The sequence below is a fragment of the Nocardia exalbida NBRC 100660 genome (assembly GCF_000308575.1).
Classification (GTDB): Bacteria; Actinomycetota; Actinomycetes; order Mycobacteriales; family Mycobacteriaceae; genus Nocardia; species Nocardia exalbida.
On the sequence record NZ_BAFZ01000163.1, the window covers coordinates 1 to 56,364 of the forward strand.

Sequence of the window (56,364 nt, forward strand, 5' to 3'; positions counted from 1 at the left end):
GAAGTCGATCGCGGTGCCCGCCGCGTCGACCGTGGCCGCTTCGGGCAGCACGTAGGACACCAGCATGGTCGTCCCGTTCGGTTGCCGTTTGCCCAAGGTCACCGCGAACTCGACATCCGGATGGCGGCTCAGCGCGTCATCGATCTCGCCCAGTTCGACGCGGAAGCCACGAACCTTCACCTGGAAGTCGGAACGTCCGAGTACCTCGATGCCACCCGAACTCAGACGGCGGGCCAGATCGCCGGTTCGGTACATGCGCGACCCAGGACTACCGGCGTCACCGCCGAACGGGTTGGTCACGAAGCGTGCCGCGGTGAGACCTCGCCGGTCCAGATAACCCTGCGCCAGCGCGGGACCCGACAGATACAGCTCGCCGATCACGCCGGCCGGAGCCGGGCGCAAGCGGGAATCCAGCACGAACAAGCCGAATCCGGGTATCGCGCTGCCGATGGTGACCGTCTCACCCGGCACGAGCGGCGCGCTGCTGGTCGCGATGACGGTGGCCTCGGTGGGGCCGTAACCGTTGATCATCGCGCGGCCGTCACCGGCCCACCGGTGCACCAGGTGGGGGCCGAACCTGTCGCCGATGACCATGACGACGCGCAGGTCCGTCAGGCCCGCGGGGTCCACCGATTCCAGCGCACCGGGAGTGATGAGCATGTGCGTAACGCGTTCGCGCCGAAGCAGATCGGCGAGTTCGAACCCGCCGAACACCGTCGGCGGCGCGATGACCAGGGTGGATCCGGTGCCGAAGGCGAGCAGCAGTTCCAGCACCGACACGTCGAAGTTCGGCGAGCAGATGTGCATCACCCGCGAGCCTTCCGTGACGTCGTAGCGCTCGCGTTCGGACGCCACCATCGCGCCCAATCCGGAGTGGGTGACCACGACACCCTTGGGCCGGCCGGTCGAACCGGAGGTGAAGATGACATAGGCGGGGTGCTGCTCGGTGAGCAGCCGCACCCGATCGGTGTACGAGACGGGGTGCGCGGGCCACCGCTCGATTCGCTCCTGGTCTCGCGGATCGTCGAGTTCGATCCAGGGGAGGGAGGTGCCGAGCGCCTCGCGGTAGGCGGAAGTGGTCAGACCGAGCGCTGCTCCGGAATCGGACACCATGTAGGCGATCCGGTCGGGCGGATAGGTGGGATCGATCGGCACATAGGCGGCGCCCGTCTTGGCGATCGCCCACACCGACAGCACCGACTCGAGCGAGCGCCGTATGCCGATGGCCACCACGTCACCGGGGCCAAGTCCTCGGTCGATCAACTCCCGCGCCAGCCGAGACGACGATTCGTCGAGTTGCCGGTAGGTCAGCTGCACGGTGTCGGCGGGGTCACCGGTCGGAGAGAACCGGATCGCCACCGTGTCGGCGGCGGATTCGACCGCGGCGGTGAGCAGTTGCCCGAAGAGGGGAGCGCCGGAGCGGCGACGGCGATTTCCACGCGCAGAACGGCGATCCATCTTCATTCCCGTACTCTCTCCTTCAGGCGGCGCCGGTTCTCACACCGAACACCCTCGATCCGACCCACGACCTCGCTACTTGCTCGCAATGGTGTCGCAGACACGCCGGTAGTCCTCTCGCGAGAAGTCCAGAGTGCCTGCCCCCGCCCGGACAGTACACAGCCGGTGACCTGCCTACGGCACGGCATACGGCAGCGCCGGGCGAATTATGCTGCGTCTCACATCTTTCGCCGACCAGGCGCTCCAGTCCAGTGCCGCCGCACCCCCGCGGCCCTCGGCCCGCTCGCTCTCCGGCGCACGAGTCCCGGTCTCGGCGGCGCGGGTCCGCTCCGCTTGCTATTCCGAGAATGCAAGCGCGGCAAGCGATCTCGGTGACAATGATGGCGCATAGGCGGGTCGGCGGTCGTGTCCGGGACGGATGATTCCTCGGCTGTGCCGCGAGCGGTTGCCGTCCGCGGCATCAGGGGAATGTGCAAGCGGGACCGCCGCCGGAACTGTCGACGTACCCGGCGCGCAGCATGCGCAGCAATCGGCACAGCGCCTGGGTGGCGGATCCGGTCGACGCCGACCCGGTCTCCGCGATGGGCGCCTGCTGTTCGAGCGGCGCGGCGGACGCGGTCGGCAGCGGAGCGAGGAGTGTGGCCGTCACGAGGAGGCTCGTGGTGATCGCCTTCATGGGCACGAGTATTCGGCGAACTCCTGCGCGTCGCACGACCCCATTCATCGGGGCGCACCACATGCCGTCCGCGCGATCCCGCTGCGTGGGTGGCGCCGCTACCGCTGTCCCAGCGGATACAACGACCAGGCCGTCGCCTCGATCGGCACCGCCGCGGCGGGCCGGTCCATCCGGCTCGTCTTGGATCCTGTGGTGAATTCGGGATCGGTCCCCATGATGACGCGCCCTTCGTTGTTCACCAGCACCACTCGCCGCTCATATGCCCGGAAGCGTGGCAGCAGAATCTCCTCGATCGAGGCGACCGGGACGTCCGCACCGGCGATTCCGAGGAAAGTTCCCGAGGTGGTCGTGACCGGTACCGCGAAGGTGCAGACGTACTGATCGGTGCACGCGTAATCGAGACACGGCCCATGCGCCCAGCGGCGGCCCTGCGCTCGCGGTATCGCGAACCATTCCATTCCGGTGTAGTCGTAGAAGTATTCGCTGTCGGGATTCAATTCCAGCACCAGGCGCTGCGGCCTGCGCTGTGCGTCCAGCAACCACCACTCCAAGTACCGGGGGCGATCGGCGAGAATGCCGTCGGCCATCACTACGCCCGCGCTCTCGAGCAGCTTCCCGCGCCGTTCGAGTTCGCCGACGATGGTCTCGCGCAGAGGTGCCAAGTCGGCCGATCGGGGGGCGAGCTGTCGCTCTCCGGCCAAGTCTTCCCACAGTGTGGCCAGCTCGGACCCGATGATTCCCAGCGACTGGTAGATCTCCTCGGCCAGTTCTGTGACGGCCGAAGCGAGCGACTCGACGGTCACCGGGGCGGCATCTTCATCGGTGTCCCTCATCGATCAAGTGAGCTCCAAGCGAAGGGCTACGAGGCGGCGGATACGTGATTCGGTTTGTGATTCTGCCAGTTCTCTCGCCCGGGTATCGTCTTCTCTTTCGATCGCGTCCACCAAGTCACGGTGAGCGGTCGCTTCGGCTGCCGGATCAAGTTCCAGCCCGGGCAACCAGAGCAGTGCGGAGAGTTCGGCTTGCAGAGCGACCTGGGCACGGGTCAGCCGGGTGGATTGTGCGCACACCGCCATTTCGATATGAAAGCGGCTGTCGGCCCGGCGCGCCGAAATGGGTTCGCTGCTGCTCTCCAGCCGGTCGGCCAAGGACCGGAGCCGGGCGATATCGGCCCGCAGTCCGCGGCGTGCGGCGAATACGGCGGTCGCGCCGGTGACGGCGAAGTGTTCGTCTCCCAGATCGCGCAATTCCTGGATGCTCATCTGCTGCAACTTCACCAAGGACGTGCTCTCCAAGGCCTCCGCGGCGCCCTGGATGAAACTGCCACCGCCGCGTCCGCGCTTGGTGTGCACGATGCCGCGTTGCCGGAGGACGGCCAGCGCTTCCCGCAGGGTCATCGTCGACACGCCCAATTGGTTGGCCAGTTCGGTCTCACTCGGCAACTGCTGGCCGTCGACCATCAGGCCGAGGCCGATGGCGGCACACAGTCGCTGCACCACGGCCTCGGTTTTCGGACCGCCACCCTCGAGCGGTGACAGCACGGCGCCGAGAGCGGACAATCCGGCGCTCTCCCGCTTGGACAACGCGACTCCTCGATGGGATGTAGATCGATCCTAGTCAACGAACACTTGAAATATGAAGTCTGAGATTAGAGGTACCGGCCGGCGAATGCCCGGCGCGACACGGGGGCGAACGCACTCGAGCAGCGATAGTTGCGCCCCGGCATTGAACTATGACCTCTAATGTCTTATGTTAATTGTCGTGGAACTGGCCTCAGAGGCACCCGGACCCACGGGTGTCGCGATCGGAGCGGGATTTCTTCATGTCGGAGAGCCGGAGCAGTCATAGCGAGCGACCACGGTGGCGGGCCCGCCGTGGTGGGTCGGCGGCCGCCGAGACGACGGTGTTACGGCTGGTAGACCAAGAGGGCGAGCGCGCACGCGGCGCGCGGCGCCAAGGTGTCGGCGATGGATGACGTGCGCCATACGGAAGTCGACGGTGTACGGGTGACCTGGCGTTTCGTGCGGCACCATCTGATCGCGATCGTCGCCGTGGACAACACCTGCGATGCGTCGCCCGTCGTGTCCTTCAGTCCCGAGAACTACCCCGACCTAGCGGGGGCCCGAGAACTTTTCCCGGAGTTGGCGAGGCTGTGGGACGCGGTGCGCCGGGAGTTCTGGGCGAAACTCATCCCGCCGCTGCCCATGGCGACCGGGCAGCAGGCGTGGGCATGACGCCCGCCGAGCGGCAATGACTCGAGGCGGCGGCACGCCCGGCGATATCGCCGGGCGTGCCGCTCGGTACTACCCACACGGACCGGATCTCAGTCCCGCGTGATGGCCCCGTCCACGCGCCGCCAGATGCCGAGCGGGTTGTCCGCGCGGATCTCGTCGGCGAGAAGGTCATCGGGGACGTTCTGGTAGGCGACCGGGCGCAGGAAGCGCTCGATGGCGCGGCTGCCGACGGAGGTGGTCGCGGGCGCGCTGGTCGCGGGGAACGGGCCGCCGTGGACCACCGCGTGGCCGACCTCCACTCCGGTGGGCCAGCCGTCGAAGAGCACCCGGCCCGCGATCAGTTCGAGCTTGCCGAGCAGGGCTCCGGCGAGTTCGTGATCGGACGGCGCGGCCTGCACCGTCGCGGTGAGCTGGCCCTCGAGCTCGTCGACCAGGGCGGCGAACTGCTCCTCGCCGGTCACCCGGACGACGATCGAGGCGGGCCCGAACACTTCCTCTTGAAGGTCCCGGTCGGCCAGAAACCGCTCACCGGTGGTGACGAACAGCTGGGGCACGCCGGTGCACACGGCCCCGGTGTCGGTGCCCGTCGCGACCGTGCGCACCGCTTCGGTGGCGGCCAGGCGGCGTACACCGGTGGCGAACGCGGACGCGATGCCCGGGTTCAGCATCGGTGCACCGGAGGCGGCGGTGACCGCCGCGCTCGCCGCATCCACGAAGTCGTCGGCGCCCGGGCCGTCGGCCAGGAAGACCAGGCCGGGGCTGGTGCACAGTTGCCCGACGCCGGTGGTGAGCGAGGCGACGAATTCGGCGCCGAGCCGCGCGCCGCGCTCGGCCAGGGCCCCCGGCAGCACAAACACCGGATTGACGCTCGACATCTCGGCGAAGACCGGGATGGGCACAGGCCGCGCCGCGGCGGCCGCGACGAGCGCGAGCCCGGCCCGCCGCGAGCCGGTGAAGCCGACCGCCCGGATCCTTGGGTCGCGCACCAGCGCCGAGCCGGTGTCCACGCCGCCGTGGATCAGCGAGAAGGTGCCCTCGGGCAAGTCGTGTCCGCGTACAGCCGCGCGCACCGCCCGGCCCACCAGTTCGGAGGTGCCCGGATGCGCGGGGTGCGCCTTGACCACCACGGGCGCGCCCGCCGCCAGGGCGGAGGCGGTGTCGCCACCGGCCACCGAGAAGGCGAGGGGAAAGTTGCTCGCCGCGAACACCGCGACCGGCCCGAGCGGGATCCGGCGTTGCCGCAGATCGGGTTTCGGCAGCGGACTGCGCTGCGGGTCGGGCCGGTCCCAGCGGGCGCCGGTCCAGCTGCCCTCGCGCACCACTTCGGCGAAGAGCCGCAACTGGCCGGTGGTGCGGCCGATCTCTGAGCGCACCCGGGCCTCGGGCAGCCCGGTCTCGGCGATCACCCGGTCGACGAGGACATCGCCCAGCGCCTCGATCTCCCGCGCGATGCTCTCCAGGAACGCCGCGCGGAGGCCGAAGCCGGTGTGCCGGTAGGACTCGAAGGCAGCCGCGGCCAGTTCGGCGGCACGGGCGACCGTCGCGTCGTCGGCTTCGTGGTACACCGGGCCGAGGTCGGCGCCGGTCGCCGGGTCGGTCGCCTGGAACGGCCCGGCGGCGCCCGGGACGTCCGTGGCGCCCACCAGGTTGGCGCCGGTCGGAGTCGCGGCATCGGTGCGTGCGGCGGTCATCAGCTCACCTTCTTCACGAGGTCGGCCAGCTCGGCGAGTTCGACGTCGTCGAGGTCGGTCAACGGGCTGCGCACCGGGCCTGCCGGACGCCCGATCACCGTCATGCCCGCTTTGATGATGCTGACCGCATAGCCCGGCTTACGGTTGCGCAGGTCGCAATAGGGGATCACGAAGTCGTTCAGCGCGGTGCGCACGAACTCGGTGTCGCCGCCGCGCAGCGCCCGGTAGAAGGCGAGCGCGAATTCCGGAACGAAGTTGTAGATCGCCGAGGAGTAGGTCGTCACGCCGAGGGCCAGGTACGGCAGGGCGAACATCTCCGCGGTCGGCAGGCCGCCCACGTAGGTGAGTCGGTCGCCCAGGGCGGCGTAGATGCGGGTCATCTGCTCGATGTTGCCGATGCCGTCCTTGAATCCGATCAGATTCGGGCAACGGTCGGCGAGTTCGGCGACGGCGGTCTCGGTGTAGGCGGCATTGGCCCGCGAGTAGATGATCACGCCGAGGTCGGTGGCCGCGCACACCTGCCGGACATGGGCGACCAGTCCTTCCTGGCTCGCCTCGGTGAGATACGGCGGCAGCAGCAGGATTCCGTGCGCACCCGCCCGTTGCGCCGCCCGCGCCATCTCCACCGCGGTGGCCGTGCCGTACCCGGCGGGTGCGATGACCGGCAGTCCCTCCGGCGCTTCGGCTACCGCGGCGGAGACCACCTGCTCCACCTCGGCGAGGGTGAGGGAGAAGAACTCGCCGGTGCCGCCCGCGGCGAAGAGTCCGGACGCGTCGTAGCCGCCGAGCCAGGCGATGTTCTCCCGATAGGCGGCCTCGTCGAACGAGCCGTCGGCGCGCAGATGGGTGACCGGAAAGGACAACAGTCCGGAGCCGAGCTTCCGGGCGATGTCCTGCGGTGCGGCAGTGGTCATGGTGGCTCTCCTGTTCGATGGGCCGGCTGAGCCCACCCTAGGAACGATTTATGATTCACGTCCAACACTGTTTGCATATCTTTCAATACAAGGTCGGTATCGAATGTTCACCTTCGTGCAGCTCACCCACTTCGTTGCCGTCGCCGAGGAACTGCACTTCGGGCGCGCGGCAGAGCGGCTCCGGATGACGCAGCCGCCGCTGAGCAGGCAGATCCAGCTGCTGGAGAAGGAGGTGGGTGCGGAACTCTTCGATCGTGCCAATCGCACGGTCCGCCTCACCCGCGCCGGTCAGGCCTTCCTGGTGGACGCGCGCCGGCTGTTGCAGCAGGCCGAGCGCGCGGCGCTGGCGGTGCGCCGGGTGTCCGCGGGCACCGGCGGTGTGCTGCGGGTGGGTTTCACCGGCGCCAGCGTGCATTCCGGCCTGCCCCTGGTGCTGTCGACCGCGCGTTCGCTGCTGCCGGATGTCGATGTGGAACTGCGCGAGCTGGTGACGATGGACCAGGTGGAGGCGCTCTCGGAGGGATCGCTGGATCTGGGCATGGTGCGCCCGCCGATCACCCGGCCCGATCTGGCCACCCGCACCTTCGTGCGCGAGGGCCTGATCGCCGCGTTGCCCGGTGGTCATCCGCTCGCCGGCTCGGCCGACCCCTTGCCGGTCACGGCATTGCACGGCGCGGACATGGTCATGCACGCCCCGGTCGAAGCACGCTACTTCCACCAACTGGTGACCAGCGTGCTGCACGCCGCGGCGGTGGTGCCGGTGGTGACCCAGTACATGACCCAGGTGCACAGCATCCTCGCCCTGGTCGACCTGGATTGGGGCGTGGCGCTGGTGCCCGAGTCGGCGGCGGGCATGCGGTTCGACAACGTCCGGTATCGACCACTGGCCGGCGTCGCCAGGGTGGTTGAACTCGATCTCGTCTGGCCGCAGGACCACGAGAACCCGGCGCTGGCCCGCCTGCTCTCGGGGCTGGCGCAACAGGCCGGAACGCCATCCGATACCTTTCCTGTATCGATTCATCCGTAAATGGTGTTGGACGGGAATCGTGCCTGCTCTCTAAGTTCGGTGCTGTGAGGCGAGTCACTCGCCCCGAAGATCTCTTTCCCACAGCACCGTGGAGCGCGGTGGTGGTTCGACCGAAAGGAGTGGACGATGTCGTTCACTCGGCAGCCGACTGCGGAACTGGATGCGGCCGTATCGAAATTCTTTCGACGCGTCGTCCCGCTGTTCATCGTCATGTTGATCTGCAACCAGATAAACCGATCCAATATCGGCTACGCCCGCGAGTATCTCGAAGCGGACGTCGGCATCGGCGCCGCCGCGTACGGGTTCGGCGCGGGCGTGTTCTTCATCGCCTACGCGCTGTTCGAATTGCCGAGCAACGTGATGATGGAAAAGTTCGGGGCGCGGCTCTGGCTCACTCGGATCATGGTCAGCTGGGGGCTGATCTCGGCGGCGATGATGGTCGTACAGAACGCAACGATGTTCTACGTCCTGCGCTTCCTGCTCGGTGCCGCGGAGGCGGGATTCTTCCCCGCGGTGATCTTCTACCTGGCCAAATGGCTGCCCAATAGCCACCGCGGCCGCGCCACCGCACTGTTCGTCGCCGGGTCGTCGATCGCGGCCGCGATCTCCGGGCCACTGTCCGGTCCGTTGCTCTCGCTAGACGGCGGCGCGGGTCTGCACGGCTGGCAATGGATGTTCGGCCTCGAGGGAATGGTCTCGGTGATCGTCGGCTGTATCGCCTTCTTCTTTCTGGATTCCCGGATCGAAGACGCGAAATGGCTGACCGCGGGGGAGCGGAAAGCGCTGAGCGAAACCATCGCCGACGAGGAGATCGACAAGGCCGTCAATTCGGGTGTCGCGCACAAAGCGTCGCGCTGGCGCATGCTCGCCGATCCGAAGCTGCTGCTCTTCTGCTGGATCTACTTCGCCATCCAGCTCTCCATCTACGCCAACACGTTCTGGCTGCCCTCGATCGTCCGCCGCATCGACGGCGTGAACGACATCACCGTCGGCCTGCTCGCCTCCCTGCCGTGGATCTGCGCCGTGGTCGCCATGTACGTCTCGGCCCGGATCGGTGACCGCACCGGCAACCGGCGGCCGCTGCTGATCATCGCGCTGCTCACCGCGGCTGTCGGCACCTATCTGGCCGCGATCACCTCGCCGTGGCTCGCCCTGGTGTTCCTGTGCGTGGCGGCGATGGGCTTCAAGAGCGCGAGCCCGCTGTTCTGGTCCATCCCGCAGTCGGGACTGCACCCGCTGGTCCTGGCGCCGGCCATCGCCATCATCAACTCCCTCGGAAACCTCGGCGGCTTCGTCGCGCCCTACGGCTTCGGTCTGGTGAAGTCGGCCACCGGCGAGGTCACCTGGGGTCTGTACGCGCTGGCCGCCGCCTCGGTGCTCGCCGCGGCCTCGGTGCTGCTGCTGCGTGGTGCGCGCCCCACCGCCGCCGACTCCGGTTCCCCCGCCGATCCCACCGGCGCCGCCGCCGATCGTGAACCGGTCGCCTTCCCGAACGCCCTTGCCGCTACCACCTCGGAGAATCGGTCATGACATCCTCGCCGCGCACTCCGCGCGTCACCGGCATGCGCGTCGTGCCGATCGCGGGCCACGACAGCATGCTGCTCAATCTCAGCGGCGCGCACGCGCCCTACTTCACCCGCAACCTGGTGATCCTCACCGATTCCGAGGGACGCACCGGAGTGGGCGAGGTGCCCGGCGGTGAACGCATCCGCGCCACACTCACCGACGCCGGGGAAATGGTGCTCGGCCGCTCCATCGGCGACTACCACGCCGTGCTCGGCGACATCCGCCGCACCTTCGCCGGTCGCGACGCCGGCGGGCGCGGCAGTCAGACGTTCGACCTGCGGGTCACCGTGCACGCGGTCACCGCAGTGGAATCCGCGCTGCTGGACCTGCTCGGACAGCACTTGGAGGTGCCGGTGGCCGCACTACTCGGCGACGGCGTGCAGCGCACCGCGGTGCCGGTGCTCGGTTACCTATTCTTCGTTGGCGACCGCACCCGCACCGACCTGCCCTATCGATCCGCCGCCGACGAGCCCGCCGCCGCCGACACCTGGCAGCGGCTGCGGCACGAGGCGGCACTCACTCCGGACGCCGTGGTCGCGCTCGCCCGCGCCGCCCGCGAGCGCTACGGCTTCCGGGACTTCAAACTCAAGGGCGGGGTACTGGCCGGGCGGGAGGAAGCCGCCGCCGTCCGCGCGCTCGCCGAGGAGTTCCCGGACGCGCGGATCACCCTGGACCCCAACGGCGGGTGGCTGCTGAGCGAGGCCGTGGAACTGTGCCGCGGACTCACCGATGTTCTCGCCTACGCCGAAGACCCGGTGGGTCCGGAGGGTTCCTACTCCGGTCGCGAGGTCATGGCGGAATTCAAGCGGGCGACCGGTCTGCCCACCGCCACCAACATGATCGCCACCGACTGGCGCGAACTCGGCCACACCGTGCGCGCGGGCGCGGTCGACATCCCGCTCGCCGACCCGCATTTCTGGACCATGGCGGGCTCGGTCCGCGTCGCCCAGTTGTGCGACGCGTGGGGGCTGACCTGGGGCTCGCACTCCAACAACCACTTCGATGTCTCCCTGGCGATGTTCACTCACGTCGCCGCGGCCGCCCCCGGCACCATCACCGCCATCGACACTCATTGGATCTGGCAGGACGGCCAGCGCATCACCCGCGACCCCTACCGCATCGCCGACGGCATGCTCACCTTGCCCGCGCGCCCGGGACTCGGCGTCGAGCTCGATGACGAGCGGATCGCGGCCGCCAACGAGCTCTACCACCGGGCCGGCCTCGGCGATCGCGACGACGCCGCGACCATGCAGTACCTCGTGCCGGGCTGGCGCTTCGACAGCAAGCGACCGGCGCTGGTGCGCTGAACTCGGCGCAGGGCCGCTCGGACACCGGATGTGAGGGGGTGTCCGAGCGGCCCTGCCGCGTCCGTCGAATCCCCTTGACGAACATGTGTTTGGAACCACGGCGAGGAGGCATTACCCCAGCGGACAAGCTCGACAAGGAGGTTCGGATGTCGGCTGGAGTATGGGCAATCATTGTCGTCATCGCCATTGTCGTCGTCGTGGCCATCATCGCCTTGCTGGTGTGGCCCGCGCTGCGCAGGCAGCGACTACGGCGCCGGTTCGGCCCGGAATACGACCGGACGGTCCAGGAACTCGAGGACCGCAAGACCGCCGAGCGGGAACTCGCCGAGCGCGAACGCAGGCACTCGCAGTTGCGGTTGCGCGATCTCTCGGACGACGAGAAACGGGTCTATTCCACCCGCTGGGTAGAGGTGCAGGAACGATTCATCGACGACCCCGCCGGGGCGCTGACCGAAGCCGACCGCCTCGTCACCACGATCATGTCGGAGCGCGGCTACCCCACGGAGAACTACGAGCAGCAGCTGGCGGATCTCTCCGTGGAGCACGCCGAGCCGCTGGGCCATTATCGCGCCGCGCACGATATCGCGACTCGGCCCGCGGGCGCCGCGGTGTCCACCGAGGATCGTCGCACGGCCATCGTGCACTACCGGGAACTGTTCGAAGACCTGGTCGGAGTGACCGATCAGGGGAAGAGGGACGTGAAATAATGAGTACCGAGTCCGAACGGCGGCCGTACAGCGTCGAGGCGGAAGGGGAGTCGGCGGCAGCGGGGGAAACCCGCGCCGAGTCGCAGTACGACATGTCCGGTGAGGCCGAGCGTCGTCACGAAGCAGGCACCGTGGGCGAATCCGCCGCAACGCGCCAGGATGCGGAGCGGACGGCGAACCCTGATCTGATCGACGAGGACGGACGCGCACGGACCACCGATGTCGCGTCCGAGCCGAATCGGCCCGGTCCCGTGGGCCAGGAAGCGGAGTCGGTCCGCGGGAACGCTCCGGCAGGACAGCACGCCACCCACGCCGAACTCGGCGACGATGCCGAGCGCGGCAGCATCGGGACGGCCGAGCAAGCCGCTTCACGCGACTCGGGTACCGGCTCGGGCGTCACGCCGACCGCTGCCCCCTCGGCCCAAGACCAGCCCGCGCCGCTGTTCGCCGACACCGACCTGGATCGCCTGCGCACCCAGTGGCGGGAGGCCCAGGTGACCTTCGTCGACGATCCGAGCGACGCCGTCGCCCGTGCGGACACACTGCTCAGCGACATCATCGACCAGATCACCGCCACCTACCAGCAGCGCAAACGCGAACTGGACGAGCGGCGCGGCGACACGTCCGACACCGAGGGGCTGCGGCAGGCGCTGCGCGGGTACCGGGCGTTCTTCGACCAGCTGCTCTCGATCGGCGGCTAGTCACGGAAGTCGTTGCCCATGAGTGTCTTGCGACTGGCCGGCGGAACGGTCGATCACGCGACGAACTGGGTCGCCCGGCAAGTGAAAGCGCGGGTTCCCACCGCGGACCCCTCCGACCGTGACCCGAAGTTCATCGCGGACACCATGGGCCTCGGCTGGCTGCTGGTGCGCCTCTACTTCCGGGCGGAGGTGCGCGGCCTGGAGCGGATTCCCGAGCAGGGGCCGGTGTTGCTGGTGAGCAACCACTCGGGCGGGAACGTTTCGCCGGAGGTGCTGGTGACGACCCTGGCCTTCGTCCGCCGTTTCGGCCCGCACCGGCCCTTCTTCCAGCTCGCCCACGACATGGTGATGGCCTACCCGGTGATCGGCTCGTTGCTGCGCCGCTTCGGCACGGTGAACGCGGACCCGGGCAACGCCGAGCAGGCGCTGCGCGACGGCGCCGCGGTGCTGGTCTACCCCGGCGGCGACTGGGAGGTGCACCGCCCGACCTGGGAGGAGGACCGCGTCGACTTCGCCGGTCGCACCGGTTTTCTCCGTCTGGCTTGGAACGAGCGGGTGCCGATCGTGCCGGTGGTGAACATCGGTGCGCAGCAGACCCAGCTGGTGCTCACCCGCGGGGACCGGATCGCGCGCCTGTTGCGGCTGGACCGCATGCTGCGGCTGAAGGTGTTCCCCATTTCGATCGCTCTTCCGTGGGGGCTCGACGTCGGTGACCTCGCCGGGCATCTGCCGTTGCCCAGCAAGATCACCGTCGAGTTCCTGGACCCGATCGATCTGCGGGCGGTGTCGGGTCCCGAGCTCGATCCGAAGGCGGCCTACCAGCACGTCACCGGGATCATGCAAGAGGCGCTGACCAGGCTGGACGAGGAACGCAACCTGCCGATCGTCGGCTGAACGGAACCGTTCGCGCCATTCGCGGCCCCTGGCGACGCCTTTCGTGGTACCGTTCGTAACATATATTCCTGCGTGTGATGGAGGTCTCCGTGCGCGACATCGCGCATGATCAGGTCGGATGGTTCGCCGCACCCGGCGCCGAGGGCGGCGGAGCGGCGCTGGACCAGGTAGCGATCATGACCGGCGCCGCCGGAGTGGTGGCCCTCGTTTTGTTGTGGGTCGGGTATCTGCACCGCACCCGCCGGATCAGCTGGCTGCAGCGAGTCGCCGATCGTCTCGGCCGCCTGTTCAATCGCCCCGGCTGGGTCGCCCTTCCGCTGGCGATGTTCCTCGCGACGATTCTGACGGCTTTGCTGGGCTTCATCTGGGATGTCAGCCTGCACGTGGGCAACGGCCGCGACAACGGCCCGCTGGCGAATCCGGCGCACTACTTCATCCTGGCGGGATTGTTCTTCCTGTTCACCGCGGGAATGTCGGCGATCGTGCTGCCCCTGGACGAGAAGCCGGGCGCCGCGGCGGTCCGCATCACCCGTACCTGGTACGCGCCTGTCGGCGGCATCCTGATCGCGGGCGCCGGTCTCTACGCCTTGATCGGGTTCCCCCTCGACGACATCTGGCATCGGATCTTCGGGCAGGACGTCACGCTGTGGGGGCCGACGCATCTGATGCTCATCGGCGGCGCGGGTTTGTCGCTGGTCGGTGTGTTGCTGCTCGAATTCGAGGGCAGGCACAGCAGGCCCGAACCCGACCGAGCCGACGGCCGGTTGATGTGGCTGCTGCGGACGTTCGCCTTCGGTGGCCTGCTCATCGGGCTCTCGGTGTTCCAGGTGGAATTCGACTTCGGCGTGCAGCAATTCCGGCTCGTGCTGCAACCGATGCTCATCGCCGCCGCGGCGGCCATCTCCCTGGTCGCCGCGCGCGCGAGCCTGGGGCCGTTCAGCACGCTGGTGGTGGTCGGCTTCGCCGCTCTGGTGCGGACCGTGGTGGCCGTGCTGGTCGGCGGTCCGATCATCGACGCGCCACGCAATGTCTTCCCGCTCTATCTGGGCTGCGCGGTCGTGGTGGAACTGCTCGCGCTGCTGCCGCTCACCCGGCGGCCGATCTGGTGGGGCGCGATCTGCGGTCTGGGGATCGCGACCGTTGGGCTGTGGCTCGAATCGCTCTGGGTCGGTGCGATGTTCGTCAACCCCTGGCCGACCGCCATGTGGCCGGAACTGCTGGCGATGGCAGTGCCCACCGGCATCGCGGGCGGTGTCGTCGGCGCGCTGCTGGCGATGACGTTGCGGGGCGAGCCGCTGCCACGCCCGCCGGTGCGCCGCGGGTTGATGGTCGCCGCGGTGCTGATCGTGGCGGCCGCGACCGCCAACGGGCTGCTGATCGACGTACCGGAACAGGCCACCGCCACGGTCACACTGCGCGACGCCGGATCGGACACGGACGGAAGGATGGTGCTCGCGGACGTCCGCGTCACGCCCGGTGATCTCGTCGGCTCCGATCCCGAATGGATGCAGATCCTCGCCTGGCAGGGCGGGATCGGCTCGGACAGTCCCGGCCGTGGGCTGGTCGTCGACCACCTCCAGCGAGTGGAAGCCGGGCACTACGTCTCCACCGAACCCGTTCCGGCGCACGGATCGTGGAAGACCGTCCTGCGGATGCAGGACGGGCGCGTGTTGACCGCGGCGCCGATCTTCATGGCCGCCGACCCCGGCATCGGCGTCGAGGAGGTGCCCGCGCTCGCCTCGTTCACCCGGCCGTTCATCGGCGAGATCTCCGTGCTTCAGCGGGAGCGGTCGTTCGACTACCCCTCCTGGCTGTTCGCCGCGGCGTCGCTCGTTGTGCTGGCGTGCAGCCTCATCCTCGTCGGGGCGCTGTCCTGGGGCGCCGCGCGCATCAACGACCGGTATCCGCGCACGAGCCGAACGGCCGTGCCGGAACCGGCGGTCTCGCGATGACTCGTGGCTCCGGCAGCGTGGACGTGCTGGCCGATCATTCGATCCTGCTCGCGATACCCGCCTTCCTGCCCGCCCTGCTCGTCGTCGCCGTCGTAGTTCTCGTCGCTGTGCGGGATCGTCGCGCCGAAGAGCGCGATCGAGCGTCCGGTTCGCCGTCCGAGCACGGTGGGGAGAAGGAGGAGTGATGGCATTCGCGCGGCATCGGGGCGCACTCGTCCTCGTGGGTGGTCTGCTCGTGGCAGGCTGCGCCGCATCGGATCCCGCCGCCACCGCGCCGACGGCCACCGTAGCCGGGGAGTCGGACAGTCTCGTCGTCGCCGTGCGGATCGCCGCCGGCTCGGTGAGCCCGGCCGACGTGCGCCTGGAAACCAGGGTCGGACGGCCGATCGAGATCGTGGTCGACAGCGACACCGACGACGAACTGCACGTCCACGCCACGCCCCAGCACACCTTCGCGATCGCCCCTGGTGCCGGTCAGCGGTTCCGCTTCACGGTGGACGTGCCAGGGCGGGTGGAGATCGAACTGCACCACGCCCGGCGCACGGTGGCGACGCTGCTCGTGCGCGGATGACAGTTCTCGCCCACGGCATCGGCGGCGCAACCGACCTGCCGATCCCGTTGTCGTACGCGCTCATCGGAGCCGCCTGGGCCTTGACCTTCTCGTTCGCGGTGCTGGTGCTCGCCTGGCGCGAACCCCGGCTCGATTCCCGGTCGCCGGGGGTCGCGCTGCCGCCGGTAGTGCGAGCTGTCGTGGACTCGCGGGCGGTCCGGGTCGCGATCTCGACGCTGAGCGTGGCTCTCACCTTCGTCGTCGTCGCGATCGGCCTGTTCGGGCCTTCCGACCCGGCGCGCAGCCCCGTCCCCGGTGTCGTCTACGTCTTCCTGTGGGTCGGTGTCATGGTCGCCTCGCTGATCGCCGGACCCGTGTGGAAGGTCTTGTCACCGGTGCGTGCGGTGCATCGCGCCATCTGCCTGATGTGGGGGCGTCGGCCCGCCGACGGTTTGGTGCGTTATCCCGATTGTTGGGGACAGTGGCCCGCGGTGCTGGGTTTGTTCTCTTTCGTGTGGCTCGAACTGGCCTACCCGGAACCCGGCTCGGTGAGCGCCGTGACCACGTGGTTCGTGGCCTACCTCGTCGTGAGCACGACGGGACTGATCGTGTGCGGCACCGCATGGGCCGAGCACGCCGATCCGCTGGAGGTGTACAGCAGTCTGCTGGGCAGGCTGAGCCCGGTCGGCCGGCGCGAGACCGGTGCCCTCGTCCTGCGATCGCCGTTGGACAACCTGACGGGCACCCCGGTGCGGATCGGCGGGGTGGCCGTGGCCGCCACTTTGCTCGGCTCGACGGCGTTCGACAGCTTCACCACATTCCCTTCCTGGCGCGGGCTGCTGGCCCACGCCGGTGGCAGCGGATCCGATGTCCTGCCGACCCTCCTGAAGACAGCGGGGCTGCTGGGCTTCATCCTCGTCGTCGCCGTCGCGTTCCGGACCGCCTCCCGCGCCACCGGCGGCCTCTCCGCGGCCGACCGGACATTGCTTCCGGTTCGCCTCGCCGCCAGCCTGACCCCGATCGTCGCGGGCTATCTGGTGGCCCACTACCTCACGTTCCTGGTCGAGAAGGGCCAGGCGACGGTGCTTTTGTTCGCGGATCCGTTCGGACGAGGATGGAACCTCGCCGGCCTCGCCGACCGCGACGTCGCCTACCTCCTGTCCGCCCACCCCGCGGTGCTCGGGACGATCAAGGTGCTGGCCGTGGTGATCGGCCACATCCTCGGCGTAGCCGCCGCGCACGACCGCTGCCTGCGGCTGCTGCCGCGGGCCCACCGGGTCACCGGTCAACTGGCGCTGATGCTGGTCATGGTGGGTTTCACCTTCACCGGTCTGTACCTTCTCTTCGAGTCGTGACCGAGGCGTTCGAACCCGCCTCCCTGAATCCGGTCAGCGGGCCCCCACCTCGACGAGCGGCGCAATCCACCTCGGAAGGGATCCGTGCTGAGCCGCCTGGATCCCATCCGGTGCGAACACGAATTGAAGTGGCGAGCTGAGGCCCGGTGCGCCCGCTCGGTGGTGGCTCAGCTAGTAGGACGCAACGCGATGATCGACCGCGAACCCGCCGGGACGACCGAGCCGACCTGGAGGCGGGCCGACTCGGCCAGCGCGCTCACTTGGTCGAGGGTGCGTTCCCGGCCGCGGACGTAGCAGAGCATCCGGAGATCTCCCTCGGTGTCCGGCGGCCCGCCGGCGGTATCGCCGATGTGGTCGACGACGAGCACCCTTCCCGTCTCCGAGGCCGCCTCGGCGCAGCGCTGCAAGATGCGGACCGCGGCCTCGTCGTCCCAGTCGTGCAGGACACCGGAGAGCAGATAGCCGCCCGCTCCGGCGGGAAGGGGATCGAAGAAGCTGCCGACCTGTGCGTCGGCTCGATGGGCCAGTCCGGCGGAGGCGATGGCCCGGTCCGCGCGGGCCACCGGGCCGGGCAGGTCGATGACTGTCCCGCGCAGTGCGCCGTGGGTGCGAAGGAGGGCGATGAGCAGGCTGGCGTCGCCGCCGCCCACGTCGATGACGTGCCCCAGTGCGCCCCATGGGTAGGCGTCGGCCACCGCGGGCGCGTCATGCACCAGCCGGGCTCCCATCAGCGCGTCGAAAGACGCTCCCAGCCCCGGGTCTGCGGACAGATCGTCCCAGAACGGGCGGCCGAACTGACGTGGGAACGCGGGTTCACCGGTGCGAACGGTGTGCAACAGCTGCACGAAGCACAGATCGGCGCGTCCGACGGCGCCTTCCAGATCGATCCAGCGTCGCACTCCTTCCGGATGATCGTCGCGCAGGCGCTCACCCAACGCCGTCAGGCCGTAAATACCGGGATCCACACGAGACAACACCCCGGCGGTCACGAGGTGGTCCAAGAGGCGTCCCAGCGCGTCCCGGTCCGCGTCCACCACCGTGGTCAGCGCCTGGGCCGTCCGTGTGCCCGCGGCGATGTGGTCGGCCAGCCGCAGCGTCGCCGCCACCCGGATGGCCATGGGGGTCACCAAATCGGCAGCAGCCCACAGCGCTCCACCCCACTCCGTCGGCTCCTCGGCCATGACCCTCCTCGTTCGGCAATGCGCCCTTACCGGACTCTCGATGATCAGCGCAGCGGCACTGTCCAGCACAATCGGGTGCCCGCTGGGTTGCCGTCCGGGCTGGTACCCGCCGTGACGGTGAAAGTTCCGGCGGCCTGCTCGGCGCGCCGGGCCAGATTGGTCAGTCCGCTCGGCGTCACATCGGCGGGCATACCGCGTCCGTCGTCCTCGATGACGACGGTCAGGTCGTCGGCCACGGTGATCTCGATCGCGATGGTGTCGGCGCCGGAGTGCCGCACGGCGTTGCTGACTGCTTCGCGGACAACGGCTTCGGCGTGGTCGGCCAGTTCCGGGTCGATCACCGAGAGGGGACCGGTGATGCGCACGGAGGTGCGCAGTCCACCGGCGTCGGTCTGCTGCCGGATGGCTTCCTCGATGCGTTGGCGGACTTGCGCGCCGTGGCTGTCGCCGCCGTGCAGGTCGAAGATGGAGGTGCGGATCTCCTGGACCACGTCTTGCAGGTCGTTGATGGCGTCGGTGAGGCGTTCGCGCACCTCGGGGACGCGGGTGCGGGGCACGGTGCCTTGCAGGCTCAATCCGACGGCGAACAGGCGCTGGATGACGTGGTCGTGCAGGTCGCGGGCGATGCGGTCGCGGTCGGAGAGGATGTCCAGCTCCCGCATGCGCTGTTGGGCGTCGGCCAGCCGCATCGCCAGAGCGGCTTGGTCGGTGAAGGCGGCGGTCAATGCGAGGATCTCGTCGTCATAGGGCGCCGACTCCACCGCGCGCAGCGCCACCAACACGCCGACGGTGGAGTCGGAGGTTTGCATGGGCAACACCAGGGCGGGTCCGGCGGCGGGGAAGATCTTGCCGAGATCGGCGCGGCGCGCGTCGTCGACTCGTTGCGGAGAACGCAAGCCGAACGCCTGGCCGATCGTGGTGTCGCCGAGGGGGAGTTTGATCAGCCGCTGATCGTCCGCGCTGCCCGCGGTGTGGGTGATCAGGAGTTCGGTGATCTCCCCGGGCGGGCTCTCGGGGTCCGGGACGACCGCCAGGAAGGTCTGTTGCGAGCCGGTGAGTCGGCAGGTGGCCTGCACGAGGTCGGTGAGGACTCGGTCGGGTGCGGTGCCTGCGAGGAATTCGGTGGTGATGTCGCGGGTGGCTTCGATCCAGGCTTGCCGGGTGCGGGCGGATTCGTAGAGGTGTGCGTTGTCGATCGCGATGCCGGCGGCGGCGGCGAGGGCTCGCACGATGACTTCGTCGTCTTCGGTGAAGGGCTGGCCGCCGGTTTTCTCGGTGAGGTAGAGGTTGCCGAACACTTCGTCGCGGATGCGGACGGGTACGCCGAGAAAGGTGCGCATCGGTGGGTGGTGGGCGGGGAAGCCGACCGAGGAGGGGTGGTCGGCGAGGTTGTCCAGCCGGATGGGTTTGGGTTGGCTGAACAGTAGTCCGAGTACGCCGTGGCCTTGGGGGAGGTCACCGATTCGTTCGCGGGTGGGTTCGTCGATGCCTTCGTAGATGAACTGGGTGAGTTGCTGGTCGTGGCCGCGGACACCGAGTGCGCCGTAGCGCGCGTCGACCAGGGAGATCGCGGTGTGCACGATGGTGCGCAACGTGCGGTCCAGATCCAGGCCGGAGGTGACGGTGAGCATGGCCTCGACCAGGCCGTCCATCCGGTCGCGGGCGTCGATGATCTGCTCGATGCGGTCTTTGACCTCGCCGAGCAGTTCGCGCAACCGCAGTTGCGAGAGCGTGTCACGCACCGAATAGGCGTCGGCCGACGCGTAATCGGTCGGCTGCGCTGCCCCTGGAACGCCGTCAGCGCGGCTGCTCGCCATTGCTCCAGGATATTTCACCCCGTGGCGGAAATGAACGATCAGAAGTCGATGGTGGAGCCGGGTGAACGGGAGCGGAGTTTGGAGGCGTAGACCGCGGCCTGAGTGCGCCGTTCCAGCCCGAGTTTGGCGAGCAGCCGGGAGACGTAGTTCTTCACGGTTTTCTCGGCGAGGAACATGCGCTGCGCGATTTGCCGGTTGGTCAGTCCTTCGCCGAGGAGATCGAGGAGTTTGCGTTCCTGCTCGGTGAGGCCGGCCAGGGGACCGTCCTGGTCGGTGTTGGCGCGCAGTCGTTGCATGAGGGCGGCGGCGGCGCGGTTGTCCAGCAGGGAGCGGCCTGCGCCGACTTCCTTGATGGCCTTGGCCAGCTCCATGCCCTTGATGTCCTTGACCACATAACCGCTGGCCCCGGCCAGGATCGCGTCGAGCATGGCTTGTTCGTCGGTGAACGAGGTGAGGATCAGGCAGCGCAGGTCGTCGAGTTTGGACAGCAGGTCGCGGCACAGCTCGATGCCGTTGCCGTCGGGCAGGCGCACGTCGAGCACGGCGACGTCGGGGCGGAGTGCGGGGATGCGGGCGAGTGCCTGGGCGACGTCGCCCGCTTCGCCGATCACCGACAGTTCCGGGTCGTCGGAGAGCAGGTCGGCGAGGCCGCGACGGACGATCTCGTGATCGTCGACCAGAAACACCGTGATCATGATGGTGTCCAATCCGGGAGCGGGTGTGTGGTCGACACTACGCAGGGGGCGGAAGGCTCGGTACGGACCAAAGTCCTTTTCCCGGCCGAATAGGCATCGCAGAAGGGGCGGGCCCATCGTGAATTCGCGCAGCCGCGTCGTGCTGCGCGCGGCGCGCTGCGAAATGCGCGGCGCGGCTGGGGACGACGCGCCGGAAGCCGGCATGCGCGGCGCGGCTGGGGACGACGCGCCGGAAGCCGGCCCGCCGCAGGGGATCGGGTCAGCGCGTGGGTGCCTCGGAGCGGGCGAGTCCTTCGGCGATCAGGATCCGGTGGGCTTGCCGGGCGGCGGAAAGCTGCTCGGTATCGCCCGCGTCGCCACCAGAAGTCGCTTCGAGGCTGCGGGCGAGCACCGTCACCGCGTCGGTGAGTGCCCGCAGGCGGCTGTCCAGTTCGTCGAGACGGGGCGATTCCGATGGCCGGATCGCGGTCTTCTCCGGCAAGGTGCCCGCCAGGTCGGTTCCGCGCAGTACCGCCCGCAGATCTTCCGGCAGCCAGGCGAACACGTGATCGAGCTGTCCGGGAGAGAACAAGTCGGCCAGCGCGTCGGTCACCGCGCCCGCGAGCGCGTAGGCCTCGTCCCTGGAGACGCCCGCTTCCCGCGCGAACTGATCGACGAACGAGGGTACGTCGTGCGAAACGGGGACGTGCGCGGGAACCCAGCCCTCGTAGTAGATCCCGCGCAGGAGTTCGGGCAGCTGGGCGCTCAGGTGCGCGGAGGCGTTGACGCCGATGCGGTCACGAACGGTGTGCAGCCAGGCGCGCAAGGCGCGGTGCGCGAAGGGCCGGTCTTCGGTGGCGAGCCCGTCGGCGAGAGTGCGCAGCCATTCGTGCGCGGTGTGTATCGCGGGTGCGAGGGGGTCGCGGTGGTAGCTCATGGGGGTGCCTTTCACGGGTGAATCGTGGTTATCGGATGTCGCCACCTAGGTCTCAGGGGTCCAGCGCGAACCGGTGACGGTGAAGATGTCGGTCACCGGTCGTCGCGGGGTCGGCGGGATCATGTCCGTGTCGTCGGGCGCGGTTCCGATGCGGATCAGCACCTGCGGGGTGGCCGGGCGCGGGACCAGACCGCCGAGCAGTCCGCGCGTTGTCGGCAGTTCGGTGATGTGGGTCAGCGCGCAGGTCCCCAGCCCCGCGGCGGTGCATTCCAGCAGCACGGCCGACAACGCTTCACCGGTGCGCAGCCACTGCGTCACCGAATCGCCTTCGGTGCCGAGCACCACCAGCCGCGCGCGATCCTCCTGCCGGGCGCGTCGCATCGATTGCGTAGCCGGAGGGAACGCGCGGCCGACTCCGACCCGAGCGAATTCCGCGTCCGACACCAGGGCGGCGGCGGGCACGCCCTCGGGGTTCTCGGAATGCCCTGTCCACCATTCCAATTCGGTCTGGTACAGCAAGTCGTGCCTGCGTAGCGCACCGACCTGCTCGGAGGCGGCGGCCAGCCGGGGCCGGACGCTGTCGTCCAAGACGCTGAGTTCCACCTCGTGCGGGGAGGTGAGCATCCGCAGCCGGGGGAGCACGTCGGCGAAGCCGTCGGGTTCGGTCATCGGCAGCCGGTCGGTGCGTCGCCGGTCGATGGCGAGTGCTCGGCCGTGGATTCCCTCGGGCGGGTCGGCCCACGGCTGGAATTCGATCACCGCCAGGTGGTCGGGTCGCTGCCGGTCGGGTACACGCGTCGTGTCGGTGTGCCAGCCCCGGTCGGCGAAGGTGGTTCGCGCGTGATGCAGCACGGCTCCGCAGCTGATCACCAGCTGGCGTCCGTGCGGATCGGTCGAGGGCAGTAGCCGGTCGGCGTCGGTGTAGAGGTGCAGGCGCGTGCCGTCGAAGATCCAGCGCCATGGTTGGGTGTTGTGCACCGACGGCGCGCGCGTCGCGAGCCGCAGCGCGGCCAGCATCACCCGATGATCGGGTACCGGGAGGCCGGGTGCTTCGTCGTTCGCGGTCATGCTTCGAGTCTTCGCGCGATCGCCGCGGCGGACTACGGGCGTTCCGCCCGGGACGCAGGGTCCTTGGTCCCCGCGCGTCCGGCACCGGAGCGGACCGGGGCCCCACCGCCGTGACCTTCACGTCCTACTCCTCGGTCTCCGCCACACGGGTACGCAGGATCGCCACGCCCCACCACAACAGGCGGACCGCGAGACCGGCGTAGATCAGGACAGCGAGGTACACCAAGCCCGCGCCGTAGTCGCGGGCCCATGCGGGCAGCAACACCACGACCGCGGCCGGCATCGCGAGCAGCATGATCGTTGCGACCACCACCGCGGGAACCGCCAGCGGAGCGGCGTCCGGGTCCGGGGTTCCGCCGGACGAGGGTCGGGGGATGAACCGGGGTGACATAGCACACAGTCTGTTCCCGCGGTGGTTCCGGCGGGAGGGTACTGCTGCCCGTAAGCGTGGGGCGAACGTCCCGATGTGGGTGTGACCTCGGCCGACCTCAGCGAGCGGTGGCGGGGCGATTCGGCAGCGCCACCGGCCGCCGCTACCTTCTCGCCGGTCGTTCGAGGGCCCTCCGCGCAGCAGTGCGCTGCCTACCACGAGACCGACGGCCCCCCACGCCACGTTCTCGGTCGGCGCGGCGAGACCGACGCCGGGCGGGTTCGCGAAGGGAGTGGGGAACCGTTCTCCACTCAGGCCGTTGACCGTATGCGGGACGGCGTTGACGAGCAGTGGTCACCACGACCCTCGCCGCATGGGACGACGCCCCCGACGCCTACCGCGCCCGAACCACCGAACTCGTCCTTCACCGCCCGCCCCTCGGGTCGGCGTAAGGGCCGCCTGCCGGCCCGCATGCTCAGCGTGCGAGGTCGGTGATGGCAGCGGCCTTGCGGGCCACGTGGCGCCCGATCGCCTCGATCCGGTCGCTGGTGAGCGGGACGAGGGGGTGGACGGCGATCAGCAGTGCCGCGTGACGGTGTGGTCCCAGGACGGGGGCGGCGATCGCGGCGACCTGTTGTACGACAGCGGTTGCGGCCGGCTCGGGGAACCCGATTGTGGTGAACTCCGCACGCAACTGATCGAGGGTCTCGCGGATGTTGAGGGGTAGAGCTATCGCGCCGCCGTCGAGGGTATGCAGGAGCCAGGCGGCCTGGCCTAGCTGCGGAGAGGTGCAGTCGACGTCAAAACCGCGCTCGCGGGTGCGGGTCAGCATGTCGCTGATGCGCGCGATGGTGGCGTTGTCGGCGGTGCTGCGGGCCAGCCAGGCGCGGCGGCCGTCGTCGCTGTCCCAGGCGGCGAATGAGGCGCCGAACGGCGGCGCGTACGGGATGCGGCCGCCCGGCCACAGCCGATCACCGCCTTCGAAGGCGGTGATCACCAGCGCATCGTCGGTGAGTTTTTCCACGACCGAGGCGGCGTAGCCGAACTCCGCCGCCAGCTCGGTCACCGCGATGCGAGCCGCTTCGAAGAAGGGGCGATCCTTCACCGCCGTGGCCACCGGAGCCAGGCCCGGGCCGAGTGCGAATGTTTTGCTCGCCGGATCCCTGATCACCCATCCGCGCTCGCACAGTGTCGTCAGGATGGCGTGGGTGGTGGCTTGAGTGAGCTCCAGTTCCCGGGCGATCTCGCTGTAGCGCCACCGCTGCCCGCCCGGGCGTGAGAGCAGTTCCACGACATCGATCACCCGGTCTGTGGGCGCCGAACCCGTCCGTGCCATCTCGACTCCTTCCCTCGGCCGGTGCCGACCTGTACTTATACCGTGCCCAGTCACCGGGGCCGTAGGTGGTGGAGATGCACATCGCCACCGCAGCCAGGCGCTGATGGCGGGCATAGGTAGAAGCGGGTTCTCAGATCCCGAGAGCTTCGCGGACCTTCTCCACGACTTTCTCGATCGGGGCATCGACCTCAATCACCGTGCCGTCGGGGTTGATCAGGTCCAGCCGCGTGCGCGTGAGCTTGGAGTAGGAGATCACCCACTTGCCCCCGACCTTGGTGTAGCGGTCGGTGTAATGGCCGTAGCCATGGACTCCGACGGCGTCGCCGAAGATCAGCACATCCTCCATGCGCCACCCGACCTCGGCCGTGGTCGCTGAGGTCAGCGTGATCTGCGGATCGAATACCTGGTGGTGAGTCTGGGCGGACCCGAGGGTCAGTTTCAGGAATCCGACGAAGTTGTCCCTGCCGACGATGATCGGGCCAGCACTACCGGTGGTGTCGACCACGACGTCCTCGGCCAGCAACGCACGCAGCCCGTCCCAGTTCTTGGCGTCGATGTTCTGGCAGTAGTCCGCCTTGAGCTGTTCGACCGCCTGGGTGTCGGCGGCCGCATTGGTCACAGAGAAGGCCCCCGGTACTCTCGTCGGCGGCGCGGGCTCGGCGGCGGCCGCCCCGATGCCGCCCACGGCGAGCAGCGCCGCGGCGCCCACCGCCACCGTGGCGCATACCACCCGCGGTGGGCCTGACACGGCCGGGAACCGGCGATGTTCTTCTGACGACATATCTGTTCTCCTCCACGATTGGATATCTCGAACCACGTATGAGCGATGGCCGGCCCGAATCGGCGGTAGTCCGCACGACTTCATTCGCCCAAGCGCCTTGGGCGACCCCGATCCGTCGATCGGTGTCGGGAGTTGGTCGTGCTCTTGTTAACCGCGCCGGGGTACCCGCGCGGCCCACGATTGCCGGTGCGCGCTCGCGCCGTGTCCGCAATCGGGGGCGGCGGACTGTACACCGCCGCAGAACGCGTCCATCACCCTCCTCACCACACCGCAGCGAATCACGTACACAAGCATTTATCGCATAGTCGATATTCTTTGCCGAATATGTGATATAAAAATAGCGAGGTGGACCGTCACGGTCAAGGGAAGCGAAACCTCTTGCGGCGCTCGTGCTTATCGTTTCGTCGATGCGGCTCGCTGCGCTGCCTCGGGCTACACCTCGCCGGCGATCGTCTCGAAACCACCGAGTCCGCCGCGCGGGCGTGGCCGTCGACGCCGCGGTGGCACACGGGGCGTGGGGCGTCGTAGGCGCCGCAAAGGTGTGCCGATCTCGGCTGCCGACACCCGGACATTCCTATTGGACAACGCCGCGGCCGGGCAGCCCGGCGAGCCGGTCCACAGCCGCTAGCTGCAGCCAGAAATCGTCTCGGTCGCGCTACCGGGTGGGTACGTCGTCGAATGGGTCGCGTGTCCGCGAACTGGGGGCGTTCCAGGAGCTTCCGGAAGTCCAGCCCTGTCGGTCGAGCCGAGCGTTCGCACCCCCACCTGCGATAACAGGGGGTCGCCGTAGTATTGCCTGATTTCGGGCGAATATGGCGTAGTGGCTGGTGAGTGGGTGGCAGTTCCGTGCCCTGCTGGCCGCGTCCAAACTTCCCGCCCTCGCCATCCGCTTCAGAAGATGACCGAGGTCCCTGGGCGGCCGGCGCTGTCCGGCATCGGGCGTGCTGAACCTGGTCTATCCGGTCTCGGCCGCGTATGCGGCCTGGGGTCGGCTCGGCTCCGAGTCGTTCACCAGCCGACCGGGCGTGGGGAATGTGGCCCCGTGCCAGGGTCTCTCACGGCGCCCATCTTTTCGCCGCCGCGTGGTCGTGGGCGGGAATGACCTCGATGCCGGCGGGCATCCGGTGCAGGCGGTGGATGGCGGCGAAGGCGGCGGATCGATCATGGTCGACGAGAAGGCCCGGCAGCGGGGGCCTTTCGCGGAGCAGGGCGATCTGCTCGCGGCGCCAGACGGCGTCACCGGCCAGCAGCACGGTGCCGCCGTCCGGTACGGCGAGAACGAGCCCGATGCTGCCCGGGGTGTGGCCGGAGAGATCCACCGCCAGGACCGAGCCGTCGCCGAAGAAATCGTGGCTGCGAGAAAAGGTCAGAATCGGGGGTCCGTCGAGGTCGAAGGGCGGGGTGGGTCGTGAGCCGAGCGGCTCGGTGACTCCCATCGGGGCCGTCGTAGGGTTCGTCGCCCACGACAGTTCAGCCGAGGATGCCCACAGGGCGAGTGACGCCGGTAGATCGAGCAGCCCGGCCACGTGGTCCCAGTGAATATGCGTCGCGATCGCGAAGTCGACCGCGTCGACGGGGACCGCCGACATCGCCAGCGAATCGCCCAATCCGACAAGCGGTTTCCTCGGCGCGACGAGCCCGCGATAGGGGCGGCGCAGCAGCGGCAGGACCCGGGTGTGCACGTCGGCGCACATCGCCGGATCGACCACGAAACGAGCTTCCGGGTGTTCGACGAGGAAACTGGTCATCGCGATCGCTACCGTGGGCGGCCGCAGCGCTCCTTCGATCACCCCGTAGGCCGGGGCGGGGCGCACACCATGGACGAGCGCGGTCAAACGAACTGTGGCCCGTGCCGGGGGCAGTCCCGCGTTCGTGATCGAGCCCAGCAACTCCGCGTCGGGGCGGCGGGGGAACACCGTGCGCCACGGCATCGACATCCCGGCGGCACAACACGACCACCACGTTCGAGCAGCGCCGGTGCGCGCCGTCAACGGTCCGGCTGATGGCAATCCCACACCCGCCCCTTCCCGCCCGACCGGCAGCGACATGTCCGACGACAGCCTACTCGCGCACCGCACTATGTGAACTGTTGTTCTCGTCTGCTCGAGCGGATCGCGATCGTCCGCATGGCGGGATAGAGTGGCAGATTAGTTTTGAAATCCGAGGTTTTGTCGAACACTTACACCTGGGCCGCTAGAGTCGGCAGGTAATTAAGTTACTAGAGTTTCCATCTGTCTAGGTGGGCATGCCGTTTGGTTGCCGGAAGGCGAGAGGTGATGGCATCAGTGGAACATGCCGACGCGAGCGAACGCGCGGCGGCATCGACGGCGCGGCGACTGGCCGCGCTCCTGTTCGGCGTGGGGATACTGCACTTCCTCGCGCCACAGCCGTTCGATTCGGTGATCCCCGCACAGCTGCCCGGCCGGGCCCGCCTGTACACCCACGGCTCCGGCGTCGTCGAACTCGTCGTGGCCGCCGCGCTCGTCACGCCGCGGACGCGGCGGTGGGGTGGGCGATGGGCCGCCTGGTTGTTCCTGGCGGTGTACCCGGCCAACATTCAGATGGCGATCGACTGGCTGCGCAACGATCGGATCCCGGCGCCCGTGAAAGCGGTTGCCCTGGTGCGGCTTCCGCTGCAAATCCCGCTGGTGCTCGCCGCCAGGAAGGTGCGACGAGCAGGCCACGCGCAGCGCTGACCGGGTCTCGCGGCAGACCCTGTCCGCCGTGGCGGGAGCGGCCGACTCACGGCGGTGTGCCGACCGCGCGGCACCGCGCGGGCTTGTCCGTGGAGCATTTGCCCGGACGATCTGGTGACCCGTGCGCCAGAGCAGGGAAGCGACCTGTACCGGGCTGACGCCGCGAGCCTGCAGCGCACGAGTGGGATACGCGCGATGATGGAGTAGTGCGCACCCGCTATCACGATCACCTCGAGCAACTCGCCGGTCAATTACGAGTGATGTGCGCGCGCAATCGGGAAGCGATCGCGATGGCGACCGACGCGCTGCTCGGCGCGGATCTGGAGCTGGCCGAGCGCACCATCGACTACTGCGCCGAAACCGTGGCGATGCGCGAGGACACCGAACACGCCGCGGTTACGCTTCTGGCGCTCGAGGCGCCGGTGGCGGGAGAACTGCGGCGAGTGGTGACCGCGCTGCAGTTGGTCGACGACCTCACCCGGATGAGCGCCCTGACCGAGCACATCGCCCGGACCGCGAGGCGCAGGCATCCCGCCGACGCCGTCCCCGCACCGGTGCGCAACCTGGTGAGTCACATGGGTGAGACGGCGGTCGACCTCGCTGACGCCGCGGTCGCCGTACTGACCACCGCCGACCCCGGCGACGCCGCTGATCTCGACGCCCGCGACGACACCATGGACGACCTGCACCGCGATCTGCTCGCCGCGATCCTCGCCGAGGGCTGGGACAACGGCACCGCCGCCGCGGTCGATGTCACCCTGCTGGGCCGCTACTACGAACGCTTCGCCGACCATGCCGTCGAGGTCGGTCGCCGCACCCTGTACATGACCACCGGGCGCCGGCCCGACGACACGGCTCTGCAGCCCGGCTAGATCCGGGCGGCACGCGACATCATGACTTGAGAATCCAGGCCGGCCCCGAAGGGCCGGCCTGGAATCCGCCCGGACGGATCAGGCGAGGTCGAACCGATCGTTCTCGACCACCTTGACCCACGCGGCGACGAAGTCGTTCACGAACTTCGGCCCGGCGTCGTCCTGCGCGTACACCTCGGCCAGTGCGCGCAGCACCGAGTGCGACCCGAAGACGAGGTCGTTGGCGGTGGCCGTCCACTTGGCCGCACCGGAGGACCGGTCGAAGCCTTCGTAGACGTTCTCCGCCGACTCGGACGCCTTCCACTCGGTGTCCTGGTCGAGCAGGTTGACGAAGAAGTCGTTCGTCAGCACGCCCGGCCGGTCGGTGAACACACCGTGGTCGGTGCCGCCGTAGTTGGCGCCCAAGGCCCGCAGGCCGCCGATGAGCACCGTGAGCTCAGGAGCGGTGACGTCCAGCATGTAGGCCCGGTCGAGCAGCAGGCGCTCCAGCGGAGCCTTCTCGCCGCTGCGCACGTAATTGCGGAATCCGTCGGCCCGCGGTTCCAGCACCGCGAACGACTCGACATCGGTGTTCTCCTGGGTCGCGTCCGTCCGCCCGGGGGTGAACGGCACGGTGACGTCGTGCCCGGCGTCCTTCGCGGCCTTCTCGATCGCCGCGGACCCGGCCAGGATGATCAGGTCGGCCAGCGAGACCTTCTTGCCGCCGGAGGCGGAACCGTTGAAGTCCTGCTGGATCTGCTCGAGCACCGGGAGAACCTTGGCCAGCTCGTCCGGCTCGTTGACCGCCCAGTTCTTCTGCGGCTCGAGACGAATCCGGGCACCGTTGGCGCCGCCGCGCTTGTCGGTGCTGCGGTAGCTGGCCGCCGACGCCCAGGCCGTCTTGACCAGTTGCGCTACCGACAGGCCGGACTCGAGGACCTTGCTCTTGAGGGCCGCGATGTCCTGCTCGTCGATCAGTTCGTGATCGACGGCGGGAACCGGGTCCTGCCACAGCTGCGGCTCCGGAACCCACGGCCCGAGGTAGCGGCTGATCGGTCCCATATCGCGGTGCAGCAGCTTGTACCACGCCTTGGCGAACGCCTCGGCCAGCTCTTCGGGGTGCTCCAGCCAGCGACGGGTGATCTCGCCGTAGATCGGGTCTTCCCGCAGCGCGAGGTCGGTGGTCAGCATCGTCGGGGTACGCGCGGGGCCGTCGAACGGATCCGGAATGGCGCCCTCGCCCGCGCCGTCCTTCGGCTTCCACTGCCAGGCTCCGGCGGGGCTCTTGGTCAGCTCCCACTCGTAGCCGTACAGGTTCTGCAGGAAGCCGTTGCCCCACCGGGTCGGGGTGGACGTCCAGACGACCTCCAGGCCGCTGGTGATGGCGTCCTTGCCCTTGCCCGTGCCGTAGGCGCTCTTCCAGCCCAGGCCCTGCTGCTCGATCGGGGCGCCTTCGGGCTCGGCGCCGACCAGGCCGGCGTCCCCGGCGCCGTGGGTCTTGCCGAAGCTGTGGCCGCCGACGATCAGTGCGGCGGTCTCCTCGTCGTTCATCGCCATGCGGCCGAACGTCTCCCGGATGTCCCGCGCGGCGGCCACCGGATCCGGCTGACCGTTGGGGCCTTCCGGGTTCACGTAGATCAGGCCCATCTGGACGGCGCCGAGCGGGCCGGCCAGTTCACGGTCGCCGCTGTAGCGCTCGTCGCCGAGCCAGGTGTCCTCCGGGCCCCAGAAGACCTCTTCCGGTTCCCAGATGTCCGGGCGGCCGAAGCCGAAACCGAAGGTCTGGAAGCCCATCGACTCCAAGGCCACGTTTCCTGCGAAGACGAGCAGGTCGGCCCAGGAGATCTTGTTGCCGTACTTCTGCTTGACCGGCCACAGCAGCCGGCGGGCCTTGTCCAGATTGGCGTTGTCCGGCCAGCTGTTGAGCGGGGCGAAGCGCTGCGCGCCCTGACCGCCGCCGCCGCGACCGTCGGCGATGCGGTAGGTACCCGCGGCGTGCCAGCTCATCCGGATGAACAGGCCGCCGTAGTTGCCGTAATCGGCAGGCCACCAGTCCTTCGAATCGGTCAGGACCGCGGCGACGTCGGCCTTGAGGGCATCGACGTCGAGTTTCGCGAACTCCGCGGCGTAGTCGAAGTTCTCACCGAGGGGGTTGGATTTGGACGAATGGGCGTGCAGCACCGAGACATCGATCTGCTCCGGCCACCAGTCCTTGTTGCTGCGGGGGCGATGATCCGTCTTCGCGGTGGGCGACGGGATCGCCGGGTTCTCACTTTCGCTCGCGCTGTGAGTTTCGGTGTCAGGATTGGGCGGGCGGCTATCGGATGACACAGCATTCCTTCCTGAATGAGTGATGTGGGCTGCGATCACGGATGTGATCGGGAAGCCTGTGTTTCCACACAATCGGGACACAGGCCCCAGTAGATGACTTCGGCCTCATCGATCGAGAACCCGCTGTCATCGGACGCGGTCAGACACGGCGCATCACCGATGGCGCAGTCGACATCGGCGATCACCCCGCACGCCCGGCATACGACGTGGTGGTGATTGTCGCCGACCCGCGACTCGTAGCGCGCGACGGACCCGGAGGGCTGAATACGCCGCACCAAGCCGGTGGCGGTGAGCGCGTTCAACGAGTCGTACACCGTTTGATGGGATACCTCGGGCAGCGCGGATCGAACGGCACGGATGATCGACTCCGTGTCGGCGTGCGGATGGTCGTGCACCGCGCTGAGCACCGCGACCCGGGGGCGGGTCACACGCAGCGAAACTCCTCGCAGCAGCTGCTGGAATTCCGAGGCCGTTGGCATGCACGGAAGTCTCGTCCGCTTTCTGGAACGAGTCAAGAGTTTGTCCGAAAGTCGCGCTCTCCCAATCGAGATCGGCGCTTCCGGCCTGGTAGCCGACTCAGTGGCGCGGGTGGGGCGGTGCAACCCTCGACGTTCCCGGCCGCCCCGCAGGGTCACCCAGTCCTTCGGAAATCCGGCATCAAGGCCGGAAGACGGATCGGATGCACCCTTCCTTCTTGTGCTTGAAGATGTCGTAGCCGTACACCGCGTCGTCGAGTGGCATGTCGTGGGTGATCAAATAGGACGGGTCCATGTCACCCTGCTGGATGTAATCGAACATCCGGGGCACATACCGCTGCCCGAACTGCTGTGCGGTGCGAATGGTGAGGCCTTTGTTCGTCACCACGCCCATGGGGAACTTGTCGGTGAGGCCGTAGACGCCGAGCACCGCGACCACGCCGCCTTTCCGGCACGCGAGAATCGCTTCTCGCAGCGGTGTCGCGCGATCGGATTCCAGCCGCAGGAGTTGTTTGGCCTTGTCGTAGATCTGCTGGAATCCGGTGCCGTGTCCTTCCATTCCGACGGCGTCGATGCAGGCATCCGGGCCGCGGCCACCGGTGCTCTCGCGCAGCGTCTCCTGGACGCTGTCGACGGCGGTGTAGTCGATGGTCTCCGCGCCGAACTGCTCCCTCGCCACGCGCAGCCGCTCGGGAAAGCGGTCGATGACGAAAATCCGGTCGGCGTCGAGCAGGCGGGCGGTGTGCCCGGCCATCAATCCGACCCCGCCGCTGCCCCACACCGCCACGGTGTCACCAGGGTGGATATTGCAGAATTCGGCGCCCATCAGGCCCGTCGGTACGGCATCGGAGAGGAACAATGCCTGTTCGTCGGTGATGCCCTCCGGTATCCGGAAGCAGTTGACGTCGCCGAAGGGGACGCGGACATATTCCGCGTGGGACCCCTGATAGCCGCCGAAGGGGTGGGTGTAGCCGTAGATTCCACCGGTCGGATAGCCGAGCAGTGGTTGTTGCAGCGCGGCGTTCGGATTGGTGGTGTCGCACATCGAATACAGTTCGTGGTCGCAATACCAGCACGATGCGCACCCGATGAAGGACGGGACGACGACGCGGTCGCCCACCTTTGTCGAGCCGACCTCGGCCCCGATTTCGACGACTTCGCCCATGAATTCGTGCCCGAAAACGTCACCTTCCCGCATGCCGGGCAGATATCCGTCGATGAAATGCAGGTCGGAGCCGCAGGTGGTGGTCAGCCGCACCTGCACGATGACGTCATGCGGATTGACCAGCGTCGGGTCGGGCACGGTTTCCACGGCGAGATCGTCGACGCCGTTCCAGCAGAGCGCACGCATGTCTCCTCCTGTTCACCGAGCTGACGAGCGAGCGCTCGGATTGTGGGCGAGGGTGGGCATTTCGCCGGTTTGCAGCCGGGCTCGGGCTCGATAGAGGGCGGTGAACATGGCCGCGCCGGTGAGCAGGTCGGGCAGTGGGGTCCGCGCCCGCATGGTCACTTCGGTGCCAAGGTTGCGCGGTGCGTCCCGGAAGCCGAGGTCGACCTCGAGGCCACGGGCCGAGGCGCTGTCCTCGTCGTCGGAGCCGACGAACCGCAGGTGCCCGTCCTCCTCGCGCAGGGTGGTCTTCCAGGTCGTGCGCCCGTCGGCGCCGGAGTGCAACGTCCACTCGTAGGTCGACGGTTCGGGCGAGCTGGCCTCGGCGATATCGCCCAGCACCTCCGACAGGTTCGCCGGGTCGCGCCAGAACCGCTCGACTTCGGCTCGCGGGCGCGCGATGGTCACGGTTTGGCTGCTCGAATAGCTGCTCGCCGACTCGATCAGCCAACCCACCAGGTCGCTCAGCAAATGTTTGGTGTCATCGATGTAGTGCATGGGGCCTCCTGTTGCTCTCCGTAGTCGCCCGACACTTCGACGCGCACGAGAAGCACCGTGCCCTATGGGTCAGCGGCACGAATCGCCGGTCGCAGAGGACGCGGAGCAAGAACTGCCGCGCATGTCCTATGCGGTCTCGAAGCGGCTACCCGCCGCCGGATACCCCAAACCGGATTCGCCGTTGTCGCTCGAATCCGACAAGGTCAGCGAGTCCGACAAGGTCAGCGGGACCGGAGGTCACCTTCCTCGGCTGTCCGGCCGCCGACCAGGGTTGCGCCCGGCGGCCGGCCCCTGCCGCACGAGCGCCCTCGGATCATCTCGATCGGCCGATCTCGGCCTTCTTCGCCGCCAGCCGCGCGGCGAATTCGGGGGATTCGAGCGAGGCCACCTGCGGCACGATCTCGGCGTCGACCGCGTCGGCGTGAGCGGCGAGATTCGCGGTGTGGCGCATGGTGCGCTTGGTGGTGATGAGCAGGTCGCGTGGCGCGTCGGCCGCGGCCGCGGCGAACTCGACGGCGCCGGCCAGCAGCGCGTCGTGGTCACCGTCGATCACCCGGTGCGCCAAACCGGCGTCGCGGGCGGCCTCGGCGTCGAGAATCTCCCCGAACAGCGTCATCGCGGCAGCCCGCTGCGGCCCGACGGCGCGTTGCAGCATCCAGGTCATCCCGCCACCCGGATGAATGCCGAGCCGCAGGAACCGGGCGTCGAACCGGGCGCGGGGGCCGGCGATCCGCAGGTCGGCGGCCAGCGCCAAGTTGAGTCCCGCGCCGACGGCCGCGCCGCCGACCGCCGCGATGGTCGGCAGTGCGCACCGCGCGACCGCGAGGAATCCGTCGTAGATCACCCGCAGTCCCTGCTCGCGGGCCTCGCCGAGCGCGCTGAGATCGGCGCCCGCGCAGAACGCAGGCGGGGTTCCGGTGACGACCACCGCGTGCACGCCGGTATCGCGCTCGGCCTCGGCCACCGCGGCGGCCAGTTGTCCGGACAGTTCCGGTGTCAACGCGTTCCGCCGATCCGGGTCGTGCACGGTGATGACCGCTACCTTGTCCCGCCGCTGTGTGCTGATCTCCGCCATGACCGGATCGTAGGCGCCCGGGCGCGGCCGGTGGACACGCACGTGATGATCGCCGCTTTCGAATCGCTCCGAAGACAATCATGGACGCGAGATCGCCCGTGCTCAACGATCGCTGGACTGCGACGCGTCAGTGCGTTGCTGCTAGCGAGGAGAGTATGAGCGTGAGAGCGCACAGCAGGTTTCTGATCGGCGCGATAGTCGCCGCGACGGTGGCGATGCTGCTGACCGCGTGCGGCGGCGGGGAGGTCCGTACGTCCGGCGGTGTGCCGGTCCTGCGTTATCAAGGCTGGGCGTCTCAAGTCGTCATTCCGGAACTCGCGGAAGATCTCGGCTTCTTCGACGGCAAAGTGAAGCTCGAGTGGCAAGGCAATACCATCAGCGGTCCGCAGGACATCCAATCGGCGGCGACCGGTCAGGTCGACTTCGGCGGTGCGTTCGGGGGCGCGGTGGCCAAGCTGGCGCAGGGCGGCGCGCCGATTACGGCCGTGGTGAACTACTACGGTTCCGACGAGAAGACGTTCACCGGATTCTATGTTCCCGAGAACAGCCCGATCAAGACTCCGAAAGATCTGCTGGACAAGAAGATCGGAGTGAATACGCTGGGCGGCCAGTCCGAGGCGGATATCCACACCGCGTTGAAGAAGGTCGGTTTCGACGACCAACAGATCAAGTCGGTTCAACTGGTGGTGTTGCCCCCGCCGAACACCGAGGACGCCGTTCGGCGCGGGCAGGTCGACGTCGCCGCGTTGAGCGGGCAGTTCCAGCAGCGGGCGATCGCCAACGGCGGACTCCGTCCGGTGTTCACCGACTACGAGGAATTCGGTCCGTTCAACGGCGGTCAGTACGTTTTCCGCAACGACTTCATCGCCAAGAATCCCGACAGTGTCCGGGCATTCGTCGACGGTGTCGCCAAAGCCATCGAATGGCAGAAGACGACCCCGCGCGAGCAGGTGATCGCGGAGTTCACCGAGATCATCGAGAAGCGGAAGCGATCGGGGGAGGACGCCTCGTCGGTGAAGTACTGGTTGTCGGTCGGGGTGCCCGCCGCCAGCGGCGTCATCACCGACGCCGACTTTGTGCGCTGGGAGGCTTGGCTGCGAGATACCGGCGCGATCAACGGTTCGTTCGATCCTTCGAAGTTCTACACCAACCAATACAACCCGTACGCGCCGAAGTAGTGCGCGAGACAGGTCGGGCTCCCGCTGTGCCGCGAGAGCCCGACCTGTCGGATTTTTCGATGCGGAGCCGAGCCTCGTCTCGCGTATTTCGTATCGCCGCACAGGTATTCGACCTGCCACAGATGCTCCTCGTCCGCCGAGCGTCCGAAGAACGCCGCACACCACCGCAGGACCGAATCTCAACCGGACAAAGCGCAAACCTCCTGGTGGGGACGCCGAACCGCAATCCGACGTATGCCCGATATCGCCTGCCGAGCGACATGCGTCGGACCGGTTCGATCATGGTGACGGTCATCCGATCGACCATTGGAACAATCGGGCGCCATTGCGTGTTGCCACTGGTGCCGCTACTGTTGATGCAGTCTCCATCTTGTGGATGTAGGTGACAGTTCCCTCCCACAAGAGTCCACATTCGCCACGGCGGTCTCGCATGCCGTGCCCACGGCACCGCGCTCGGACCGGATGGCTCCGGCCACAGCACACCGGCGCCGCAGCGAGCGTCATTCCCAGCAGGCGGCATTCATGGCGATCCGCCGCGTCCACAACTCACCAGGAGTAAATCCATGCAGCACAACGATATTCGCAGACAAGACAACGCAACCGGAGAGAACCGCACGACATCGGTCACGGGCATCCTCGATGTCACCGACAACCATGCCTCGCTGCACGTCGAGGGCTACCTGCCCGGACCGCACGATGCTCATGTGCCCGCGCGCTCGATCCGCGAGTACGGCCTTCGCCGCGGCGATATCGTCACCGGCACAGTCGGATCCAAGCGGGAAGGCACGAAACTCGCACCGCTGGTCGCAGTCGGCAGCGTCAACGGCCTGCCTCCGGGCAATGCCGGGTCGCGACCGCACTTCGCCGACTTGGTCCCCATCTATCCGCAGGACCGCATACGGCTGGAGACCGAGCCGCACGAGCTGACCACTCGCGTCACCGATCTGGTGATGCCGATCGGCAAGGGCCAGCGCGCGATGGTCGTCGCACCGCCCAAGGCGGGCAAGACGTCCGCGTTGCAATCCATCGCGCACGGCATCGCCAAGAATCATCCCGAGTGCCACATGATGCTGGTGCTGGTCGGGGAACGCCCGGAAGAGGTGACCGACCTGTCCCGCGCGGTGCCGGCCGAGGTCGCCGCCGCGACCTTCGACCAGCCTGCCCGCGAACACATCGCGCTCGCCGAATTGGCCATCGAACGCGCCAAACGTCTCGTCGAAATGGGCCGCGACGTGGTCGTGCTGCTGGACTCGCTGACCCGGCTGGCCCGTGCCTACAACCTGGCGGCCGCCGGGTCCGGCCGGATCCTCTCCGGTGGCGTCGACGCCGGGGCGCTCGCGCCACCGAAGAGATTCCTCGGCGCCGCCCGCAATATCGAGAACGGCGGCTCGCTCACCATCATCGCCACCGCGCTGGTCGAGACCGGCTCGCTGGCCGACACCGTGATCTTCGAGGAGTACAAGGGCACCGGAAACGCCGAACTGAAGCTCGATCGGCACCTCGCCGACCGCCGCCTGTTCCCCGCGATCGACATCGACCGGTCGAGTACCCGCAAAGAGGAACTGCTGCTCACCGCCGATGAGCTCGCCGCCACTCGATCCCTCCGCAAGACCCTGTCGGGCCGCGACCCGCAGCAAGCGCTCGAACTGCTGCTGACCGGCATGAGGCAAACCGAGACCAATCCGGAATTCCTGACCCAGATCCGCAACGCGGGCTGAGACGATGCGCTGTTCGACGAGATGCCTCGCAGGTGTTCTGCCGACCTGATGTGTTCGGCGCCCGCCGGGCGCCGAACACGTCTCACGCCTCGAACAGTGATTGCCCGAGATAGCCGCCCGGTGCCGCGACCCCGGGCGGGATCACGAACACCGCGGAACCGACCGGCGTCGTCCACACATTGAGCGCGTCGAATTCCGCGAGCCTGCGCTGTACCGGAACGAACTGCGTGTCCACGTCGCGCTGATAGGCGGCGAACAGCAGACCCGAGTTGGAGATCCCGCCCGGCGCGGGCGCGTCGTCGTAGTTGTAACCGCGACGCAGGAAACGCTCGCCGTCGTGTGTGTGATGAGCCCGGGCGATGTGCGACGACGGGGGGATGACGGGTATCCCGTTCGCGTCGACGGCCGTGAAGTCCGGTTCGTCGAGCTCGTCGGTTCCGGTCAGCGGAGCACCGTTGGCAACGGTGCGGCCGATGGTGAGTTCCCTTTCCTCTCGGTCGATTCGGTCCCAGGTGTCCAATGTCATCGCGATCCGCCGCAGCACGCACGAGGTGCCGCCGCTGAGCCAGGGCTGGATCGCGCCGTCGTCCCACACCAGGCGGGCGAACTCCGGTGTGCCGGGAGCGAGGTTCACCGTGCCGTCCACCTGGCCCATCAGGTTGCGCGGCGTCCCGCCCGGCGCGGCATCGCGAAATCCACGCTGCACCCAGCGCACGGTGACCAGCGACGACACGCTCCGGCACAGCACACGCACCGCGTGTGACACCGTGGTCGCCTCATCGGCGCACACCTGCAGGAGCAGGTCGCCTCCGCTCCAGGCGGCTTCGAGCCGGTCGATGGGGAACGGGGGCAACGGCCGCAGCCAGGACGGCCTGCGGTGCTCGACGCCGGCCGCCGGGAACACCGCGGGCCCGAAACCCACGGTGATGGTGAGCCGCGCCGGACGCTGCGCCAGTTCGGGCTCGGTGTCCGCGAGGGCGGGCCGCCCCTGGGTGAGCCGGGCGGCGTCGCCGGTCCATATCTTCAGCAGTCCGACGAGGTCCTCGCGCCGGACTCCCGCCCTCAGATCGAATGCGACGAACGCCGCGTGCGCTTGCGCCACGGTGTCGATCCCGGCTTGGTGCGGTCCGTAGAACGGCACCGCCGCGTCCCACGGCGCCGGATCGGGCCCCCGCTGTCCGATGCGGGCGGCGGCGAGCCCGGCACCGGCGACGCCTGCCGCGGCGGCACCGCCGCCCAGCAGGCGCCGCCGGTTGATCCGTGCGGGTCGCGGTCCGTTCCGCTCAGCCACCGTGCGCGGGGGTCTGCGCGCCGGCGTGTGACTCGCCGCCCGCGTGATCGGGCACGTAATTCTCCTGGTTGCCCGCGAAGTCGCGCACCTGGGCGGTGAATGTCGTGCTCGAGCCGTCGTCGAAGGTCAGCGTGAGCGACGTCTCCGATCCGGTGCGCAGTGGTCCGTGCAGGTCCATGAACATGATGTGGTCGCCGCCGGGCCGCAGTCGGGTGCGGCCGTGCGCGGGGACGACGAATCCGCCGCGTTTGGGCCGCATCGCCTTCGTCCCGTTCGCGTCGGTGACCACTTCGTGCAGCTCGATCCGGCCGGAGGCGGGACTGGTGGCCGAGACGATGGTGCGGGGGGTGTCGCCGCTGTTGATCAGGTCGCCGAACGCGGCCGACATCCCGCTGTCGGCCGCCTTGACCCACTGGTCGGCAATCGTCACGGCATCGGCTGATGCGACGGTGTCGGTCTTGTCGGCCGACGAGCACGCGGTCAGCAGAAGGGGCACCGCCGCGGCGGCGATCGCGCCCCGCAGGAGGCGAGCGATGCGTGGTGAAGTGAAGGTATCGACAAACATGAGAACTCCGGAAGTTTCGTGCGATGTGGTGTGGTGCGCCGACGAGACGTGAGGCGTCGACCGACCCGCCGGTGGGCCTGCCGGTCCGTCACCGGGTGCTGTCGGCCGGCGCAGCCCACTCGTGGAGGGACGTCACCGGACCGGCGGAGGCGGGCGTTCTCCCGAACGCCACAACCACTGGGGGACTCGCCGAAATAGACCGCGGCTCACTGAATCTCGTGGCGAACCGCTGTGCCGTGCTACGAACTGCGGTGGCATTCGCTGATTCGGAGAGGTTCCGAGCCGCGTGGACGATGTCGATCCGATTCGCGTCGCGGGGCGGTGAGCCCGCGATGCTCGTCGGCGCGAGGAAGAGGTCAGGCCCGGAGTGGTGGACCGCGCAGTCCGGAGCCCGAACCGAGCAGCAGGCGCCGTGGATGCGGTAGCGCCCGGCCGACGGCGAACGAGCCGAGCCGGACCGGTGCGCTGGGCCCGGCGGCGAGCACGCGCACCGCGTGCCGCACCTCGGAAACCGCCCGCAGCACACCTTGTTCGGCGGCGCGGATGAGCAGCGCGCCGAGCGGAACGGCCGCCAGATGCGTCGAGAGCATCGCCGACGTGGTGCCCGCGTGGTGGTGATGGCCGGCCGACAGGGTGGATGCGACGTGCGCGACGGCTTGCCCCACCGCCAGCGTCGCCATGATCTCGCCCGGTCCACGCCGCTGCGGCCGCGTACCGGCCAGCACGCCCACCGCCGCGCACGCGGCGATCAGCAGGGCGATCGGCGCGGCGCCGGGAGACAGCGCGCCGCCGCCGAGCGCGTGCGCCGCGATGCTCACCGCCCCGGCCGCGGATCCGACGAACGCGCCGCGCATCCGCGCCGCTACTACCGCCGGATTGTCCACCGGCTCATACTACTTCCTGTCGTAGCGGTGACCGGCGCCGGATCGAGTTCATGCCCGGGCCGTCGGGTCTGGCGCGAGCCCGGGCTGTTCGGACCGAATCGGTTTGCTGGGCAATGTCTCTGCGCAACAGCGACGGCGGCCCGCTCAGATCGTGAGGGCCGCGTAGACGAGGTTGTGGTCGGATACCCCGCCGACGTCGTCGACCGCCGCCGCCGTGACGGTCGCGCCGTGCACCACCACGTGGTCGATGTACTGCGACTTCGGGCCCGAATCGCGCGGGCGGGTGGGGATGGCGTCCGCGGCGTATTCGGCGACGACGAAGGCGTCACCCAACCCGGCGGCGACGGAGGCGCGGTCGATGTTGAAGTCACCCAGCACCACCGCGGCGTTCGGCGATGCGTCGGTGGCGAGTTCGGCCAGACGGGTGAGCTGGTCGGTGCGCCGCCGGTCACCGGTCACGTGGGTGGCGATCACGGTCAGGCCGCCCGCGTCGACGACGAGAGCGCCTTTACCGCGGTCCTGGGCAAAGGATTCGGCGGTGACCTCACGGCTCGGCTCGGCGGTGAGCACGACCAGATATTCGCCGCCGTCGAGCAGGGAGCTGGGGACGCGCCGCGGGGTCGGCAACCGCTGATACCGCATCGCGTGGATCGTCCGGCCCGGCAGCGCCATTCGCAGGCCGGCCAACTGATCGCCGCTGACCTCCTGTAACGCGATAATCCGTTCGGTGCGTTCGGCCACCCGCGCGGTCACCGCGGCGATCCGCGCCCCCTCGTCCGGCCATCGGGTAGCGACGTCCTCGTACCAGTTCTCGGCGTGCACGCGATGCAGAACATTCCAAGTGGCCACCGTGATCACCTTCGCGATGGTATGCGACCCGGGTGGAACGGGTTACGGCGCGGGCTGCGCCGCCCTCGGCGCGCTCAGCCCGCGCCCCGGATGTCGATGCCCTGCTGGAGCGAGGCCACCGCGCGATCGAGGATGCGGTGCAGGGCCGGAATCGAATGGTCCGCGCCCATCATCCAGTGGTCGAGGCCGACGCCGAAGGCCGCGAAACAGGCCGCGGCCGTGAGCTGCGGCCGCAGATCGCCGGCGGGGAGCCCGGCTCGGGCGGCGAAGTTCAGCGCCATCGCGCGCTGGCGTCCGAGGGCGCCGATGAAGTTCTCCCGGCGCAATTCGGGGTTGCCGACCAGCAGCTGCCTGGCCCGGCGCGCCGTGTCCGCTTGGCGGTGGCGTGCCGGGGCGTCCTGCTCATCGAGCAAGAAGTCGCGCAATGCCGCGCGCAGCGCGGTCAGCACCGATTCGCTCACCGGGCGCCGGTCGACGGCGGCGAGCAGTTGCGCCATCAGGTCTTCCTCGTGGCTGAAGACCACCGCGAGCTTCGAGGGGAAATGGCGATGGAAGGTGCGCCGCGAGACCTGCGCGGCGTCGGCGATCTGCTGCACGGTGGTCTGCTCGAACCCGTGCAGTTCGAACAGCCGCAGCGCCGCCTCGACCAACTCCCGGCGCACTCGCGTCTTCTCGCGTTCGCGTGGACCGTTCACGCCCGTCATGTCCGCAGCTCTCTTCGCGATGTCCCGACGTTGATGTCTCAGAGTGACACTTTAGCCGATTGTCGGGTTAGAGTGTCTCATCGAGACACCACGCCGACGATCGAGAGGTGACGCCCATGTCGGTGCGACGTGCGGGAATTACCGTGGCCATGGCGGCGCTGCTGTGCGCGGGGGCCCAGATGGGTCCGGCGGTGGCCGATCCTGCGGGGCCGGGGTCGGCGCCGGGCACGGTCGCCACCGATGCGGCGATGCCCGAACCGCTCTGGATCGAGGGCGCGGGCGCGGCCCATCGCCTGACGTACTGGACCCGGACCTCCGACGACCGGCCCGCGCTGTCCAGCGGTGCCGTCTTCGTGCCCGCGGGCACGCCGCCGAGCGGTGGCTGGCCGGTGCTGTCCTGGGAACACGGAACCGTCGGCCTCGCCGACGAATGCGCGCCTTCCACCGCGGGTCGCAGCAAACGTGACCTCGACTACCTGGCGACCTGGATGCGCCAGGGTTACGCCGTCGTCGCGACCGACTACATCGGTCTGGGCACCCCGGGACCGCACGCGTACCTGGACGGACGTGCCGAGGCGCACGCGGCGATCGACATGGTGCGTGCGGCTCGCGCGGCCGACGATTCGCTGTCGTCGAAATGGGTGGCGATCGGGCAGTCGCAAGGCGGCGGCGCCGCGGTGTTCACCGCGTCACTGGCCACGGAATACGCACCCGACCTCGACTATCGCGGCGCCGTCGCCACCGGCCCGGCCTCCAATATCGTCGAGGCCGCTTCCTTCCTCGGACCAGGTGTGCCCGCGATCGGCAACGCGCACCTCACCGCCTACATCGCGTACGTGATGAACGGATTGAAGGCGGCGCGACCAGGCTTCGATCTGGACAGCTATCTCAGCCCGGTCGGCAGGCAATTGGCGACCGCCGCGGAGTCGCTGTGCTTCCAGCCGCTCGCCGATCGCGCGCAGGGAATCTCGGTCGACCAGTTGTTCTCCCGCCCGCTCGCCGACGGCGATTTCGTCGCCACGGCGCGGCCGGTCATGGACGTCCCGCTGACGGGATACGACCGGCCGCTGTTCATCGGGCAGGGCACCAACGACACCGACGTCCCCGCCCCGTTGACCGCGAAGCTGGTCATCGATCTGGAATCGCACGGTGTCCGGCCCGACGTCCACGTGTACGCGGGGAAGGATCACAGCGCCACGATGGCCGCTTCGTTGCCGCACAGCATTCCGTTCGTCGCGCGCCTGTTCGCCTGAGCCGGGGCGCTCAGGCGTGCGCGGCCGCGGGCTCGAGTTCGGCGGTGTCCAGCGGCGGCTCGGTGGGCTTGCGGACCGGAATGGCCAGCGCGACCAGTGCGGCGAGCACGGAGACTCCGCACCCGATCAGCAGCCCGGTGCGGAAACCGGCCTCGGTGGGGATGGTGTGTCCACCGAGACGGGTGCTCATCTGCGCGAGGACGACTCCGACGACCGCCGCGGACACCGTGGTCCCGATCGAGCGCATCAAAGTGTTGAAGCTGTTGGCCGACGCGGTTTCCGACAGCGGGACCGCGCCCATGATGAGCGCGGGCATGGAGCCGTAGGCGAGGCCGACGCCACCGCTGCACACGCACGTCACGACGAGCAGACCCCAGGTCGATCCCAGCAGTAGGACCGATGAGCCGTACCCGAGGGCGATGACGATGCTGCCCACGATGAGCGTCACCTTCGGGCCGCGCGCGGCCGAAAGCCGGGCGCCCAGCGGGGAAACCGCCATCATCACCAGACCGGCGGGGGCCATCCACAATCCCATCGCCAGCATGGACTGCCCGAGGCCGTAACCGGTGACCACCGGCAGTTGCAGCAGCTGCGGGATGATCAGCGACTGCGCGTACATGGCGAACCCGACCACGATCGAGGCGGCGTTGGTCAGCAGCACCTGCTTGCGCGCGGTCACTCGCAGATCCACCAGCGGGTCGGCGGTTCGCAGTTCCCACCAGCCCCAGACCGCCAGGACCAGGATCGCGGTCGCGAACAGGCCGAGGGTGGTTCCGCTCGTCCAGCCCCAGTCGGCGCCCTTGGACACCGCGAGCAACAGGCACACCAGCGCGGTGCCCAAGCCGAGCGCGCCGAGTACGTCGAACCCGCCGCCTCCGCGCGCCGGGATGGGGGGCACCAGCAGCCAGATCAGCGTGGCCACGCCGGCGCTGAGCACGGCCGAGCCCCAGAACAGCACGCGCCAGCTGGCGTTCTCGGCGACCGCGGCGGCGATCGGAAGCCCCAGCGCGCCACCGATCCCCATCGAGGCGCTCATCACCGCGATGGACGTGCCGAGCCGCTCGGTGGGCAGGAGGTCCCGCAGCGCGCTGATGCCCAGTGGCACGACGCCCATGCCGATGCCCTGCAGGCCGCGTCCGGCGATCATCGGTACGACCGAACTCGCCAGCGCGCAGACCAGCGATCCGCCGATGAGCGGCACCGTGCACGCGAGCAGCATGCGCCGCTTGCCGTAGAGATCGCCGAGGCGGCCGGTGATCGGCGTGGCCACCGCACCGGCGAGCAGTGTCGCCGTGATGACCCAGGAGGCGTTGGACGGCGTGGCGTCCAGGAGCCGGGGGAGGTCCCCGATGAGGGGCACCACCAAGGTCTGCATCAGGGCGGCGACGATGCCCGCCGCCGCGAGTACACCGACTATGCCCTCGGACCGAACTTCCGATGGTGCTGCCACGCGGATCTCCACTCTCTCTTGGACTCGTGTGTACAGTACATATTCATTGCATTATGCACAAGGATTGCATTATGCAAATACGCTGGTCCGGGTAGGCGGGTGTGGTATACGTGCGGAGATGAGCCCGTAGCGGCGGATATCGGCAGGAGCGTTGTGTGGACAAGCCTGTATCTTCGGTGGAGTTCGAAACCATGCTGCTGGGGCGGCACAGCCTCAGCGCCAAGGCCCGCCGGGGCAGCGGCCACCTCGACCGCAGCGCCTACACGGTGCTGAGCAGGCTGCGAGTGCAGGGCCCGATGTCCGTGGGCGAACTCAGCGACGCCTTCGGTCTGGACACCTCCACGCTGCACCGCCAGACGACCGCCATGCGCGAAGCCGGTCTCGTCGAACGCATTCCGGATCCGGGCGGCGGCATGGCGCGCAAGTTCCGCCTCACCGCCGAGGGCGGGCGCCGGCTCGATGCCGAACGCGCCTACAACGTCCGCGCTCTCGAAAGCGTGCTGTCGGACTGGACCGCCGAGGACGTCGCAGCGTTCGCCGGATTCCTGAAGCGGTTCAACACCGACATCGAACGCATCGACAAGCGTCCATGGCCCCGGCCGTGAACGCGTGCCGCACCGCCCGCCCACGCACACGAAATCTCCACAAATGACGCCGGTTCTCTCCACAACCGGTGGTTAGGGTTCGGTGCATGGAACACAGCGCACCGGCGCACCCCGCACGGCGGATCCTGGTCGTGGACGACGAGATGACCATCGCCGCATCCGTCGCGGCACGCCTGCGGGCGGAGGGGTTCACCGTCGAGCTGGCCCACGACGGCCCTTCTGCCGTCGCCGCCGCCGAGGCCGTCGACCCGGACCTGGTGGTGCTCGACGTCATGCTGCCGGGATTCGACGGGCTGGAGGTGTGCCGTCGCATTCAGGCGCGTCGCGCGGTGCCCGTGCTCATGCTGACCGCGCGCGCCGATGAAACCGACCAGCTAGTCGGCTTGGGTGTCGGCGCGGACGACTATCTGACGAAGCCGTTTTCGCTGCGCGTGCTCGCCGCCCGGGTGCACGCGCTGTTGCGCCGGATGGACCGGGCGGCCGACCGCGACGGTGCGACGATCCTGGTCGGTGACCTCCGCATCGATGTCGACCAGCGCCGGGTCTGGCGTGCGGAGGTGGAGGCGTTGCTCACGCCGCTGGAATTCGATCTGCTCGCCCGGCTGGCCCGGCGCCCGCGCATGGTGCTCGCGCGGGAGCGACTGCTCGAAGACGTCTGGGACTGGTCCGACGCGGCGGGCACCCGCGCGGTCGACAGCCATATCAAGGCGTTGCGCCGCAAACTCGGCGCCGACCTGATCCGCACTGTGCGCGGCGTCGGATACGCCCTGGAAGCCCGATGAGCGCCGGTCCCGAGAACGCGCCGCGGGCACGGAAGACGATGTCCGGCACCGTTTCCGGCGAGTGGCGCAGGCTCGGCGACGGGGTGGCCGAGCTGCTGCCGCGGCCGCTGGACCCGGTGAAGTCGATCAAGCTGAAGCTCGCGATCCTCATGCTGTGCTCCGGCGGTGTCGCGTTCGGGTTCTTCCGATTCAAGATCGGGTGGCTGCCGCCGCGCACCACGCTCACCGCGGTGGTGATCGCGTTGATCACCTCGCAGTTTCTCGCCCACGGCATCACCAGGCCGCTGCGGGAGATGACCGCGGCGGCGAAGCGGATGGCCCACGGCGACTACACCTTGCGGGTACGGGCGAGTTCGCGCGACGAAGTCGGGCAACTCGCCGAGGCGTTCAACCAGATGGCCGCCGACCTGGCGGCGGCCGACCGGCAACGCCGCGATCTGATCGCGAACGTGTCGCACGAATTGCGCACTCCGATCACGGCGTTGCACGCGGTGCTGGAGAACCTGGTGGACGGCGTCTCCCAACCCGACCCGGCGACCCTGCGCACCGCGCTGGCCCAGACCGAACGGCTGACGCTGCTCGTCTCGGAATTGCTCGACCTCTCCAGCATCGAAGCGGGCGCCTTCCCGCTCGATCGTGAGGATCTGCCGATCGCGCCGCTGCTGGCCGACGTCATCGCCGAAGCGGAGGTCATGACCGCCGCGCTCGGACGCGGCGTGCGCTTCCGCACCGACGTGCTGCCCGGCGCCGCCCGCGTGTACGCCGACCGTGCCCGCCTGCATCAGGTGCTGCTCAACCTGCTCGACAACGCCGCCAGGCATGGGCCCGCGGGTGGGGAAGTGCGCCTGGCCGTGCGCGCATCGCAAGGCGAGATCGTGATCGACGTCGAGGACGACGGCCCCGGCATTCCGCTCGCCGAACGCGCCCAGGTGTTCGACCGGTTCACCAGAGGCGGCCGCACCGCGGGCGGAGGCACCGGACTTGGCCTGGCCATCTCCCGGTGGGTGGTCGACCTGCACGGCGGCACCATCGCGGTCGCCGATCCCGGCTCCCGCATCCGGGTGGTTCTGCCCGGACGCTGATCTGCCACACCACCCGACCCGGACCGCAGGCGCGGACCCGGGGTGATTCCGCACGCCTATCGAAGGAACGAACCGTGCCGCCAGAACCCGAACCAGCGTCGGCGCCCGACCCGGTGTCAACCGCATCCGCGCCATCCGCAACCGATTCCAGCGCAGCCCCCGCCACGCCGGCATCGGTGTGGGCGCCGCCGGGGCACTCAGGGGTCGCGGTGGCCGAGGCGCGTCCGGAGAACGCCGGTCCGCCGGTGGCCGGGCCGATACTTCCCCCGCGTCCGTCCAAATGGCGAGGGGTCTCTTGCCCTCCCGGGGTGGCGCTCGCCGCGCTCGTCTCCGGATCGGCCGCCGCGGTTCTGATCCACTGGGACCGGCCCGGCATCGGGTGGCTCCTCGCGGCCGGTGTCGCCGCGACGGCGGTGTTCCTCGTCGACCGCAATGCCCGCAGCCGAGCGGCGAGCACGACGAGCGATGGTGCGGTCGAGGCGACGTCCGGACGACAGACGGCCCGCACCGGTTCTCCTCGGTTCAACGCGGGGCGGCTGTGGTGGGCAGCGCTCGCCCTCGCCCTGCTCGCGGTAGGTGCTGTCCGCGCCGCGGGCTGGTTGTTTGCGTTGTGCGTGGTCGCGGCTGGTGTCGCCGGTTCGCTGGCGGTCGTCGCACGCCGCTCGGCGAACGGCATCCTCTACGACACGTTCGCCGTCTGGCTCGCGGCGGCGCCCGCGGTGCCGTGGGCATACGCCGGTACCGCCCGCGTGCGTAGCGGGAACGCGCCGCGTGCGCGGCGGCTCGGGCTGTCGGTAGCGGTGACCGTCGCGCTGCTCACGGTGTTCGTTGCGCTGCTCGGCAGCGCCGACGCCATGTTCGCGGCGTTGCTCGAGACCGTGACGCCGGACGTGGACATGCCGTCGGCGGCGCGCTGGATCGCACTGTTCGCGGTGGCCGGTCTCGGCACGCTCGGCGCACTGTTCCTGCTGGCGGGCCCGCCGCCGCCCGCCACAGCGGCGGTAGCGGGGCGAACGTTGCGCCGATCGGAATGGGCGCTGCCGGTCGGTGCGCTCGCGGTCCTGTTCGCGGCGTTCGTCGCGACCCAGTTCGTGGTGCTCTTCGGTGGCGACGACTACGTCCAGGAGACGTCGGGCCTGACCTACGCCGAGTACGCGCGCACCGGTTTCTGGCAACTGTCGGCCGTCACCGTGCTGACCCTCGCGGTGCTGATGGTCGTGCTGCGCTGGGCGGCCCAGGACACTGCCGCCGACCGGTGGTGGCTGCGGGGGCTGCTGGTGGCGGTGAGTGTGCTTGCGCTGGTGATCGTCGCCTCGGCGCTCGGCCGGATGTGGACCTATCAGCAGGCCTACGGGTTCACGGTGCTGCGCCTGCTGGTGGAAGTCTGCGAACTGTGGCTCGGCCTGGTCTACGTCTTGGTGTCGGCCGCGGTCCTGCGGCTGCGCCGGGCGTGGTTGCCGCGTGCCGTGGTGGGCACCGCGATGGCGACGCTGCTGGCGCTGGCCGTCCTGGACCCGGAGCGGTTGATCGCCGAGAAGAACATCGATCGCTGGCAGCGGGGCAAAACGCTGGACACCGAATACCTGGTGACCCTCTCGCCGGACATCCTGCCCGCGACCGATCGGCTGCCCGAGCCGCTGCGCACGCAGGTGCGAACCGGCCTGCGCGCGGACCTCGACGGGGATGGCTGGCAGAGCTGGAATCTGTCCCGGGCGAGAGCGCGGTGAGCTCCCGTGCAATACACTTGTATTATCGCTGATCGTGGGTTATAACTGGCCTGAGTGGGCACTGTTGTCGCTGGTGGGGATCGACCCTCGCGAAGTGCTGCAGGTGCTCATGGGCGCCCGCCGATGGCCTCGGCGGGCGCGTGGCCGGAACGAACTCGCGGTCCTGACGGTGTGGGGCCGAACCGAAACGGGCCGGCCGCTCATCGTCGCTGTCCGCCGCACCGAAGGCTGGCAGTGGGACATCCTGGGCGCGGTCGAGATGACCGAAGCCCAGGTGGCCGAACTCGAGCGTTGGGAGCACGCCGATGACTGACTATCCGACGAACCCCGAGGACGTCCGGGACTTCCTGTCCGGTCTGGAATACAGCGACGCGCCCGTCGACCCGGCCGAGCTGCCCCCGCCGCTGCGCGCCGAGGACACGGTCACCGTCACCACGTCGCTGCGCATCCCGCTGGATCTGCACCAGCGCGTCAAGAAGGCCGCCGAGCAGCGCAACGTGACCATGTCCGCACTCATTCGCGACTGGATCGAACTGGAGCTGGCCGCGTTGGAGAACGACCAGCCCATTTCGCGCGCCGACGCCCTGCGGGCACTGGCCGCTCTGCATCCGCTGCGGCAGTCGGCTTGACCTGCCGCCGCGACGGCGTCACCGGTCGCCGCGGGTGAGAACCGAGTCGAGCCGGGCGGCGAACTCGTCGGGTGCGCTGCGGTAGCCGACGTGATCGCCCGCGAACTCGACGAGGACCAGCCCGAGTTTCTTCGCCAGCGCGGCATTCGGGAGCGCCGGGAAGGTGCCTCGCGATTCGCGCCCGACCCCGAGCACCAGGCGGTCCGCCGATGCGCGCAACGCCGCGAGATCCGGGGTGTAGCGGGGATACTGCCTCAGCTCGTGCTCCATCCAGAACACCAGGTTGCGCTGGATCCGCCGCACCATCTCGACGGCTTGCGGCGGCAGTTGCTCGCCCGGCGGAGGTGGCGCGATCCGCAGACCGACGCCCTTCGCGAACGCCGCCATGGCCGCGGCCGTGCCCTCGATCCTGCTCTGCTCGTGGATGCCGTCCAGGAAGGTCAGCCACTTCTCGGCATCGGGCAGCAGCGTGGCCAGCGGTGGTTCGTGCGCGACGAGCGTGCGCACCAGTTCCGGCCGGGCACGCAGCAATTCGAGTGCCACGATCGCGCCCGAGCTGCTGCCGAGCACGTGGGCAGGCTGGTCGGTCAGGTGGGTGAGCAGCGCCGCGGCGTCCAGGCCGTCGGTGACCACGCGATCGTCCGGCGGTCCGTCGAGGGGGCTGCGGGTGAAACCGCGCCGGTCGTAGGAGACCACTCGGTAGCGGTCGGCGAGATGTTCGGCGATGCCGTCGAAAGTTCCGGCGTCGCCGTTGCCGCCAGGGATCAGCAACAACAGCGGTCCGGCGCCGCGGACCTCGTAGTAGAGGGTGGCGCCGGGGACGGCGAGGGTGTGCTGGGACGGTACGTCCATCGGAAATGCTCCTGGAAGAAGGGACAGTTGCCGCAGTGCCTCCCGGATGACCGGCGTCTCCACCGTAACGAAACTTGCACGGCACGCAAGATTACGTGATCGGAAAGGTTTGTGTCAGACCAGATCAGGGGCCTCGGCATGCCGAAATAACTGTGGCGGCGGGTAATCGGATGGCGTAGGGGCATTGGGCCTTCGTCCGTCCGACTGCGGCGGCCCGGCGATATCAGGTCGGCTCGGCCTGCGCGATCCCGTCCAGCGCCCGGCGCACCGCATCGGCCGGATCGGCCGCGACCACCGTGGCAGCCACCGGTCGCCCCTTCGCGTCGCGAATCTCCCAACCGCCCAGGGAGACCACCGGAATCCCGCCGCGCCGCCGCGCGAGCGCGACCTCCGACAGCGTGCCCCACGAGCCGCCGATGACGATCACCGCGTCCGCCGACTCGACGAGGATCGCGTTGCGCGCCTCACCCATGTTCGTGAACAGCACCGCCGACAATCCGGGACACACCGCGCCGCGATCGGTATCCGGGCGCACGCCGATCACGAGCCCGCCGGCCTCGGCGGTGCCTGCGGCGACCGCGGCCATCACGCCGGTACCGCCACCGCACAGCACGGTCACCCCCGCCCGCGCCAAGAGCCCGCCGGCCGCGCGCGCCCACTCCGCTTCCTGCTGCGTGCACTCTCTCGGTCCGCAGACCGCGACCTGCCGCACCGGCCTCACCCCGCGGGCCGGGCGACCGGTTCCAGGCGTTCGCGCAACGCCATCGCGTCGCGGGGCGCCCGCACCTTCGCGTCGTTGTCGAAATAGGTGTAGACGTCGCACGATCCCGCCCACGAGCGGATCTTCTCCGCCCACATGTCCAAGCCCTCGTCGGTGTATCCGCTGACGTACAGCTCGTCGTGCCCGTGCAACCGGATGTAGACGAAGTCGGCGGTGACCTCTTCTAGCAGCGGATACTTGCCCGCGGCGTCGGCGACGACGAGGGCCACGTTGTGACGGGTCAGCAGATCGGTGAACGCCGGGGTCATGAAGCTGTCGTGCCGGATCTCCAGGGCATGCCGCACCGGCCGGTCGGCATCGGTGCTGGTGTGCGCGGGGTCGACGCGGTGATCGTGGCGCCGCGCGATCTCGGCGGCCTGCTCGGTGCTGCGGGGGAGCCGGGACAGGAAGCCGTCCAGCACGTCGGCGTCGAAGCGGAAGGTGGGGGGCAGCTGCCAGAGAATCGGGCCCAGTTTGGGCCCGAGCGCCAGCGGGCCGGACGCGAGGAAGTTCGCCAGCAGTTCGTCACCGTCGCGCAGCCGCTTCATGTGTGTGATGAAGCGGCTGCCCTTCACCGCGAACAGGAAGTCGTCCGGCGTCTGCTCCGCCCACCTCTGGTAACTGGACGGGCGCTGCAACGAATAGAACGAACCGTTGATCTCGACGCTGTCGAGTCGCTCCGACAGATAGGCCAATTCGCGCTTGTGCGCGAGGCCCCGAGGGTAGAACCTTCCGCGCCACGGCGGGTAGACCCAGCCCGACGTACCGATCCTGATCCGGCCCATCTCTCCATGGTGGCAAATTCACTACGCCGATGGGGTCTTCGCCGTCACTTTGCCGGCCAGCCAGGCCACCGCCAGCGCCGCCAGGAACGACAGCAGCGATGCGCTCATCCACGCCTGCCCGGTGAAGTGCACAGCCTGCCGAACGCCGTCCCAGAATCGCGTCCACGCACCGGCGTCACCCGGATTGATCAGTTGATATACGGCGAACCCGGTCAGCCAGGCGGCCACCATGCCCCAGCGTGCGGGCGCGTCCGGTGCGGTGTTCCACTCGCGGCGGGCACGCAAGAAGAAGTCGGCGACGAGCACGCCGAGCAGCGGCACGAACACCGAGCCGATCAGCCCGAGGAAGCCGAAGTAGTTCGCCATGTTCAACCGCAGAGCCAGAATCGTGATCAGGGCACCGAGGCCGATCGAGAGCACCCGGCGATCGACGCGCGGTGCGAGATTCTGGATCGAGACGGCGGTGGAATAGACATTGGCGAAGGACTGATCCGCCTCTCGCAGCACGAAAACGAAGAAGAACAGGGCACCGAGGCTCACCTGCAGGAAAGGCGCGTACGGTCCGCCTTCGCCGGTCGCGAGCGCCAGCGCGAACAGGCCGAGGACGTAGGCGATGATCTGGGTGAGCGCGTACGCCCCGCCCGCCGCGCCGAACGCCGAGCGACCGGAGCGGGCGTGCCGGGTGTAGTCGGCGGCGACCGGCACCCACGAGATGGAGACGGCCAAGGCGGCATCGGTGGCAACCCAGAAGAGGTTCCAGTCGACGCCGAACGGGCCGCCCCCGCTCGGGCCCGGGTTCGCCCGCAGATCGGGCAGACCGGCGCGCACGAACTGCGCGTAGAACCAGACAAGGGCGATCACGACGCCGGCGGTGACGAATCTGCGCAGCAACCGTACCGAGCCGAGCGGCCAGATCGTGAGTACCGTCGTCAGTACGCCCGCGGCCACCACGTAGAGCCAGTGCGGGCCGCCGCCGAACAGTTCCTCGGCCGCGTCACCGATGACGATCAGCTCGAACGTTCCCCAGCCGATCAACTGAGCGATGTTGAGCGCGGTGGGCAGATAGCTGAGCTTCGCGCCGAACAGCCCGCGCAGCAGCACCATCGCGGGTTGTCCCGTGCGCGCACCCGTCAGCGCCGCGGCGCCGAGCATCGCCGCACCGACCAGGGTGCCCAGGACGGTCGCCAGGATTCCGGCCGCGATCGAGAGCTGCGCGGCCCCCTCGGCGTTCGGCGCGAGCACCGTGTACGCCCCGGAGAAAGCGAAGAGGCTGACGCCGAGATTGGCCCAGAACGCACTCTGGTCCCAGAACGAGAGCACTTTCGGTGCGGGCTGGTCGAGGGTCAGGGGGGCTTCGTGCGCGCTCGCGCGGGTCGATGACGACATGACGGAAACGCTCTCCCTACGCCGGCATTACCCGGACAGGTTCATGCGGTCGGCGACGCGTGCGGTTCGCCCTCTCAGCCCGGCCGTACCCGAGCTCCCGCGGTGGGGTGATTCCGGCGAATAGTACACCCGCGCCAATTTTCCGTCCCGGGGGAGAAGAGCCGGGGCGGACGTTCATCCGGCCGCCCGGCGTGTCAGCCCATCAGGAACGAGGCGGCGAACCAGGCCAGCACGACCAGCACCGCACCGACGAGCGCGCCGGGGAACAACGCCCGCCCCTGCCGAGCCGCCATACCCGAGAGCAGCACCCCCACGGCGAATCCCACGATCCCGCCCCCGACCATGATCCACACGCCCGCGCTGGTGTCGACCCGGCACTCGGGCTTGGACGCGCAGATGCCCCCCGCCATCAGGAACCACGGGGCGAGGATGGTCGACATCGCGGCCAGCGTCGCGGGCAGGAACCACAACAGTGCGCTGACGACGAGATCCGCAGGGCGGGGCGGTGCGACCGCGTGGGTCTCGGGCGCGCGCGTCGGATAGCCGGAGGGGGTCGTGCCTTGGGACACCTGATTCAGGTAACCGTGCATCGTGTCTCGCTATCGCTTGTCGGTGGAGTCGACCGGGCCGATGGAAGTTATACACCAGCCGTCCGCGCGTGGAAGTGCTTGTGCTCCCGGCGATGCGAGCACGCGGCCCGCACCTCGCAGCGCACCCGACCGCTCCATCGGCCCGACCGCCTTCAGCGAATGTTCAGCATCACCAACGGGTTCGGGAGCGCGGACGAAGCCGCGCGCAGCTGCCGGTGACCGTGGCCGGTAAGGGGCGGTCACCGCGCGGACGAGTGATCGCATCGCCGCAGGCAGGCCGCCACTACCGATGCCCGGACCCTACCTACGCGACCATCCTGTGTGTCGAGCCGCTGCGCCGTCGAGAAGACGCGGCCCAGCGGTGCACCGCATGGACCGAACGACGGCGTCGCGACGATCCGCGCCGAGTTCGCTCACCCCGCGCTCGCCGAAAACGCTTCTACTGTGGGAGTCACGCGTTTGACCACGCCCCGAGATCTCGACCCGACCACCAACGAATCCGGCGCCCACCACGGTTCGCCCATCGACCACCGGATCGAGCGGATACCGCTGTATTCGCCGGATTTCGCGACCGATCCACATCGCGCCTACCGAGACATGCGGGCCCGCTACGGGTCGATGGCGCCGGTCGAGCTGGCCCCTGGCGTGCCCGCGACGTTGGTGCTCAGTTACCACACCGCCGTGCGAATCATGCACGACCCGCAGCACTTTCCCGCCGACCCGCGCGCCTGGCAGGCGAACGTCCCCGCCGACTGCCCGGTGCTGCCGGTCCTGGAGTGGCGCCCCAACGCCATGCGCAGCGTGGGCGAGGCGCACGCGCGCTACCGGCAGGTCAACACCGTGAGCATCAACGCCGTCGACCTGCACGCCTTGCACGAAACGGTGGAGCGGATCGCGGCCGGGCTGATCGACGCCTTCGGTACGGCGGGCAGCGCCGATCTGGTGTCCCAGTACGCTCTTCCGCTGGCCTTCGAGGTGATCAACGCCCTGCTGGGCTGCCCACCGGAGATCGGGCGAGAGGTCGCCGCCGCTACCGCCGCCGTGTTCGACGGGGTGGACGCCGAGGAGGGCAACCGCATGCTCGGCACCGCCCTGCTGCGGCTGATCGAACTCAAGCGCGCCGAGCCGGGCCCGGACATCACCACACGACTGCTGCGGCATCCGGCCGGCCTGGACGACGCGGAGGTGATCCACCAGCTCGTCGTGCTCTACGGCGCGGGTATCGAACCGCTGCAGAATTTGATCGTCAACACCCTGCTGCTGATTCTCACCGACGACCGGTTCGGTGGCGACGTCCTCGGCGGCAGCCTGTCCACTCGCGACGCGCTGGACGAGGTGTTGTTCACCGACCCGCCGATGGCCAATTTCTCGGTCACCTATCCGCGCCAGCCGATCCTGATCGATGATGTCTGGCTGCCCGCCCACCAACCGGTCGTCATCAGTTTCGCCGCCTGCAACAACGACCCGGCGATCGGCGGGCACAACCACAGCGGCAACCGGTCGCATCTGGCGTGGGGCGCCGGACCGCACGCCTGCCCCGCCCGCAGCCCGGCCTATCTCATCGCCCAGGATGCGGTCGACCAGCTGCTGGACGCACTGCCGGAATTGCGGCCCGCCGTGCCGGTGCGCGAATTGACGTGGCGGCCAGGGCCTTTCCACCGTGCCCTGGCCGCACTGCCGGTCGTCTTCCCGGCAACGCCGCCCCCGCGATCCTGAGATCCGGTAATCGGTCAGGACGGCACTCTCGGTGCGAGCCGGGCGAGGTTCGCCGGTCGCGCGAAGGTGTCGGCGAAAGCGTCGGCCAGCGCCGGTTCGTGCCGGGCGGCGAGCATCATCTCCTGCATGGCAGGGGGCGGATCGAGCACCGTCGCCGTCCACCGCGCGGCGGGGTGCGCCACAGCCGTCAGCCATGGCGCGGCCGCCCATTCCATCCACGTGCGGTCATAGGGACCGTCCGGGTCGTGCAGGATCGCCTCGCCGTAGCGGATCGCGCAGTGCACGGCGTTGTTGGCGCCCTGCGCGCCACCGGGATCCATCCGGCAGACGACGTCGCCTCCGCCCAGCACCGGCCGTCCCGAGGGCAGGGTGCCCACCGGACGGCGCATGACCGGGGTCACCGCCCCTACCAGCGTGGCCCCCGCGTCGGTCGGTTCGGCATGCCGGTAGCGCTCGGCGAGTTCGGCGGGCAGGTGCGCCTCCAGCAGTCGCCTGGCCTGTGCCCAGCGCTGTGCCGGCGTGCCGTGCTGGTCGAATACGTCCAGCGCGCCGCCCGGCCGCGCCTCGAAAAGCAAGATCTCGCAGCGGCGTTCCTGCCCAGGCCGTCCGGTGAGGGCGGGATAGGAGATCACCTCACCGTGCTCGGGTAGCGCGATGTAGGAGCCGAGGCCCTCCGGGTCCGGCTCGACACCGTCCAGGTACAGCACGGCGAGCCGCCGCTGCGCGGCGGCGGGCGCGGGCCACGCCGGATCGGCCTGGAAACAGTCGGCGAGTTCGCGACCGGCGCGGGTCACCACGGTCAGGGCGTAGTCGGCGGCGGCCCGGTCGAGTTCGGCCACCGAGGGCTCGGCGATGCGCAGGTCGCCGCCCGCGGCCAGGAACTCGCCGAGCCAGCGCGCGAACACCGTCCGCTGATCCACGCTCTGCGCGGGGCGGGTGAATCGTCCCGCCCAGGTCACCACCGTCGCCCGCGCGACGGCCATGGTGAACCGGATGCCTTCGATGTTCGGGGCGGTCGAGCGCCAGAAGCCGAGGCCGAGGTCCGATT

Annotated in this window: 55 protein-coding genes and 1 riboswitch (1 of these 56 only partly in view); of the genes, 23 read left to right on the plus strand and 32 right to left on the minus strand. The window is 69.0% G+C overall.

The features are described from left to right. The 4 genes from ON29_RS31860 to ON29_RS31875 all read right to left on the minus strand — a co-directional run. Positions 1-1,464, minus strand: a 1,464-nt coding sequence (locus tag ON29_RS31860; protein ID WP_040871934.1) for an amino acid adenylation domain-containing protein, incomplete at its 3' end; no start/stop codon positions are given. A gap of 454 nt (positions 1,465-1,918) precedes the next feature. Then, positions 1,919-2,134 carry a hypothetical protein gene (locus tag ON29_RS31865; protein WP_040871935.1) on the minus strand — a complete coding sequence of 72 codons (216 nt, stop codon included), beginning with the start codon at positions 2,132-2,134 and terminating at the stop codon, positions 1,919-1,921. A 98-nt stretch (positions 2,135-2,232) separates the two neighbouring features. Further along, a complete protein-coding gene (locus tag ON29_RS34195; RefSeq protein ID WP_157172982.1) occupies positions 2,233-2,967 on the minus strand; it encodes a PDC sensor domain-containing protein in 735 nt (244 codons plus the stop codon). Positions 2,968-2,970: 3 nt separating this feature from the next. Beyond that, entirely contained in the window at positions 2,971-3,717 is a 747-nt protein-coding gene (locus tag ON29_RS31875; protein WP_051175834.1) for a FadR/GntR family transcriptional regulator, read from the minus strand. Between the two features lie 384 nt (positions 3,718-4,101). Here ON29_RS31875 and ON29_RS31880 point away from each other — a divergent pair, with 384 nt between their 5' ends. After that, complete coding sequence (locus ON29_RS31880) at positions 4,102-4,368, plus strand: hypothetical protein (protein ID WP_040871936.1); 267 nt, start codon at positions 4,102-4,104, stop codon at positions 4,366-4,368. An 89-nt stretch (positions 4,369-4,457) separates the two neighbouring features. Here the strand turns inward: ON29_RS31880 and ON29_RS31885 are convergent, their stop codons facing one another. Both ON29_RS31885 and kdgD read right to left on the minus strand, forming a co-directional pair. Then, positions 4,458-6,059, minus strand: coding sequence for an aldehyde dehydrogenase (NADP(+)) (locus ON29_RS31885; protein ID WP_040871937.1), 1,602 nt, complete (start codon positions 6,057-6,059; stop codon positions 4,458-4,460). Beyond that, positions 6,059-6,973, minus strand: a complete 915-nt coding sequence (gene kdgD, locus ON29_RS31890) for a 5-dehydro-4-deoxyglucarate dehydratase (protein WP_040871938.1) — start codon at positions 6,971-6,973, stop codon at positions 6,059-6,061. The genes ON29_RS31885 and kdgD overlap by 1 nt, the downstream gene beginning before the upstream one ends. Before the next feature lie 103 nt (positions 6,974-7,076). On the opposite strand from kdgD, the gene ON29_RS31895 reads away from it, so the two are divergent. From ON29_RS31895 to ON29_RS31940, 10 genes are all read left to right on the plus strand, one after another. Further along, positions 7,077-8,000, plus strand: coding sequence for a LysR substrate-binding domain-containing protein (locus ON29_RS31895; RefSeq protein WP_040871939.1), 924 nt, complete (start codon positions 7,077-7,079; stop codon positions 7,998-8,000). 126 nt (positions 8,001-8,126) lie between these two features. Then, a complete protein-coding gene (locus tag ON29_RS31900) occupies positions 8,127-9,530 on the plus strand; it encodes an MFS transporter (RefSeq protein ID WP_040871940.1) in 1,404 nt (467 codons plus the stop codon). Further along, positions 9,527-10,873 carry a glucarate dehydratase gene (gene gudD, locus ON29_RS31905; protein ID WP_040871941.1) on the plus strand — a complete coding sequence of 449 codons (1,347 nt, stop codon included), beginning with the start codon at positions 9,527-9,529 and terminating at the stop codon, positions 10,871-10,873. Before ON29_RS31900 ends, gudD begins: the two co-directional genes overlap by 4 nt. Positions 10,874-11,019: 146 nt before the next feature. Then, positions 11,020-11,580 carry a hypothetical protein gene (locus tag ON29_RS31910; protein WP_040871942.1) on the plus strand — a complete coding sequence of 187 codons (561 nt, stop codon included), beginning with the start codon at positions 11,020-11,022 and terminating at the stop codon, positions 11,578-11,580. Continuing rightward, positions 11,580-12,281, plus strand: a complete 702-nt coding sequence (locus tag ON29_RS34200; protein ID WP_051175835.1) for a hypothetical protein — start codon at positions 11,580-11,582, stop codon at positions 12,279-12,281. Before ON29_RS31910 ends, ON29_RS34200 begins: the two co-directional genes overlap by 1 nt. An 18-nt stretch (positions 12,282-12,299) precedes the next feature. Then, positions 12,300-13,175, plus strand: a complete 876-nt coding sequence (locus tag ON29_RS31920; protein WP_051175836.1) for a lysophospholipid acyltransferase family protein — start codon at positions 12,300-12,302, stop codon at positions 13,173-13,175. A gap of 74 nt (positions 13,176-13,249) precedes the next feature. Next, positions 13,250-15,127 (plus strand): hypothetical protein, encoded by a 1,878-nt coding sequence (locus ON29_RS31925; RefSeq protein WP_444543626.1) that lies wholly within the window; start codon positions 13,250-13,252, stop codon positions 15,125-15,127. Then, positions 15,124-15,312 (plus strand): hypothetical protein, encoded by a 189-nt coding sequence (locus ON29_RS31930; protein WP_040871943.1) that lies wholly within the window; start codon positions 15,124-15,126, stop codon positions 15,310-15,312. Before ON29_RS31925 ends, ON29_RS31930 begins: the two co-directional genes overlap by 4 nt. Then, entirely contained in the window at positions 15,312-15,698 is a 387-nt protein-coding gene (locus ON29_RS31935) for a hypothetical protein (protein ID WP_040871944.1), read from the plus strand. The genes ON29_RS31930 and ON29_RS31935 overlap by 1 nt, the downstream gene beginning before the upstream one ends. After that, positions 15,695-17,032 (plus strand): hypothetical protein, encoded by a 1,338-nt coding sequence (locus tag ON29_RS31940; protein ID WP_040871945.1) that lies wholly within the window; start codon positions 15,695-15,697, stop codon positions 17,030-17,032. Before ON29_RS31935 ends, ON29_RS31940 begins: the two co-directional genes overlap by 4 nt. A gap of 167 nt (positions 17,033-17,199) precedes the next feature. Here the strand turns inward: ON29_RS31940 and ON29_RS31945 are convergent, their stop codons facing one another. The 9 genes from ON29_RS31945 to ON29_RS31985 form a co-directional block, all read right to left on the minus strand. After that, complete coding sequence (locus ON29_RS31945) at positions 17,200-18,213, minus strand: methyltransferase (RefSeq protein ID WP_040871946.1); 1,014 nt, start codon at positions 18,211-18,213, stop codon at positions 17,200-17,202. A gap of 44 nt (positions 18,214-18,257) precedes the next feature. Further along, positions 18,258-20,030: a sensor histidine kinase gene (locus ON29_RS31950; RefSeq protein ID WP_083864213.1), complete on the minus strand. Its 1,773-nt coding sequence runs from the start codon at positions 20,028-20,030 to the stop codon at positions 18,258-18,260. 38 nt (positions 20,031-20,068) lie between these two features. Further along, a complete protein-coding gene (locus ON29_RS31955; RefSeq protein ID WP_040871987.1) occupies positions 20,069-20,725 on the minus strand; it encodes a response regulator in 657 nt (218 codons plus the stop codon). 259 nt (positions 20,726-20,984) lie between these two features. After that, the gene (locus tag ON29_RS31960; RefSeq protein ID WP_245549283.1) at positions 20,985-21,656 is read right to left on the minus strand and encodes a DUF2267 domain-containing protein; all 672 of its coding nucleotides are present in this window, start codon (positions 21,654-21,656) and stop codon (positions 20,985-20,987) included. Between the two features lie 30 nt (positions 21,657-21,686). Beyond that, a complete protein-coding gene (locus ON29_RS31965) occupies positions 21,687-22,709 on the minus strand; it encodes an Acg family FMN-binding oxidoreductase (RefSeq protein WP_051175838.1) in 1,023 nt (340 codons plus the stop codon). A 124-nt stretch (positions 22,710-22,833) separates the two neighbouring features. Next, positions 22,834-23,100, minus strand: a complete 267-nt coding sequence (locus tag ON29_RS31970; protein WP_040871948.1) for a hypothetical protein — start codon at positions 23,098-23,100, stop codon at positions 22,834-22,836. Between the two features lie 454 nt (positions 23,101-23,554). After that, complete coding sequence (locus ON29_RS31975) at positions 23,555-24,415, minus strand: helix-turn-helix domain-containing protein (RefSeq protein ID WP_245549284.1); 861 nt, start codon at positions 24,413-24,415, stop codon at positions 23,555-23,557. Between the two features lie 130 nt (positions 24,416-24,545). Further along, the gene (locus ON29_RS31980) at positions 24,546-25,130 is read right to left on the minus strand and encodes a nuclear transport factor 2 family protein (RefSeq protein ID WP_157172983.1); all 585 of its coding nucleotides are present in this window, start codon (positions 25,128-25,130) and stop codon (positions 24,546-24,548) included. Positions 25,131-26,251: 1,121 nt separating this feature from the next. Beyond that, positions 26,252-27,127 (minus strand): MBL fold metallo-hydrolase, encoded by an 876-nt coding sequence (locus ON29_RS31985; RefSeq protein ID WP_083864220.1) that lies wholly within the window; start codon positions 27,125-27,127, stop codon positions 26,252-26,254. Between the two features lie 345 nt (positions 27,128-27,472). Between ON29_RS31985 and ON29_RS31990 the strand changes: the two genes are divergently transcribed. Continuing rightward, on the plus strand, positions 27,473-27,892 hold the full coding sequence (locus ON29_RS31990) for a DoxX family protein (RefSeq protein ID WP_040871950.1): 420 nt from the start codon (positions 27,473-27,475) through the stop codon (positions 27,890-27,892). Positions 27,893-28,098: 206 nt separating this feature from the next. Continuing rightward, the gene (gene phoU / locus ON29_RS31995) at positions 28,099-28,764 is read left to right on the plus strand and encodes a phosphate signaling complex protein PhoU (RefSeq protein ID WP_040871951.1); all 666 of its coding nucleotides are present in this window, start codon (positions 28,099-28,101) and stop codon (positions 28,762-28,764) included. A gap of 78 nt (positions 28,765-28,842) precedes the next feature. Here phoU and katG read toward each other — a convergent pair whose 3' ends face one another. From katG to ON29_RS32020, 5 genes are all read right to left on the minus strand, one after another. Further along, positions 28,843-31,074: a catalase/peroxidase HPI gene (gene katG / locus ON29_RS32000; RefSeq protein WP_040871952.1), complete on the minus strand. Its 2,232-nt coding sequence runs from the start codon at positions 31,072-31,074 to the stop codon at positions 28,843-28,845. A gap of 35 nt (positions 31,075-31,109) precedes the next feature. Further along, positions 31,110-31,553 (minus strand): Fur family transcriptional regulator, encoded by a 444-nt coding sequence (locus ON29_RS32005; RefSeq protein ID WP_040871953.1) that lies wholly within the window; start codon positions 31,551-31,553, stop codon positions 31,110-31,112. Positions 31,554-31,731: 178 nt separating this feature from the next. Next, positions 31,732-32,901: a zinc-dependent alcohol dehydrogenase gene (locus ON29_RS32010; RefSeq protein WP_040871954.1), complete on the minus strand. Its 1,170-nt coding sequence runs from the start codon at positions 32,899-32,901 to the stop codon at positions 31,732-31,734. Between the two features lie 12 nt (positions 32,902-32,913). After that, positions 32,914-33,435: an SRPBCC family protein gene (locus ON29_RS32015; RefSeq protein WP_040871955.1), complete on the minus strand. Its 522-nt coding sequence runs from the start codon at positions 33,433-33,435 to the stop codon at positions 32,914-32,916. Between the two features lie 313 nt (positions 33,436-33,748). After that, positions 33,749-34,510: an enoyl-CoA hydratase gene (locus ON29_RS32020; RefSeq protein ID WP_040871991.1), complete on the minus strand. Its 762-nt coding sequence runs from the start codon at positions 34,508-34,510 to the stop codon at positions 33,749-33,751. Positions 34,511-34,665: 155 nt separating this feature from the next. On the opposite strand from ON29_RS32020, the gene ON29_RS32025 reads away from it, so the two are divergent. Together ON29_RS32025 and ON29_RS32030 are read left to right on the plus strand one after the other, a co-directional pair. Then, positions 34,666-35,688 carry an ABC transporter substrate-binding protein gene (locus ON29_RS32025; RefSeq protein ID WP_040871956.1) on the plus strand — a complete coding sequence of 341 codons (1,023 nt, stop codon included), beginning with the start codon at positions 34,666-34,668 and terminating at the stop codon, positions 35,686-35,688. Positions 35,689-36,251: 563 nt separating this feature from the next. Continuing rightward, complete coding sequence (locus tag ON29_RS32030; RefSeq protein ID WP_051175841.1) at positions 36,252-37,406, plus strand: transcription termination factor Rho, short form; 1,155 nt, start codon at positions 36,252-36,254, stop codon at positions 37,404-37,406. A gap of 82 nt (positions 37,407-37,488) precedes the next feature. Here the strand turns inward: ON29_RS32030 and ON29_RS32035 are convergent, their stop codons facing one another. The 5 genes from ON29_RS32035 to ON29_RS32055 all read right to left on the minus strand — a co-directional run bounded on the left by ON29_RS32035 (position 37,489) and on the right by ON29_RS32055 (position 41,699). Continuing rightward, positions 37,489-38,697: a Dyp-type peroxidase gene (locus ON29_RS32035; protein WP_040871957.1), complete on the minus strand. Its 1,209-nt coding sequence runs from the start codon at positions 38,695-38,697 to the stop codon at positions 37,489-37,491. Beyond that, entirely contained in the window at positions 38,690-39,262 is a 573-nt protein-coding gene (locus tag ON29_RS32040) for a copper chaperone PCu(A)C (protein WP_051175842.1), read from the minus strand. Before ON29_RS32040 ends, ON29_RS32035 begins: the two co-directional genes overlap by 8 nt. Before the next feature lie 356 nt (positions 39,263-39,618). Next, positions 39,619-40,146 carry a hypothetical protein gene (locus tag ON29_RS32045; protein WP_040871958.1) on the minus strand — a complete coding sequence of 176 codons (528 nt, stop codon included), beginning with the start codon at positions 40,144-40,146 and terminating at the stop codon, positions 39,619-39,621. Between the two features lie 144 nt (positions 40,147-40,290). Beyond that, a complete protein-coding gene (locus ON29_RS32050; protein ID WP_245549286.1) occupies positions 40,291-40,995 on the minus strand; it encodes an endonuclease/exonuclease/phosphatase family protein in 705 nt (234 codons plus the stop codon). 74 nt (positions 40,996-41,069) lie between these two features. Further along, positions 41,070-41,699 carry a TetR/AcrR family transcriptional regulator gene (locus tag ON29_RS32055; protein WP_051175843.1) on the minus strand — a complete coding sequence of 210 codons (630 nt, stop codon included), beginning with the start codon at positions 41,697-41,699 and terminating at the stop codon, positions 41,070-41,072. Between the two features lie 116 nt (positions 41,700-41,815). On the opposite strand from ON29_RS32055, the gene ON29_RS32060 reads away from it, so the two are divergent. Then, positions 41,816-42,952: a lipase family protein gene (locus ON29_RS32060; RefSeq protein ID WP_040871960.1), complete on the plus strand. Its 1,137-nt coding sequence runs from the start codon at positions 41,816-41,818 to the stop codon at positions 42,950-42,952. Between the two features lie 10 nt (positions 42,953-42,962). Here the strand turns inward: ON29_RS32060 and ON29_RS32065 are convergent, their stop codons facing one another. After that, positions 42,963-44,327 (minus strand): MFS transporter, encoded by a 1,365-nt coding sequence (locus tag ON29_RS32065; protein WP_373283950.1) that lies wholly within the window; start codon positions 44,325-44,327, stop codon positions 42,963-42,965. A gap of 230 nt (positions 44,328-44,557) precedes the next feature. On the opposite strand from ON29_RS32065, the gene ON29_RS32070 reads away from it, so the two are divergent. The 6 genes from ON29_RS32070 (at position 44,558) to ON29_RS32095 (ending at position 49,227) form a co-directional block, all read left to right on the plus strand. Beyond that, positions 44,558-45,007, plus strand: a complete 450-nt coding sequence (locus ON29_RS32070; protein WP_040871961.1) for a MarR family winged helix-turn-helix transcriptional regulator — start codon at positions 44,558-44,560, stop codon at positions 45,005-45,007. 86 nt (positions 45,008-45,093) lie between these two features. Next, a complete protein-coding gene (locus ON29_RS32075; protein ID WP_063825394.1) occupies positions 45,094-45,789 on the plus strand; it encodes a response regulator in 696 nt (231 codons plus the stop codon). 38 nt (positions 45,790-45,827) lie between these two features. Then, positions 45,828-46,871 carry a HAMP domain-containing sensor histidine kinase gene (locus ON29_RS32080; RefSeq protein ID WP_051175850.1) on the plus strand — a complete coding sequence of 348 codons (1,044 nt, stop codon included), beginning with the start codon at positions 45,828-45,830 and terminating at the stop codon, positions 46,869-46,871. A gap of 308 nt (positions 46,872-47,179) precedes the next feature. Continuing rightward, positions 47,180-48,598, plus strand: a complete 1,419-nt coding sequence (locus tag ON29_RS32085) for a DUF4153 domain-containing protein (RefSeq protein WP_245549288.1) — start codon at positions 47,180-47,182, stop codon at positions 48,596-48,598. A gap of 34 nt (positions 48,599-48,632) precedes the next feature. Then, entirely contained in the window at positions 48,633-48,911 is a 279-nt protein-coding gene (locus ON29_RS32090; RefSeq protein WP_040871963.1) for a hypothetical protein, read from the plus strand. Then, the gene (locus ON29_RS32095) at positions 48,904-49,227 is read left to right on the plus strand and encodes a ribbon-helix-helix domain-containing protein (protein ID WP_051175844.1); all 324 of its coding nucleotides are present in this window, start codon (positions 48,904-48,906) and stop codon (positions 49,225-49,227) included. Before ON29_RS32090 ends, ON29_RS32095 begins: the two co-directional genes overlap by 8 nt. 18 nt (positions 49,228-49,245) lie before the next feature. On the opposite strand, the gene ON29_RS32100 is transcribed toward ON29_RS32095, so the two are convergent. From ON29_RS32100 to ON29_RS32120, 5 genes are all read right to left on the minus strand, one after another. Beyond that, positions 49,246-50,079 (minus strand): alpha/beta fold hydrolase, encoded by an 834-nt coding sequence (locus ON29_RS32100; RefSeq protein WP_040871999.1) that lies wholly within the window; start codon positions 50,077-50,079, stop codon positions 49,246-49,248. A 223-nt stretch (positions 50,080-50,302) separates the two neighbouring features. Next, positions 50,303-50,791 carry an SLOG cluster 4 domain-containing protein gene (locus tag ON29_RS32105; RefSeq protein WP_040872000.1) on the minus strand — a complete coding sequence of 163 codons (489 nt, stop codon included), beginning with the start codon at positions 50,789-50,791 and terminating at the stop codon, positions 50,303-50,305. A 5-nt stretch (positions 50,792-50,796) separates the two neighbouring features. Further along, entirely contained in the window at positions 50,797-51,624 is an 828-nt protein-coding gene (locus tag ON29_RS32110; protein ID WP_040871964.1) for a DUF72 domain-containing protein, read from the minus strand. Between the two features lie 21 nt (positions 51,625-51,645). Then, positions 51,646-53,010: a purine-cytosine permease family protein gene (locus ON29_RS32115; RefSeq protein WP_040871965.1), complete on the minus strand. Its 1,365-nt coding sequence runs from the start codon at positions 53,008-53,010 to the stop codon at positions 51,646-51,648. Further along, a riboswitch (TPP riboswitch) is annotated at positions 53,007-53,121 on the minus strand. Its footprint overlaps the gene before it by 4 nt. Before the next feature lie 83 nt (positions 53,122-53,204). Beyond that, positions 53,205-53,600 carry a hypothetical protein gene (locus tag ON29_RS32120; RefSeq protein ID WP_040871966.1) on the minus strand — a complete coding sequence of 132 codons (396 nt, stop codon included), beginning with the start codon at positions 53,598-53,600 and terminating at the stop codon, positions 53,205-53,207. Between the two features lie 459 nt (positions 53,601-54,059). Here ON29_RS32120 and ON29_RS32125 point away from each other — a divergent pair, with 459 nt between their 5' ends. Then, positions 54,060-55,316: a cytochrome P450 gene (locus ON29_RS32125; RefSeq protein ID WP_040872001.1), complete on the plus strand. Its 1,257-nt coding sequence runs from the start codon at positions 54,060-54,062 to the stop codon at positions 55,314-55,316. Positions 55,317-55,330: 14 nt separating this feature from the next. Here ON29_RS32125 and ON29_RS32130 read toward each other — a convergent pair whose 3' ends face one another. Further along, on the minus strand, positions 55,331-56,364 hold the 3' portion of the coding sequence (locus ON29_RS32130; RefSeq protein ID WP_040871967.1) for a styrene monooxygenase/indole monooxygenase family protein. It continues 169 nt past the right edge of the window; 1,034 of the gene's 1,203 nt are visible here — the last part of the coding sequence; the start codon falls outside the window, past its right edge; the stop codon is at positions 55,331-55,333.

What these genes read in the sequence shown, in the direction of transcription:
- ON29_RS31865 (WP_040871935.1), bottom strand. Translation starts at nt 2,134, where the DNA reads ATGAAGGCGATCACCACGAGCCTCCTCGTGACGGCCACACTCCTCGCT.
- ON29_RS34195 (WP_157172982.1), bottom strand. Translation starts at nt 2,967, where the DNA reads ATGAGGGACACCGATGAAGATGCCGCCCCGGTGACCGTCGAGTCGCTC.
- ON29_RS31880 (WP_040871936.1), top strand. Translation starts at nt 4,102, where the DNA reads ATGGATGACGTGCGCCATACGGAAGTCGACGGTGTACGGGTGACCTGG.
- ON29_RS31885 (WP_040871937.1), bottom strand. Translation starts at nt 6,059, where the DNA reads ATGACCGCCGCACGCACCGATGCCGCGACTCCGACCGGCGCCAACCTG.
- kdgD (WP_040871938.1), bottom strand. Translation starts at nt 6,973, where the DNA reads ATGACCACTGCCGCACCGCAGGACATCGCCCGGAAGCTCGGCTCCGGA.
- ON29_RS31895 (WP_040871939.1), top strand. Translation starts at nt 7,077, where the DNA reads ATGTTCACCTTCGTGCAGCTCACCCACTTCGTTGCCGTCGCCGAGGAA.
- ON29_RS31900 (WP_040871940.1), top strand. Translation starts at nt 8,127, where the DNA reads ATGTCGTTCACTCGGCAGCCGACTGCGGAACTGGATGCGGCCGTATCG.
- gudD (WP_040871941.1), top strand. Translation starts at nt 9,527, where the DNA reads ATGACATCCTCGCCGCGCACTCCGCGCGTCACCGGCATGCGCGTCGTG.
- ON29_RS31910 (WP_040871942.1), top strand. Translation starts at nt 11,020, where the DNA reads ATGTCGGCTGGAGTATGGGCAATCATTGTCGTCATCGCCATTGTCGTC.
- ON29_RS34200 (WP_051175835.1), top strand. Translation starts at nt 11,580, where the DNA reads ATGAGTACCGAGTCCGAACGGCGGCCGTACAGCGTCGAGGCGGAAGGG.
- ON29_RS31920 (WP_051175836.1), top strand. Translation starts at nt 12,300, where the DNA reads ATGAGTGTCTTGCGACTGGCCGGCGGAACGGTCGATCACGCGACGAAC.
- ON29_RS31930 (WP_040871943.1), top strand. Translation starts at nt 15,124, where the DNA reads ATGACTCGTGGCTCCGGCAGCGTGGACGTGCTGGCCGATCATTCGATC.
- ON29_RS31935 (WP_040871944.1), top strand. Translation starts at nt 15,312, where the DNA reads ATGGCATTCGCGCGGCATCGGGGCGCACTCGTCCTCGTGGGTGGTCTG.
- ON29_RS31940 (WP_040871945.1), top strand. Translation starts at nt 15,695, where the DNA reads ATGACAGTTCTCGCCCACGGCATCGGCGGCGCAACCGACCTGCCGATC.
- ON29_RS31945 (WP_040871946.1), bottom strand. Translation starts at nt 18,213, where the DNA reads ATGGCCGAGGAGCCGACGGAGTGGGGTGGAGCGCTGTGGGCTGCTGCC.
- ON29_RS31950 (WP_083864213.1), bottom strand. Translation starts at nt 20,030, where the DNA reads ATGGCGAGCAGCCGCGCTGACGGCGTTCCAGGGGCAGCGCAGCCGACC.
- ON29_RS31955 (WP_040871987.1), bottom strand. Translation starts at nt 20,725, where the DNA reads ATGATCACGGTGTTTCTGGTCGACGATCACGAGATCGTCCGTCGCGGC.
- ON29_RS31965 (WP_051175838.1), bottom strand. Translation starts at nt 22,709, where the DNA reads ATGACCGCGAACGACGAAGCACCCGGCCTCCCGGTACCCGATCATCGG.
- ON29_RS31970 (WP_040871948.1), bottom strand. Translation starts at nt 23,100, where the DNA reads ATGTCACCCCGGTTCATCCCCCGACCCTCGTCCGGCGGAACCCCGGAC.
- ON29_RS31975 (WP_245549284.1), bottom strand. Translation starts at nt 24,415, where the DNA reads ATGGCACGGACGGGTTCGGCGCCCACAGACCGGGTGATCGATGTCGTG.
- ON29_RS31985 (WP_083864220.1), bottom strand. Translation starts at nt 27,127, where the DNA reads ATGCCGTGGCGCACGGTGTTCCCCCGCCGCCCCGACGCGGAGTTGCTG.
- ON29_RS31990 (WP_040871950.1), top strand. Translation starts at nt 27,473, where the DNA reads ATGGCATCAGTGGAACATGCCGACGCGAGCGAACGCGCGGCGGCATCG.
- ON29_RS32005 (WP_040871953.1), bottom strand. Translation starts at nt 31,553, where the DNA reads ATGCCAACGGCCTCGGAATTCCAGCAGCTGCTGCGAGGAGTTTCGCTG.
- ON29_RS32010 (WP_040871954.1), bottom strand. Translation starts at nt 32,901, where the DNA reads ATGCGTGCGCTCTGCTGGAACGGCGTCGACGATCTCGCCGTGGAAACC.
- ON29_RS32015 (WP_040871955.1), bottom strand. Translation starts at nt 33,435, where the DNA reads ATGCACTACATCGATGACACCAAACATTTGCTGAGCGACCTGGTGGGT.
- ON29_RS32020 (WP_040871991.1), bottom strand. Translation starts at nt 34,510, where the DNA reads ATGGCGGAGATCAGCACACAGCGGCGGGACAAGGTAGCGGTCATCACC.
- ON29_RS32025 (WP_040871956.1), top strand. Translation starts at nt 34,666, where the DNA reads ATGAGCGTGAGAGCGCACAGCAGGTTTCTGATCGGCGCGATAGTCGCC.
- ON29_RS32030 (WP_051175841.1), top strand. Translation starts at nt 36,252, where the DNA reads ATGCAGCACAACGATATTCGCAGACAAGACAACGCAACCGGAGAGAAC.
- ON29_RS32040 (WP_051175842.1), bottom strand. Translation starts at nt 39,262, where the DNA reads ATGTTTGTCGATACCTTCACTTCACCACGCATCGCTCGCCTCCTGCGG.
- ON29_RS32055 (WP_051175843.1), bottom strand. Translation starts at nt 41,699, where the DNA reads ATGACGGGCGTGAACGGTCCACGCGAACGCGAGAAGACGCGAGTGCGC.
- ON29_RS32060 (WP_040871960.1), top strand. Translation starts at nt 41,816, where the DNA reads ATGTCGGTGCGACGTGCGGGAATTACCGTGGCCATGGCGGCGCTGCTG.
- ON29_RS32065 (WP_373283950.1), bottom strand. Translation starts at nt 44,327, where the DNA reads ATGCAGACCTTGGTGGTGCCCCTCATCGGGGACCTCCCCCGGCTCCTG.
- ON29_RS32075 (WP_063825394.1), top strand. Translation starts at nt 45,094, where the DNA reads ATGGAACACAGCGCACCGGCGCACCCCGCACGGCGGATCCTGGTCGTG.
- ON29_RS32080 (WP_051175850.1), top strand. Translation starts at nt 45,828, where the DNA reads ATGTCCGGCACCGTTTCCGGCGAGTGGCGCAGGCTCGGCGACGGGGTG.
- ON29_RS32095 (WP_051175844.1), top strand. Translation starts at nt 48,904, where the DNA reads ATGACTGACTATCCGACGAACCCCGAGGACGTCCGGGACTTCCTGTCC.
- ON29_RS32100 (WP_040871999.1), bottom strand. Translation starts at nt 50,079, where the DNA reads ATGGACGTACCGTCCCAGCACACCCTCGCCGTCCCCGGCGCCACCCTC.
- ON29_RS32110 (WP_040871964.1), bottom strand. Translation starts at nt 51,624, where the DNA reads ATGGGCCGGATCAGGATCGGTACGTCGGGCTGGGTCTACCCGCCGTGG.
- ON29_RS32115 (WP_040871965.1), bottom strand. Translation starts at nt 53,010, where the DNA reads ATGTCGTCATCGACCCGCGCGAGCGCGCACGAAGCCCCCCTGACCCTC.
- ON29_RS32120 (WP_040871966.1), bottom strand. Translation starts at nt 53,600, where the DNA reads ATGCACGGTTACCTGAATCAGGTGTCCCAAGGCACGACCCCCTCCGGC.